54 protein-coding genes and 1 pseudogene (2 of these 55 cut by a window edge) are annotated in these 54,459 nt (G+C 72.2%); 36 read left to right on the forward strand and 19 right to left on the reverse strand.

Annotated features, from left to right (window positions below; translation table 11 throughout):
• Together ABH941_RS33975 and ABH941_RS33980 are read left to right on the forward strand one after the other, a co-directional pair.
• Nucleotides 1-439 carry the 3' portion of a helix-turn-helix domain-containing protein gene (locus tag ABH941_RS33975; protein ID WP_370133514.1) on the forward strand. The gene continues 368 nt to the left of window position 1, outside the view, so the window shows 439 of its 807 coding nt (coding positions 369-807); its start codon lies beyond the left edge, outside the window; its stop codon occupies nt 437-439.
• A 118-nt stretch (nt 440-557) separates the two neighbouring features.
• Nucleotides 558-1,541 (forward strand): phosphatidylserine/phosphatidylglycerophosphate/cardiolipin synthase family protein, encoded by a 984-nt coding sequence (locus ABH941_RS33980; RefSeq protein ID WP_370133516.1) that lies wholly within the window; start codon nt 558-560, stop codon nt 1,539-1,541.
• A 73-nt stretch (nt 1,542-1,614) separates the two neighbouring features.
• Here ABH941_RS33980 and ABH941_RS33985 read toward each other — a convergent pair whose 3' ends face one another.
• Nucleotides 1,615-2,085: a hypothetical protein gene (locus ABH941_RS33985; RefSeq protein WP_370133518.1), complete on the reverse strand. Its 471-nt coding sequence runs from the start codon at nt 2,083-2,085 to the stop codon at nt 1,615-1,617.
• 255 nt (nt 2,086-2,340) lie between these two features.
• Here ABH941_RS33985 and lnt point away from each other — a divergent pair, with 255 nt between their 5' ends.
• From lnt to glmS, 3 genes are all read left to right on the forward strand, one after another.
• A complete protein-coding gene (lnt, locus tag ABH941_RS33990) occupies nt 2,341-3,888 on the forward strand; it encodes an apolipoprotein N-acyltransferase (protein ID WP_370133520.1) in 1,548 nt (515 codons plus the stop codon).
• Between the two features lie 90 nt (nt 3,889-3,978).
• On the forward strand, nt 3,979-4,266 hold the full coding sequence (locus ABH941_RS33995) for a hypothetical protein (RefSeq protein ID WP_370133521.1): 288 nt from the start codon (nt 3,979-3,981) through the stop codon (nt 4,264-4,266).
• A 51-nt stretch (nt 4,267-4,317) separates the two neighbouring features.
• Nucleotides 4,318-6,144, forward strand: a complete 1,827-nt coding sequence (gene glmS, locus ABH941_RS34000; RefSeq protein WP_370133523.1) for a glutamine--fructose-6-phosphate transaminase (isomerizing) — start codon at nt 4,318-4,320, stop codon at nt 6,142-6,144.
• Between the two features lie 17 nt (nt 6,145-6,161).
• Here glmS and ABH941_RS34005 read toward each other — a convergent pair whose 3' ends face one another.
• From ABH941_RS34005 to ABH941_RS34020, 4 genes are all read right to left on the reverse strand, one after another.
• Complete coding sequence (locus ABH941_RS34005; RefSeq protein WP_370133524.1) at nt 6,162-7,523, reverse strand: GNAT family N-acetyltransferase; 1,362 nt, start codon at nt 7,521-7,523, stop codon at nt 6,162-6,164.
• A 63-nt stretch (nt 7,524-7,586) separates the two neighbouring features.
• Entirely contained in the window at nt 7,587-7,973 is a 387-nt protein-coding gene (locus ABH941_RS34010) for an ArsR/SmtB family transcription factor (protein ID WP_370133526.1), read from the reverse strand.
• Complete coding sequence (locus ABH941_RS34015) at nt 7,970-8,341, reverse strand: hypothetical protein (RefSeq protein WP_370133528.1); 372 nt, start codon at nt 8,339-8,341, stop codon at nt 7,970-7,972. The genes ABH941_RS34010 and ABH941_RS34015 overlap by 4 nt, the downstream gene beginning before the upstream one ends.
• Nucleotides 8,342-8,452: 111 nt before the next feature.
• Complete coding sequence (locus ABH941_RS34020; RefSeq protein WP_370133530.1) at nt 8,453-9,253, reverse strand: SGNH/GDSL hydrolase family protein; 801 nt, start codon at nt 9,251-9,253, stop codon at nt 8,453-8,455.
• Nucleotides 9,254-9,410: 157 nt separating this feature from the next.
• On the opposite strand from ABH941_RS34020, the gene ABH941_RS34025 reads away from it, so the two are divergent.
• From ABH941_RS34025 to ABH941_RS34055, 7 genes and pseudogenes are all read left to right on the forward strand, one after another.
• Entirely contained in the window at nt 9,411-10,373 is a 963-nt protein-coding gene (locus ABH941_RS34025; RefSeq protein ID WP_370133532.1) for an ABC transporter ATP-binding protein, read from the forward strand.
• Nucleotides 10,370-11,155, forward strand: a complete 786-nt coding sequence (locus ABH941_RS34030; RefSeq protein WP_370133534.1) for an ABC transporter permease — start codon at nt 10,370-10,372, stop codon at nt 11,153-11,155. Before ABH941_RS34025 ends, ABH941_RS34030 begins: the two co-directional genes overlap by 4 nt.
• A 26-nt stretch (nt 11,156-11,181) precedes the next feature.
• Entirely contained in the window at nt 11,182-12,480 is a 1,299-nt protein-coding gene (locus tag ABH941_RS34035) for a sensor histidine kinase (protein WP_370133535.1), read from the forward strand.
• Nucleotides 12,477-13,094, forward strand: coding sequence for a response regulator (locus tag ABH941_RS34040; RefSeq protein WP_370133538.1), 618 nt, complete (start codon nt 12,477-12,479; stop codon nt 13,092-13,094). The genes ABH941_RS34035 and ABH941_RS34040 overlap by 4 nt, the downstream gene beginning before the upstream one ends.
• A 167-nt stretch (nt 13,095-13,261) precedes the next feature.
• Nucleotides 13,262-13,837 carry a hypothetical protein gene (locus ABH941_RS34045; protein ID WP_370133539.1) on the forward strand — a complete coding sequence of 192 codons (576 nt, stop codon included), beginning with the start codon at nt 13,262-13,264 and terminating at the stop codon, nt 13,835-13,837.
• Nucleotides 13,824-14,498: a class F sortase gene (locus ABH941_RS34050; protein ID WP_370133540.1), complete on the forward strand. Its 675-nt coding sequence runs from the start codon at nt 13,824-13,826 to the stop codon at nt 14,496-14,498. The genes ABH941_RS34045 and ABH941_RS34050 overlap by 14 nt, the downstream gene beginning before the upstream one ends.
• 44 nt (nt 14,499-14,542) lie before the next feature.
• Nucleotides 14,543-14,710, forward strand: a pseudogene (locus ABH941_RS34055) (dihydrofolate reductase); the annotation flags it as partial.
• A gap of 115 nt (nt 14,711-14,825) precedes the next feature.
• On the opposite strand, the gene ABH941_RS34060 reads toward ABH941_RS34055, so the two are convergent.
• The gene (locus ABH941_RS34060) at nt 14,826-15,365 is read right to left on the reverse strand and encodes a gamma carbonic anhydrase family protein (RefSeq protein ID WP_370133542.1); all 540 of its coding nucleotides are present in this window, start codon (nt 15,363-15,365) and stop codon (nt 14,826-14,828) included.
• 98 nt (nt 15,366-15,463) lie between these two features.
• On the opposite strand from ABH941_RS34060, the gene ABH941_RS34065 reads away from it, so the two are divergent.
• Together ABH941_RS34065 and ABH941_RS34070 are read left to right on the forward strand one after the other, a co-directional pair.
• Complete coding sequence (locus tag ABH941_RS34065) at nt 15,464-15,952, forward strand: SRPBCC family protein (protein WP_370133543.1); 489 nt, start codon at nt 15,464-15,466, stop codon at nt 15,950-15,952.
• 91 nt (nt 15,953-16,043) lie between these two features.
• Entirely contained in the window at nt 16,044-16,832 is a 789-nt protein-coding gene (locus tag ABH941_RS34070; RefSeq protein WP_370133545.1) for a GntR family transcriptional regulator, read from the forward strand.
• Here the strand turns inward: ABH941_RS34070 and ABH941_RS34075 are convergent.
• The 3 genes from ABH941_RS34075 to ABH941_RS34085 form a co-directional block, all read right to left on the reverse strand.
• On the reverse strand, nt 16,733-17,980 hold the full coding sequence (locus ABH941_RS34075; protein ID WP_370133546.1) for an ROK family protein: 1,248 nt from the start codon (nt 17,978-17,980) through the stop codon (nt 16,733-16,735). The genes ABH941_RS34070 and ABH941_RS34075 overlap by 100 nt on opposite strands.
• A gap of 101 nt (nt 17,981-18,081) precedes the next feature.
• Nucleotides 18,082-18,765: an aminotransferase class I/II-fold pyridoxal phosphate-dependent enzyme gene (locus ABH941_RS34080; protein WP_370133693.1), complete on the reverse strand. Its 684-nt coding sequence runs from the start codon at nt 18,763-18,765 to the stop codon at nt 18,082-18,084.
• A 112-nt stretch (nt 18,766-18,877) separates the two neighbouring features.
• A complete protein-coding gene (locus tag ABH941_RS34085; RefSeq protein WP_370133548.1) occupies nt 18,878-19,717 on the reverse strand; it encodes an alpha/beta hydrolase in 840 nt (279 codons plus the stop codon).
• Nucleotides 19,718-19,964: 247 nt separating this feature from the next.
• Here ABH941_RS34085 and ABH941_RS34090 point away from each other — a divergent pair, with 247 nt between their 5' ends.
• Nucleotides 19,965-21,164: a PucR family transcriptional regulator gene (locus ABH941_RS34090; RefSeq protein WP_370133550.1), complete on the forward strand. Its 1,200-nt coding sequence runs from the start codon at nt 19,965-19,967 to the stop codon at nt 21,162-21,164.
• A 16-nt stretch (nt 21,165-21,180) separates the two neighbouring features.
• Here the strand turns inward: ABH941_RS34090 and ABH941_RS34095 are convergent, their stop codons facing one another.
• Nucleotides 21,181-22,395, reverse strand: coding sequence for a type ISP restriction/modification enzyme (locus ABH941_RS34095; protein WP_370133553.1), 1,215 nt, complete (start codon nt 22,393-22,395; stop codon nt 21,181-21,183).
• A 105-nt stretch (nt 22,396-22,500) separates the two neighbouring features.
• On the opposite strand from ABH941_RS34095, the gene ABH941_RS34100 reads away from it, so the two are divergent.
• Together ABH941_RS34100 and ABH941_RS34105 are read left to right on the forward strand one after the other, a co-directional pair.
• The gene (locus tag ABH941_RS34100; protein ID WP_370133555.1) at nt 22,501-23,442 is read left to right on the forward strand and encodes a hypothetical protein; all 942 of its coding nucleotides are present in this window, start codon (nt 22,501-22,503) and stop codon (nt 23,440-23,442) included.
• A 53-nt stretch (nt 23,443-23,495) separates the two neighbouring features.
• Nucleotides 23,496-23,915, forward strand: a complete 420-nt coding sequence (locus ABH941_RS34105; protein WP_370133557.1) for a GNAT family N-acetyltransferase — start codon at nt 23,496-23,498, stop codon at nt 23,913-23,915.
• 19 nt (nt 23,916-23,934) lie between these two features.
• Here the strand turns inward: ABH941_RS34105 and ABH941_RS34110 are convergent, their stop codons facing one another.
• Entirely contained in the window at nt 23,935-26,502 is a 2,568-nt protein-coding gene (locus ABH941_RS34110) for an ABC transporter permease (RefSeq protein ID WP_370133558.1), read from the reverse strand.
• Between the two features lie 21 nt (nt 26,503-26,523).
• Nucleotides 26,524-27,357 carry an ABC transporter ATP-binding protein gene (locus tag ABH941_RS34115; protein WP_370133560.1) on the reverse strand — a complete coding sequence of 278 codons (834 nt, stop codon included), beginning with the start codon at nt 27,355-27,357 and terminating at the stop codon, nt 26,524-26,526.
• A 246-nt stretch (nt 27,358-27,603) separates the two neighbouring features.
• On the opposite strand from ABH941_RS34115, the gene ABH941_RS34120 reads away from it, so the two are divergent.
• Entirely contained in the window at nt 27,604-28,545 is a 942-nt protein-coding gene (locus ABH941_RS34120) for a chitinase (protein WP_370133563.1), read from the forward strand.
• Here ABH941_RS34120 and bioD read toward each other — a convergent pair.
• The 3 genes from bioD to bioB form a co-directional block, all read right to left on the reverse strand.
• Complete coding sequence (gene bioD, locus ABH941_RS34125; RefSeq protein ID WP_370133566.1) at nt 28,535-29,290, reverse strand: dethiobiotin synthase; 756 nt, start codon at nt 29,288-29,290, stop codon at nt 28,535-28,537. The two genes, ABH941_RS34120 and bioD, sit on opposite strands and share 11 nt — an antisense overlap.
• 6 nt (nt 29,291-29,296) lie before the next feature.
• Nucleotides 29,297-30,529: an adenosylmethionine--8-amino-7-oxononanoate transaminase gene (locus ABH941_RS34130; protein WP_370133696.1), complete on the reverse strand. Its 1,233-nt coding sequence runs from the start codon at nt 30,527-30,529 to the stop codon at nt 29,297-29,299.
• 89 nt (nt 30,530-30,618) lie between these two features.
• Nucleotides 30,619-31,764 (reverse strand): biotin synthase BioB, encoded by a 1,146-nt coding sequence (gene bioB, locus ABH941_RS34135; RefSeq protein WP_370133568.1) that lies wholly within the window; start codon nt 31,762-31,764, stop codon nt 30,619-30,621.
• 177 nt (nt 31,765-31,941) lie between these two features.
• On the opposite strand from bioB, the gene ABH941_RS34140 reads away from it, so the two are divergent.
• From ABH941_RS34140 to ABH941_RS34150, 3 genes are all read left to right on the forward strand, one after another.
• Nucleotides 31,942-32,835, forward strand: a complete 894-nt coding sequence (locus ABH941_RS34140; protein ID WP_370133571.1) for a hypothetical protein — start codon at nt 31,942-31,944, stop codon at nt 32,833-32,835.
• Between the two features lie 79 nt (nt 32,836-32,914).
• The gene (locus tag ABH941_RS34145; RefSeq protein WP_370133572.1) at nt 32,915-33,124 is read left to right on the forward strand and encodes a hypothetical protein; all 210 of its coding nucleotides are present in this window, start codon (nt 32,915-32,917) and stop codon (nt 33,122-33,124) included.
• Nucleotides 33,121-34,353 carry an 8-amino-7-oxononanoate synthase gene (locus tag ABH941_RS34150; protein WP_370133575.1) on the forward strand — a complete coding sequence of 411 codons (1,233 nt, stop codon included), beginning with the start codon at nt 33,121-33,123 and terminating at the stop codon, nt 34,351-34,353. The genes ABH941_RS34145 and ABH941_RS34150 overlap by 4 nt, the downstream gene beginning before the upstream one ends.
• On the opposite strand, the gene ABH941_RS34155 is transcribed toward ABH941_RS34150, so the two are convergent.
• A complete protein-coding gene (locus tag ABH941_RS34155; RefSeq protein ID WP_370133578.1) occupies nt 34,331-35,254 on the reverse strand; it encodes a hypothetical protein in 924 nt (307 codons plus the stop codon). The two genes, ABH941_RS34150 and ABH941_RS34155, sit on opposite strands and share 23 nt — an antisense overlap.
• 91 nt (nt 35,255-35,345) lie before the next feature.
• On the opposite strand from ABH941_RS34155, the gene ABH941_RS34160 reads away from it, so the two are divergent.
• Nucleotides 35,346-36,341, forward strand: coding sequence for a Gfo/Idh/MocA family protein (locus ABH941_RS34160; protein WP_370133581.1), 996 nt, complete (start codon nt 35,346-35,348; stop codon nt 36,339-36,341).
• Nucleotides 36,342-36,402: 61 nt separating this feature from the next.
• On the opposite strand, the gene ABH941_RS34165 is transcribed toward ABH941_RS34160, so the two are convergent.
• Nucleotides 36,403-36,954, reverse strand: coding sequence for a C40 family peptidase (locus ABH941_RS34165; protein ID WP_370133584.1), 552 nt, complete (start codon nt 36,952-36,954; stop codon nt 36,403-36,405).
• Nucleotides 36,955-37,804: 850 nt separating this feature from the next.
• Between ABH941_RS34165 and ABH941_RS34170 the strand changes: the two genes are divergently transcribed.
• The 7 genes from ABH941_RS34170 to ABH941_RS34200 all read left to right on the forward strand — a co-directional run bounded on the left by ABH941_RS34170 (nt 37,805) and on the right by ABH941_RS34200 (nt 43,074).
• On the forward strand, nt 37,805-38,107 hold the full coding sequence (locus tag ABH941_RS34170; protein WP_134009121.1) for an urease subunit gamma: 303 nt from the start codon (nt 37,805-37,807) through the stop codon (nt 38,105-38,107).
• A 29-nt stretch (nt 38,108-38,136) separates the two neighbouring features.
• Nucleotides 38,137-38,448, forward strand: coding sequence for an urease subunit beta (locus tag ABH941_RS34175; RefSeq protein ID WP_370133699.1), 312 nt, complete (start codon nt 38,137-38,139; stop codon nt 38,446-38,448).
• A complete protein-coding gene (locus ABH941_RS34180) occupies nt 38,441-40,237 on the forward strand; it encodes an urease subunit alpha (protein WP_370133587.1) in 1,797 nt (598 codons plus the stop codon). The genes ABH941_RS34175 and ABH941_RS34180 overlap by 8 nt, the downstream gene beginning before the upstream one ends.
• 24 nt (nt 40,238-40,261) lie before the next feature.
• Nucleotides 40,262-40,942, forward strand: coding sequence for an urease accessory protein UreF (locus ABH941_RS34185; RefSeq protein ID WP_370133590.1), 681 nt, complete (start codon nt 40,262-40,264; stop codon nt 40,940-40,942).
• 56 nt (nt 40,943-40,998) lie between these two features.
• Complete coding sequence (gene ureG, locus ABH941_RS34190; RefSeq protein WP_370133592.1) at nt 40,999-41,673, forward strand: urease accessory protein UreG; 675 nt, start codon at nt 40,999-41,001, stop codon at nt 41,671-41,673.
• A gap of 71 nt (nt 41,674-41,744) precedes the next feature.
• Complete coding sequence (locus ABH941_RS34195) at nt 41,745-42,545, forward strand: urease accessory protein UreD (RefSeq protein ID WP_370133702.1); 801 nt, start codon at nt 41,745-41,747, stop codon at nt 42,543-42,545.
• Between the two features lie 16 nt (nt 42,546-42,561).
• Nucleotides 42,562-43,074 (forward strand): NUDIX domain-containing protein, encoded by a 513-nt coding sequence (locus ABH941_RS34200; RefSeq protein WP_370133594.1) that lies wholly within the window; start codon nt 42,562-42,564, stop codon nt 43,072-43,074.
• 32 nt (nt 43,075-43,106) lie between these two features.
• On the opposite strand, the gene ABH941_RS34205 is transcribed toward ABH941_RS34200, so the two are convergent.
• Nucleotides 43,107-44,018 (reverse strand): SDR family oxidoreductase, encoded by a 912-nt coding sequence (locus tag ABH941_RS34205; RefSeq protein ID WP_370133596.1) that lies wholly within the window; start codon nt 44,016-44,018, stop codon nt 43,107-43,109.
• 682 nt (nt 44,019-44,700) lie between these two features.
• On the opposite strand from ABH941_RS34205, the gene ABH941_RS34210 reads away from it, so the two are divergent.
• Nucleotides 44,701-46,707 carry an FAD-dependent oxidoreductase gene (locus ABH941_RS34210; protein ID WP_370133599.1) on the forward strand — a complete coding sequence of 669 codons (2,007 nt, stop codon included), beginning with the start codon at nt 44,701-44,703 and terminating at the stop codon, nt 46,705-46,707.
• A gap of 24 nt (nt 46,708-46,731) precedes the next feature.
• Entirely contained in the window at nt 46,732-47,301 is a 570-nt protein-coding gene (locus ABH941_RS34215; protein ID WP_370133601.1) for a PadR family transcriptional regulator, read from the forward strand.
• 11 nt (nt 47,302-47,312) lie between these two features.
• On the opposite strand, the gene ABH941_RS34220 is transcribed toward ABH941_RS34215, so the two are convergent.
• Nucleotides 47,313-48,557, reverse strand: coding sequence for an ATP-grasp domain-containing protein (locus ABH941_RS34220; protein WP_370133604.1), 1,245 nt, complete (start codon nt 48,555-48,557; stop codon nt 47,313-47,315).
• Between the two features lie 287 nt (nt 48,558-48,844).
• Between ABH941_RS34220 and ABH941_RS34225 the strand changes: the two genes are divergently transcribed.
• The 5 genes from ABH941_RS34225 to ABH941_RS34245 all read left to right on the forward strand — a co-directional run.
• A complete protein-coding gene (locus tag ABH941_RS34225) occupies nt 48,845-50,104 on the forward strand; it encodes an FAD-dependent oxidoreductase (protein WP_370133606.1) in 1,260 nt (419 codons plus the stop codon).
• 319 nt (nt 50,105-50,423) lie between these two features.
• Complete coding sequence (locus ABH941_RS34230) at nt 50,424-51,227, forward strand: glycosyltransferase family 2 protein (protein WP_370133609.1); 804 nt, start codon at nt 50,424-50,426, stop codon at nt 51,225-51,227.
• Nucleotides 51,224-52,495: a glycosyltransferase gene (locus ABH941_RS34235; RefSeq protein ID WP_370133611.1), complete on the forward strand. Its 1,272-nt coding sequence runs from the start codon at nt 51,224-51,226 to the stop codon at nt 52,493-52,495. Before ABH941_RS34230 ends, ABH941_RS34235 begins: the two co-directional genes overlap by 4 nt.
• Nucleotides 52,485-53,372 carry a hypothetical protein gene (locus ABH941_RS34240; RefSeq protein WP_370133613.1) on the forward strand — a complete coding sequence of 296 codons (888 nt, stop codon included), beginning with the start codon at nt 52,485-52,487 and terminating at the stop codon, nt 53,370-53,372. Before ABH941_RS34235 ends, ABH941_RS34240 begins: the two co-directional genes overlap by 11 nt.
• Before the next feature lie 8 nt (nt 53,373-53,380).
• On the forward strand, nt 53,381-54,459 hold the 5' portion of the coding sequence (locus tag ABH941_RS34245; protein WP_370133615.1) for a lipopolysaccharide biosynthesis protein. Its footprint extends 328 nt past the window's final position; the window shows 1,079 of its 1,407 coding nt (coding positions 1-1,079); its start codon is at nt 53,381-53,383; its stop codon lies off the right edge, out of view.

Here is a 54,459-nt window from a genome sequence, read left to right on the forward strand (position 1 = left end):
CGGTGAGGGGGTCGCCTCCTGGCTGCTGGAACCGCCGGTGAATGTGTACCGGCTGGCGCTGCACCCGCAGGGGATCCGGCCCCGGATCGAGAACTTCGACGTCTGGGCCCGCCATGTCATCGAGGGCCTTCGACGGACGGCTCTGGCCACGCCGGACGAGAGAGCGTTGGACCTGCTGGCCGAGCTGGAGCGCTACGTCCCCGAGGAGCCACCCGAGGCCGGCCATCTCGGCTTCGCCGTCCCGCTGGAATTGCGCTCGCCGCTCGGCCTGCTGCGGTTGCTGACCACGGTCACCACCTTCGCCACGGCGGTGGACGTCACCGTGGCTGAGCTGAGGCTGGAGGCTTTTCTGCCGGCCGACGCGGCTACGGCGGGTGCGCTTTCAGCGGCGAACTCTGCGGCAATCGCAGAACGTACACAAACGGAAGGACGCGCGTAGACAACTGGACATGTCAAGTTAACCGGATTCCTCTTCCCCCAGTTCTACGCGCGTGGTTCTCTGGTTGGCGCGCCAGTCCGCCGGGGCTGACGAACCCTCAAGTGTCCAGGGAGACACGATGATCCGGACCACCCTGCGCCGCGCCGGAACCATCCTTGCGGCCTGCGCGGCAGCGCTGGGCAGCGCCCTGCCCGCCCACGCCGCCGGCAGCTACTCGGCGTTCGCCTTCTCGCTGAGCAGCAGCGAGCCGACGATCTACAACTTCATCAACTCGGCGACCACGTCGCTGGACATGACGATGTACGAGCTGAACGACAGCACCGCCGTGGCCGACCTGGTGGCCAGGGAGAAGGCCGGGGTCGCGGTCAGGGTGATCCTGGACCGCACCAAGACGAGCATCAACGGCTCGGCCTACTCGACGCTCAAGGCCGCGGGGGTCGGGGTGGTCTATTCGTCGTCCTCCTACGTCTACACCCACCAGAAGACCATCACCGTCGACGGCGCCGAGTCGCTGATCCTCACCGGCAACCTCACCGCCAACTACTACTCGACCAGCCGCGACTACGGCGTCTTCGACACCGACAGCACGGACGTCGCCGCCATCGAGACGGTCTTCAACGCGGACTACGCCCACACCTCGGTCACCCCGAGCGACGGCGACAACCTGCTGTGGTCGCCGACCGACTCGCAGACCCGGCTGCTGAGCGTGATCAACGGCGCGACGAAGACCCTCGACGTCGAGGAGGAGGAGTTCAGCGACACCGCCGTGGTCAACGCGATCGTCGCCCGGGTCAAGGCCGGCGTGACCGTGCGAGTGGTGCTGGAGTACCCGGGCAGCTACTCCTCCGAGGTGTCCGCGGTGAAGGCGGCCGGCGGCACGGTGCGCGGCTACTCCTCCAGCACCGGCTACTACATCCACGCCAAGGCGATCGTGGCCGACTACGGCCTGTCCACCGCGAAGGTGGAGGCGGGTTCGATGAACATCACCAGCAACTCGCTCAGCAACAACCGGGAGCTGGGGATCATCCTCACCGACACCGGTGTGGAGGGCGTCGTCGAGACCGCCTTCGCCTCCGACTACTCCGGCGGTACCGCGGCCTGAGGCCGTATCAGGAAGCCGAAACGCGAGCGAGGGCAGCCCGGGGGTCGGGCTGTCCTCGCACTGGTGGCTACCGTCAGCCCCGGGGCTCGGGGAGGGCGATGGCGTCGGAGGGCGGTCCTGACTTGGGGCGGCGGGGTTCGCGGTCGCCGGCGAAGGGCGGATTGCGGCGCGGGCCGCCGCCGCGGCCGCCGAGCCGGTGCAGGCGGTCGGCGAGGTACCGCATCGGCGCACTCAGGGCGATGACCACCGAGTGGTGGGTGACCACCCAGAGGAACTGCCGGGGGCCCTCCAGGGCTCCGCCGTACTCGAGCCTGGCGACGGTCCGCCGTCCCCTCGGCGAGCCGGCCCGTTGCAGCGGGTACGCGATGAACGGCCACAGCGGCAGCAGCACCAGTACGGCGAGGTTGACCAGCAGCCCGCGGACCGGGTGCAGGCGGCGGCGCGGCGCACGGTAGTGGCGGCGCCGGGCCAGGTCGTTGATGTCATGGTGGGCTCGCGGCCTGCGGCGCAGCGCGTGACGTATCGGCCGTGGAAGTGACGGCATATCAGCCTCCCTGTCTCCAGGGTGCCCCAGCACTGCGCCGATCGGAAGCGGTTCCCGTGTTCGAGGTGCTGATCAGGGGGAATGCGTCGAGACTGGGAGCGGTGACTGAGGAGAGGGATGCAGGTGCACAGTGTTGCTGGGAGGGGGCCCACCGGTGACCGGGCAGGGCAGGTCGCGTCAGAACAGGTCCAGGCAGAACAGGTCCAGGCAGGGCAGGTCCGGGCGGAGCAGGGCGGGCGGGGCGGGCAGGCCGTCATGACTCAGGCCGGGGCGGACGCCGGCCCGGCCGCGGAACCGGGCCGGCTGCGCCGGCTGGCGCGCCGCTCGCGGATGCCGCTGCTCGCCGCCGGGACCGGGGCACTGCCGGTCCTGATCTTCCCCACCGTCGGCTGGTGGTGGTTCGCCTATGTCTGCCTGGTGCCGCTGATGCTGGTGGTGCGGTCGGCCCCGACCCGGCGCCGGGCCATGGTGCTCGGCTGGTGGGGCGGGGCGGGCTTCCTGGTCGGCGTGATGAGCTGGCTGATCCCCACCCTGAACGTGGCGATCCTGGTGCTGGCCGGGCTGCTCGGGCTGTTCTGGGCGCCCTGGGGCTGGCTGGTGTGGCGGCTGCTGCGCGGGCGTCCGGACGCGGGGCGGGCGGCAGCGGCCGTGGTCCTGATCCCCTGTGCGTGGCTCGCCATCGAGACCGTCCGCTCCTGGCAGTACCTCGGCGGACCGTGGGGGCTGCTCGGCGCGAGCCAGTACCGGCAGCACCCGGCGCTGGTGCTGGCCTCGGTCGGCGGGGTGTGGCTGGACAGCCTGTTCATCGTCACCGTGAACACCGCCGTGGTGGTGCTGATCGCGGCCTGGGGCCGGTCCGCCGTCGCCTACGGCACCCTGCTGGCGCTGGGCGGCTGCACGGTGGCGGCGCTGGCCTGGGCCCCGCAGCCCCGGCTGACCGGCCGGACGGCCACCGTCGCCGTGGTCCAGCCCGGCGGCTCGAAAACCCTGGACGACCGCACCGCGCGCGGCGAGGAGTTGACCCGCACGCTCATCGGCACCCGTCCCGACCTGGTGGTCTGGGGCGAGAGCAGCCTCGGCTACGACCTGGCGGACCGCCCGGACCTGACCGCCCAGCTGGCCGCGCTGTCCGCCCAGGTCGGGGCGGACCTGCTGGTCAATGTGGACGCGGCCCGGCCCAACGGGGCGATCTACAAGAGCTCGGTGCTGGTCGACCCGCAGGGGCTGACCGGGCAGCGCTACGACAAGATCCGGCTGGTGCCGTTCGGCGAGTACATCCCGATGCGCCCGGCCCTGGGCTGGATCGCCTCGTTCTCCAAGGCCGCCGCCGTCGACCGCCGCCGGGGCACCACCCCGGTGATCATGACGGTCCCGGAGCCGGGCGGCGGGACGCTGCGGATCGGACCGCTGGTGTGCTTCGAGTCCGCGTTCCCCGACATGAGCCGGGCGCTGGTGAACATGGGCGCGCAGCTGGTGGTGGTGCAGTCCTCCACCTCGACCTTCCAGGACACCGCCGCACCCGAGCAGCACGCCTCGCTCGCGGCCTTCCGCGCCGCCGAGACCGGCCGCCCGGTGGTGCAGGCGACGCTCACCGGCGTCAGCACCGCCTACGACCCGCTGGGCCGCCAGGTCGGCCGGGCGCTGGGCACCGACGACCGGGGGACGTTCACCTACCGGATGCCGCTGGCCACCGGCTCCACCCTGTACGACCGCTGGGGCAACTGGGTGCCGACCGGCTGCTGCCTGCTGCTGGTGGTCACGGCGGGCGGCTGGGTGCTCCTGGAGCGCCGGAACCGCAGCTGACGCTCAGAGGCACCCGTAAGTGCGAGATTCCTGCCCGATTCCGGGCAGAATTCTTGGTTTCGAGGACGCGGATGCGTAAGGTCACTCCTTGTGTCCAGTCCTGCCCGCTCCGCCGCGTCCGTACCTGACGATCTGCTCGACCATCTGGCCCGCACCACGGCCCTCGGCCCGAACGAGGCGGCGCGGGTGGTCGCCGACGTCCTCGCCTACTTCGCCGAGAGTACCGAGGAGTACGTGCGCCGGCGGCACGGCGAGCTGCAGGCGCGCGGGCTCACCAACGAGCGGATCTTCGAGCGGATCACCGCCGAGCTGCCGCAGCGGCGGGTGCGCGCACCCGAGCTGTCCGCCCGACAGCTGCGCCGCCTCGTCTACGGCTGAGCACCCGCTCTCCTCACCCTCCTGTCTTCACCCTCAACGAAGGAGCCCTGTATGTGCGGAATCGTCGCCTACATCGGTCCCAGGGACGCCGCGCCCATCCTGCTGGAGGGACTCCAGCGCCTCGAGTACCGGGGATACGACTCCGCCGGGGTGGCCGTCGCCGCCAAGGGCGGGCTCAAGGTCCGCAAGAGCAAGGGCCGGGTCGGCGAGCTCGCCGCGCTGGTCCCGGCGCGCTTCACCGGCAAGGCCGGCATCGGCCACACCCGCTGGGCCACCCACGGCGAGCCCAGTGACGCCAACTCGCACCCGCACCTGGACGGCGCCGAGCGCATCGCCGTGGTGCACAACGGGATCATCGAGAACGCCGACGAGCTGCGCGCCAAGCTGACCGCCGACGGCTGCGTCTTCACCTCGGAGACCGACACCGAGGTGCTGGCGCACCTGATCGCCGGTCTCGCCACCGAGGGCGTCGAGCTGGAGGACGCCGTGCGGGCCGCCCTCAAGCGCGTCGTCGGCACCTACGGCATCGCCGTCCTGGACGCCGAGCAGCCCGACCGGATCGTGGTCGCCCGCAACGGCAGCCCGATCGTGCTGGGCATCGGCGAGAAGGAGATGTTCGCCGCCTCCGACGTCTCCGCCCTGGTCCGCTACACCCGCCAGGTCGTCCACCTGGACGACGGCGAGCTGGCGACGGTGCGCGCCGACGGCTTCAACACTTTCACCCAGGAGGATGCCCGGGCCACCGCCAAGCAGCCCTCCACGGTGGACTGGGAGGAGGCCTCCTACGACACCGGCGGCCACGCCCACTTCCTGCTCAAGGAGATCCACGAGCAGCCCACCTCGGTGGAGCGCACCCTCAGCGGCCGGGTGGACGAGCGCTTCTCCACCGCGCACCTGGGTGGCCTCAACATGGACGCCCGCGAGGCGCGCGCCTTCACCCGGGTGAAGATCCTCGGCTGCGGCTCCGCCTACTACTCCGGCGAGCTGGGCGCCCAGCTGATCGAGGAGCTGGCCCGGATCCCCGCCCACGCCGAGCCCGCCTCGGAGTTCCGCTACCGCAACCCGGTGATCGAGGCGGACACCCTCTACATCGCGGTCAGCCAGTCCGGCGAGACCTACGACACCCTGGCCGCCGTGCAGGAGATCAAGCGCAAGGGCGGACGGGTGCTCGGCGTGGTCAACACCGTGGGCAGCGCCATCGCCCGGGAGTGCGACGGCGGGATGTACCTGCACGCGGGGCCGGAGATCTCGGTCGCCTCCACCAAGGCGTTCACCTCCACCTCCATCGCCTTCGCGCTGATGGCGCTGCACCTGGGCCGGGTCCGCGACCTGTCCCCGGCGGACGGGCGGCGGATCTGCGCCGGGCTGAAGGCCCTCCCGGACCAGATCCGGGAGATCCTGGCGCAGGAGAAGGAGATCGCCGAGCTGGCCGGCAAGTACGCGGACCACCCCGGGATGATGTTCGTCGGCCGGGTGCGCGGCTGGCCGGTGGCCCGCGAGGGGGCGCAGAAGCTCAAGGAGGTCTCCTACGTCCACGCCGAGGCCTACCCGGCGAGCGAGCTGAAGCACGGCCCGCTGGCGCTGATCGGCCCGGATCTGCCGACCGTCGCGATCGTGCCGGACGACGAGCTGCTGGAGAAGAACCTCACCACGCTCGGTGAGATCCGGGCCCGCCGCGGCCCGGTGCTGATGGTCGGTCACACCCGCCCGGAGGCCAAGCTCGCCGAGGACGCCATCCTGGTGCCCAAGAACGAGCCCGAGCTGGACCCGATCCTGCTCGGCATCCCGCTCCAGCTGTTCGCCTACTACGCGGCGGTGGCGCTGGAGCGGGACGTCGACAAGCCGAGGAACCTGGCGAAGAGCGTCACCGTCGAGTAGTCACGCGAGTAGTCACGTCACCGACGGGCGGCCGGTGCCGAGTCCGCGGTCTCCAGGGCGAGATGCGCGGTGATCACCAGGGTGCCGTCCTCGACCTGGTAGTCCAGCGGGACGCCGAGTCGGCGCAGGGTCGCGATCATGCCGCTGTTGGATGCGGTGGTCACCGCGTAGACCTCGTCGATCCCGGCGTCCCGCGCCAGCTCCACCAGCCTGCGCACCAGCTCGCTGCCGAGGCCACGGCGCTGCCGGGCGTCCTCGACCAGGACGGCGATCTCGGCGCTGTCGCCGTCCCACATCAGATGGGCGAGGGCGGCCAGGCTGCCGTCCGGGGTCTCGGCGGTGAGGGTCTGGCCGTAGCGGGGCTCCAGCAGATGGCCCAGGTAGCGGTCGCTGTCGGCGACCGGGCCGTGGTAGCGCCGGCGCAGGGTGGCGCTGCTGCAGCGCTCGTGCAGGGCCACGGCGGCGATCCGGTCGGACGGGTCGGCCCGGCGTACCGTCAGCTCCTCGGCCGGGGCGCCCCGGCCGTCGAGCTCGATCACCGAGCGGGTGTCCGGGACCCGCGGGCCGAGCTGGGCGTCCAGCTCGATCAGGGCCCGGGCGCGGGCGAACTCGGTGGGGGTGAACGGCGGTTCGTCCCGGGTGACCAGCAGGATCCCGCCGGAGGGGTCGCGCAGCCGCATCGTGCTGCCGTCCAGCTCGTCCTCGTCGATGCCGCCCGGCTGCGAACGGATGGTGCACCGGCCGAACAGCTGGCGCAGTGCCAGCGGCAGCTCGGCGGCGTCCAGCGCGGTCCGGGTGGCCAGGTTGAGGATCCTGGTCGGCACGTCCACCAGGTCGTGCGCGTCTGCGCGCTCCAGCCAGACCTCGGTGCCGCCGGCCGCGACGACGGCCCGGGTGATGTCCTGCGGGGCCGTCTCCGGATGGGCCTGGACCACGAACTCGTCGACGGTCTCCTCGGCGAGCGGGTGCGCCTGCATGGAGATGATGTTGACCGGCAGATCGGCCAGCGCCCTGCACAGCCCGGCCAGGCTGCCCGGGGCGTCCGGGACGGTGGCCCGGATCCGCCAGAGCGGGGACTGCGGCGAGTGCGCCGGCGGCGCGGCCGTCTCGGTCGTCGCGGACGAGACGATGTCGCCGGGCGCCGGCCCCGGTGGGGGGTCCGGATGGCGGTGCTTCCACCAGCTGTGCCAGGCGGCGGTAGCCAGCAGTGCCAGCGCGGACGCCACCAGCAGGACCGGACCGTCATGGCCGTGGACGACGACATTGGCGATCAGATCGGCGATGGCCACCGCCATGAACACCGCGGACAGCTCCACGGTGTCACGGCGCCAGTGGTGTCGGGTGGTGTTTCTGCGGTCACGGTTCGTCAATTCAGCCATGCTGGCATCCTGTCGAACCGGTGTTTCGCGGTCACAAACGGATCATGACCAGAACATTAAGAGTCATTGATTCAGTTTTGTCAGGGTCTGTCCGAATTGCTGTTCGGGGGCGGAGTGCGCGTCAGCCTCCCGGAGCTGTTCCAGCAGTCCCTGCTGGTCGGCGAGCAGCACGGTGAGGATCCGCCTGGCGCAGCGCAGCAGCTCCGCGACATCGCCACCGGCCAGCGCGTACACCACAGTTGGCCCCTCCCGGGTGGACACCACGATGCCGGAGCGGCGCAGCAGGGCGAGCTGCTGGGAGAGATTGGAGGGCTCGATGCCGATGTCGGCGAGGAGCTCGCGCACCGGCCTGGGCCCGTCCTGGAGCAGTTCCAGGACACGGATCCGGACCGGGTGTCCGAGCATCCGGAAGAACTCGGCCTTGACCTGGTAGAGCGGGGGCTGGGTCACAGGTCGAGCCCGGCCTCGACCTGGTTCAGCTGGCGGCGGGCCAGGGCGAGGTTGGCCCGCTTGCGGTCCAGCACCAGGTAGAGGAAGAGCCCCTTGCCGCTGCGCGAGGTCAGCGGGCGGATCACGTGGTACTGGTTGGTGAGGGTGGTCAGGATGTCCTCGATGCCCCCGCTCAGGTTGAGCATCTCCATGACCCGGAGCTTGGCGCGGACCACGTCGGTGTTGCCGGCCGAGGCGACCGCCAGGTCGAAGTCCTTGCCCCCTCCCATCGTGCCCAGCGCCATGCCGCTGTTCACGTCCACGAGGGCGGCGCCGAGCGCGCCCTCGATCATCATTGCTTCCTTGAGTGCGATGTCGATGTCTGCCATGACGGTAACGCTAGGTACATGAGCGGATACAGCACTGATGAATTGCAGAACATCGCAACCCGAACCGCCCCAGGGTGTACCGTGCCCGCCGGGCCGAGGGGCTTGGCGCGGTCAGGCCGGGAAGCGTTCCAGGGCAGGGCGCTTGGCCAGGCGGCCGTCGCCCGAGGACTTGCCGGTGAGGCGGCGGACGATCCAGGGCAGGACGTGGATGCGGAGCCAGCGCAGGTCCGCGCGGACCTTGGCGGCCCGGGGGACCGGCGGGGCCGGGGGCAGGGGCTCGCGCCAGTCGAAGGACGCCGGGTACCCGAGGGCCTGGAGGACGCCCTCGGCGACGCGGCGGTGGCCCTCGGCGGAGAAGTGGAGCCGGTCCTCGGCCCACATCCGCGCGTCGTCGAAGGCGGGCACATGGAAGAGGTCGACGACGGTGATGTTCTCGCGCTCGCCGAGTTCGCCGACGAAGCGCTGCAGCCGCAGGGTCTGCGGCATGATGCGGGCGCTGCCGCGCATCCGTCGGCTGGGGTCGACGCTGTAGAACATCACCAGCCGGCGGGCCTCGGCGGCCAGCCGCTCGGCGAGCCCGCCGAGCGTGCGCTCCACGTGGTCGAGGTCGCAGCCGGGCCGCATCACGTCGTTGAGGCCGCCGGCCAGGGTGACCAGTTCGCCACCGAGGGCCACGGCGGCGTCGCCCTGTTCGTCGGCGATCTGGCCGATCAGTTTTCCGCGCACCGCGAGATTCGCGTAGCGGAACTCCGCTGCGCCGGGCTCGGCGGCGGCCAGTTCGGCCGCGAGGCGTTCGGCGACGCGGTCGGCCCAGCCACGGTAGTGGCCGTTCGGCAGGATGCTGTCGCACATGCCCTCGGTGAACGAGTCACCGAGAGCGACCATGCTGCGGAAGACGGGGGTCTGGCTCATAGTTTCTGGATCCTAAGCCCTCGCTCCCGGTGCCTTGCAGCCGAGGTCAGCAGGTGTGTCGGCCTCGGGCCGAACAGCCCCGCACCATGACATTTGTCATCAGTTCCGATGACGCTCCGCCCGGCCCCGGGCGGCAGCGGGGCCGGAGGCTGGAGGCATGGACAACGCGGAGAACGTGATCGAGGCCGTTGGGGTGCACCGCCGGTACGGGGGCGGGTTCGAGGCGGTGCGGGGGGTGTCGTTCGAGGTGGCCCGGGGCGAGTTGTTCGCGCTGCTGGGGACCAACGGCGCCGGCAAGACCTCGCTGGTGGAGCTGCTGGAGGGGCTGGCCAGGCCGAGCGGTGGGGAGGTGCGGGTGCTGGGCTGCGATCCGTACGGCGAGCGGGCCCGGGTGCGGACCAGAACCGGGGTGATGCTTCAGGAAGGCGGCTTCGCAGCCGATCTGACGGTGGCACAGACGGTGCGGATGTGGGCCGGTTGCGTCAGCGGCGCCCGTCCGGCGCGGGAGGCGCTCGACCTGGTGGGGCTGGGCGCGCGGAGCGGCGTCCGGGTCGGGCAGCTCTCGGGCGGCGAGCGGCGCCGGCTGGACCTGGCACTGGCGCTGCTGGGGCGCCCGGAAGTGCTGTTCCTGGACGAGCCGACAACCGGCCTGGACACGCAGGGGCGGCATGACACTTGGGAGCTGGTACGGGAGTTGCGGGCGGGCGGCACGACCGTGCTGCTGACCACGCACTACCTGGAGGAGGCCGAGGCGCTGGCCGACCGGCTGGCCGTGCTGCACCAGGGCCGGGTCGTGGTCTGCGGCACGCCCGCGCAGGTGACCGGCGCGCGCCCGGCCCGGATCGGCTTCGACCTGCCGATCGGCTGGCATCTGGGCGATCTGCCGCCGCTGCCCGATCTCGGAGTGGTGCGGCACGAGGAGCGGGACGGGCGGGTGCTGCTGCACACCGACCGGCTCCAGCACTCGCTGCTGGTGCTGCTGGACTGGGCGGAGCAGCGCGGGATCACGCTCGAACGCCTGGACGCCCGAACGGCGTCGCTGGAGGAGGCGTTCCTGGAGATCGCCAAGGACGCCAAGGACATCGCCAAGGACATCGCCAAGGACGGGGCCCTGCGATGACGTCGACGGAGAGCACCACTGCACGGAGGCTGTCGGCGCTGGGCCGCGCGGAGGCGACGCTGTTGCTGCGCAACCGGACCGCGCTGGCCACCGCCCTGCTGCTGCCGCCCGCGATGGTCGCGGGCTGGCGTCCGGCGAGCGCCGGATTCGCCCGGGCCGGCGGGTCAGCAGCCGGAGCGGACCAGTTGCTGATGATCGGCGGCATCGGCTTCGTCCTGCTGTTCGTCGTCTACTACAACCTGGTCGCCGCCTATGTGGCCCGCCGCGAGACGCTGGTGCTCAAGCGGCTGCGCACCGGTGAGCCGACCGACCTGGAGATCCTGGCCGGCACCGCGCTGCCGGCCGCCGCCGTGGCCGTGGCCCAGTGCCTGGCGCTGATCGCGGCCGGGGCCGTCCTGCTGCACCTTCCGCTGCCGCGCCGACCGGATGTGCTGCTGGTCGCGATGGCGCTGGGCGTGGTGCTGCTGACCGCGCTGGCGGCCGCCTCCAGCGTCTTCACCCGCAGCGTGGAGCTCGCCCAGCTCACCACGACACCGCTGCTGCTCGTCTCCGCCTTCGGCTCCGGGCTCGTGCTGCCGCTGGGGTCGATGCCGTACCCGGTCGGGGAGGTGTGCCGATGGCTTCCGCTGACCCCGGTGCTGGACCTGGTACGGGCCGGCTGGCTCGACGGCGCCCAGGCGCAGCCCGAGCAGCTCGTCCGCTCCCTGGTCATCGCGCTGGCCTGGACGCTGCTGGCCGTGTTTGCTGTACACCGGTGGTTCCGCTGGGAACCGCGCCGCTGACCACCGCCGACCACCAGGGAGAACTGATGGCACGTCTGACGGGCTGGTGGCACCGGCGCAGCGATCCGGCGCGGATCGAGCTCTACGTCCGCTCCTCGTTCCACCTCTTCGCGGTCATCGAGGTCTTCGCTCTGGTCGTCCCGACGGCCGGGGCACTGGGGTCGGCCTGGGCGAGGAGCGTGCTGTGCGCGCTGGTGACCGTCCACGCCGTGCTGTGCGCGGTGCTGTCGTCCAGGGGGATCGACTGGATTCTGGCCCGGCGCGAGCGTCCGGTCGGGCTGCTCGCCACGGTGGTCGTGGTGTCGGTCGCGGGTGCGTCGGCGGCGGCGCTGCTGCACACGGCCGGTTCGCTGCGGCAGGGAGGCCAGGCGGCGGTGATCGCCGTGGGTCTGCTCGGGTTCGGGCTGGGCGCCACGGTGCTGGGGGTCCGGGGGATCCGCGCCTCGCTGTGCTGGTTGCTGGGAGCTGTGGTCGGTGCGGCCGTGGTCGGCGCGCTGCTGGGACAGCCCTGGGCGGCCGCTGCGGCGCTCGCCTTCGCCGTCCTGGTTACCGGTGGCAGCATGGTCTTCACCAGCCTCTGCTCGGTCTGGCTGGCCTGCGTGGTGTGGGAGCTGGACGCCGCCCGCGAGGCGCAGTCGCAGCTCGCCGTCGCCGAGGAGCGGCTGCGGTTCGGGCGCGATCTGCACGATGTGATGGGGAGGAACCTGGCCGTGATCGCGCTCAAGAGCGAGCTGGCGGTGCAGCTGGCCCGACGCGGCAGTCCGGGGGCGGTGGAGCAGATGGTCGAGGTGCAGCGGATCGCCCGCGAGTCGCAGCGAGAGGTGCGCGCCGTCGTGCGCGGCTACCGCGGCGCCGACCTGGCCGTGGAGCTGGCCGGGGCGCTGTCGGTGCTGCGCGCGGCGGGAATCGACGGTCAGGCGCACGGTGTCGGCGGGGGCGAGCTGCCGGTCCAGGTGCAGGCGGCGCTGGGGTGGGTCGTGCGTGAGGCCACCACCAATGTGCTGCGCCACAGCGAGGCCCGCAGCTGCACCATCCGGCTGACCGCAGGCGAGGCGGCGGTGCTCTCGGTCGACAACGACGGGGTGCCCGAAGCGCGGGCCGACGGGGTCAGCGCCGACGGGGTGGGGGCCGACGGGGTGGGGGCCGACGGCTCGGGCTCGGGCCTGGACGGGCTGGCCGAACGTCTCGCGGTGCTGGGCGGCAGTCTGGACACCGAGTCGGGGGCCGGGGCGTTCCGGCTGACCGCCCGGGTGCCTCTGCCCGGACCGCAGGCGCGGACCGGGACCCCCGCCCCGGCGGCGGACCGTCGGGGCGCGGCCGTATGAGCGAACGCATCCGGGTGCTGCTGGCCGACGACGAGCACCTGATCCGCGGCGCGGTCGCCGCGCTGCTCTCCTACGAGGACGACCTGCTGGTCGTGGCGCAGGCCGCGAGCGGCGCCGAGGCGCTGGCGATGGCCCGGGCGCACCGGCCGGACGTGGCAGTGCTGGACCTGCAGATGCCGGGCGGTGTGGACGGCGTGGCCGTGGCCCAGGCGCTGCGCACCGCCCTGCCCGGCTGCCGCACGATGATCGTCACCAGCCATGGGCGGCCCGGCCATCTCAAGCGGGCGCTGGCGGCGGGTGCGCGCGGGTTCGTCCCGAAGACGGTCTCGGCCCAGCGGCTGGCCGAGATCATCCGCAGCGTGCACGCGGGCGGGCGGTACGTGGACCCGGAGCTGGCGGCCGACGCGATCAGCGCCGGTGAATCGCCGTTGACCGCGCGCGAGGCCGAGGTGCTCGAACTCGCCGCGGACGGAGCCCCGATCAGCGACGTCGCCCGGCGGGCCGCCCTCTCGCCCGGCACCGTCCGCAACTACCTGTCCTCCGCCACCGCGAAGCTGTCCGCGGACAACCGCCACACGGCGGTGCGCATCGCCCGCGAACGCGGCTGGCTGTAGCGGGAGGGATCGCGAGGGCTGCGGCCGGGCCGCTGAACGGGTGAATAGTGTGACCGGTGAGTTAGCGCCTGACCGCCCACGGTGACGATCGTTGCGATCGCCTGGTGTGTCCCCCCGCACCCGGGCCTCGGGCCCGTGGTCCGCACTCGGCGCGGAGGTAGGAAATGATGCGAAAGCAACCGATGCTCATAGGCGCTGCCGTCATCTGCGCGATCGGTCTGAGCGCCCCCGTCGCGGCTGCCTCCGACCGGTCGGACGGCAGCGCGGCGGCGATCACGCTGTCGAGCGAGCGGTCGGAGCCGGGCGGGACCGTGTCGATCGACGTCGACTGCACCGCCTACGACACCCCGCGGCCCTCGGGCGTCTCCTCGCAGGCCTTCAGCTCCACCGTGGCGCTGCACCCGGTCGCCGGCGCGATCGGCCACTTCTCCGCAGCCGCCACCATCCGCACCTCGCTCCGGCCCGGCACCTACACGGTCGCCGGATCGTGCCAGCCCGACAACGCGCGTTCCTCGGCCTTCGTGACCACGCTGAGGGTCAGCCGCTCGGACGACGAACGTCCGCGCCGGGAGAGGGAACGCGAGTCGGTGGTGGGCCCGGTGCACACCGGGGTCGGCGGCAGCACCTACTCGGCCAGTCCGGCCCAGGTCGCCGCGGGCTCCGCGCTGGTGCTCGGCGCTGGCGGCACCGCGGTGTGGCGCCGGCGCCGGGCGAACCGCGGTGGCGCGGATGGGGTCTCCTGACGGTCCGGCCGCCGCCTCCGCGGAGGCGGGCTCCCCGCGGGCGAGGAAGGCCGGGTTCCCCAAACTGGGCGCGGTGGTCCTGCTCGGCGTGGCGCTGGTCTACCACGGTCTGATGGGCGGGGCGCCGCCGCAGCCCACCTCGGCGGAGGCGCTCACGGCCCACCCCGACTGGGCCGACGCCCCGCCGGCCGCGCCGATGCCCGCCTCCGTGCCGCTGCGGATCCGGATCCCCGCGATCGGCGTGGACGCACCGCTCACCGGGCTCCATGTCGATGCGCAGCACCACCTGGTCCCACCCCCGGAGGAGCAGCGCAACCTGGCCGGCTGGTTCTCCGGCGGCACCGCCCCGGGCGCCGCCGGAGCCGCGATCATCGCCGGCCATGTCGACAACGCGCACGGTCCGGCGGTCTTCTACGGCCTGGGCTCGCTGCACCGCGGCGACACCGTCGGCATCCTGCGCCGGGACCGGCTGACCGCGACCTTCCGGATCGACGGCATCGACGTCTACTCCCGCACGTCCTTCCCGGACCGCAAGGTCTACGGGCCCACGGCCTACCCGGAGTTGCGCCTGATCACCTGCGGCGGCGGCTACACCCGGGCCAGCGGCTACCTCGGCAACGTGGTGGTCTTCGCCCACCTCGTCCCCGGTGCCGGACAGTAGAGTCTCCAGAATCTCCGTCGATCCGGACCCATCCTGCTACTCCCGACTGGCACCTGGTCGACGACGAGCTGTACCAGCACCTCAACGACGAACTCAGGACCATGGGCGCGTTCCTGGAGGGCCGGGTCACCTATGAGCTGATGGAGGCATTCTGGCCGACCGCCGACGCCGACCCGCGGGCCGCGCCGACGGTGGTCGATTTCGCCGGGATCTGACATGGTCGTCGGCGGCGCCGACCTGGCCGCGGCCTTCAGGTCGGCAACGGCGTGGTCCTGCTGCGCTACCAGCGCCCGGACTGACGCCGGCGCAGCCGCAGCCGCAGTCCGTTCAGCCGCCGAACGCCTCGCGGTGCTGACCGCTGAGGGCGGTGTACCACTCGGCGTTGAGCTTGATGTGGGCGCGTTCCTCGTCGGTCAGCTCGCGCCTGACCTTGGCCGGGACGCCGGCGACCAGCGAGCCCGGCGGGATCCGCATCCCCTGCGGCACCAGCGCGTTCGCCGCGACCAGCGAACCCGCGCCGACGACCGCGCCGTTGAGGACGGTGGCGCCCATGCCGACCAGGCAGTCGTCCTCGACGGTGCAGCCGTGCAGCACGGCGTTGTGGCCCACCGACACCCGGGCCCCGACCGTCGCCGGGAAGCCGAAGTCGGCGTGGACCGAGCAGTTGTCCTGGATGTTGCTGTCCTCCCCGAGGGTGATCGTCTCGCAGTCGCCGCGCAGCACCGCCCCGTACCAGACGCTGGAGCCGGCGGCCAGGCGCACCGAGCCCAGCACTGTCCCGGTCGGGGCGACGAAGGCCCGCTCGTCCACCTCCGGGGTGCGGCCGGAGACGGCGGCGATCAGCGGTCGGGCTACAGGTTCGGCCATGGGGTGCTCCCGGATCGACGGCGAAGGTTCGGTTGCACGCTACCGCCGCCGCCGCGCGTCATCGCCACGGGGCCGCCCCGGGCGCGAGACTTCGGTGCATGACCTCTCGACCCGCCCTGCACCGCTACCGCTTCACCACCGTCTGGGACCTGCCCGCGCCGCCGCGGCGGGTCTACGGCGTACTGGCCGATCCGCGCACCTACCCGGTGTGGTGGCCGGAGATCCTCGAGGTCCGGCAGCTGGACGAGCGCACCGGAGTGATGCGGTTCCGCTCGCTGCTCCCCTATGAACTGCAGGTGACCGCCCATGAGGCGCGGCAGGACCCGGAGGCCGGGGTACTGGAGGCGCGGCTCACCGGTGACCTGGAGGGAAGCACCCGATGGACCGTCACCAGCAGGGGCGACGGCGCGGCCGTGGCCGTCTTCGACGAGGACGTCGAGGTGCGGAAGCCCCTGATGAGACGGCTCGCACTGCCCGGCAGGCCGGCCTTCAGGATCAACCACGCGCTGATGATGAGAAGCGGAATGACCGGCTTGACACGGTATCTTGCCGTGTGCGAAGTCCTCGGCATTGGTCTTGACCAATGATCCGTGAAACCCCTACTGTCGCCATAGTGCAGGGTCCTTTAAGAAATAAGGGCTCATAAATACGAGCACCGGCTCACAGGCGGAGGACAGGGTGGGGACCACACAGGCCGCACAGGGGATCGGGGTCGTCACCGACACGCCCGAACCCAAGTACTGGCATCTGCGCACCGTCCTGGTGCGGGCGCTCGACTCGGAGTTCCGCGCCGGCGAGGTGCTGCCCAACGAGCGGGACCTGTCCGCGCGCTTCGGCGTGGCCAGGGCCACCCTGCGGCAGGCGCTGGACCAACTGGAGCTGGAAGGCCGACTGGTGCGCCGCCGCGGCATCGGCACCCTGGTTGCCGCACCCCGGATGGGCGTCCCGGTCGGCGAGACCGCGGGGCGGGACAGCTGGCGGATCATCGACGCCGGGTACGCCCCGGCCCCGGCCGCCGTCGCCACCACCCTCGGCATCCCCGCCGACGAGCCGGTGCACGCCGTCCGCAGGCTGCGGATGATGCACGGTCAGGCCATCGGCGCCGAGACGCTGTACGTGCCCGAGGCCGTGGCGCCGCACGTCCCCGCCATCTTCGCGAAGTCCAGCGCCGCCGACTCCAGCCGGGCCCGTTCGGTGCTGCGGCAGCTCCAGCGGCTGGAGCTGGACGGCGAGTCGCGCTCGGTCGAGCTGGGTGTCGCCGAGGAGCAGCAGGCCCGGCTGCTGGAGCGCCCGCCGGGCACCCCGGTACTGGTTCTGACGACCCGTTACCAGGCGCAGGGCGGGACCGTGGCGGTCGCCGTCTCCACCTACCGGGCCGATATGTGCCGGCTGACCTTCGGCGCCTCCGGCGTCGTCGACGTCGCCCCGGCCGCTCCGGCCGCCGGCGAGGTCCGCACCGCCTCCTGATCCACCGAGAACAGCTGCTCCTCCGCGTGTTCGAGGGCCAGCCGCAGGGCGCCGGTGGCGATCACGTCGTCACCGAGCGCCGACAGCCGGACCACCGGCGGGCGCAGGCACATCCGGGTCAGCTGCTCGCGCAGCGGGTCCAGCACCCCGTCGAGTCCGGCCGCCCAGCCGCCGATGACCACGATCTCCGGGTCGATGGCGAGCACCAGCGCGGCGACGTCGCGCACCAGCCGGGTCAGGAAGCGGTCGCGGACGTCCAGGGCGACCTGGTCGCCCTGCTCGGCCAGCCGCAGCACCCGGGCCACGGCCGCCTCGTCCAGCGGGTCGATCGGCTTGCTGGGCGCGGAGAGCAGTTGGGCCGGGTTGGACTCGCGGCCCAGCAGGTGCAGTGAGCCGATCTCGCCGGCCGCGCCGCCGAAGCCGCGGTGCAGCCGGCCGTTGATCAGCGATCCCGCGCCGGGGCTGAGCCCGGCCAGCACGAAGACCACGTCGCCCATGCCGGCGGCGGCGCCCTTCCAGTGCTCGCCGATGGCGGCGAGATTGGCGTCGTTCTCGACCAGCACCGGGCAGCGGAACGAGCGGCGCAGCCGCGCACCCAGTTCCAGTCCGGTCCAGCCCGGCAGCGCCGTCCCCAGCCGCACCACGCCCTCGGCGTCCACCACTCCGGGTGTGCCCACGCCGACCGCCCACAGGGTGTCCCTGGAGACGTCGCAGCGGCGCAGCAGTTCGGCGACGGTGGCGCGGACCAGGCCGAGGCGCTCGGTGGCGCCGGTGGACTCGTCGATGGGCCGGGCGTAGGAGCCCATGATCCGGCCGGTGAGGTCGGCGAGCGCGACCCGGGCGCCGTGGGTGCCGATCTCGATCCCGAGCAGGTGCCCGGCCTCGGCGCGGAAGCGGAAGTGGCGGGCCGGGCGTCCGCGCTGGCGGATGCTGTCGCCGCGGCGGGAGTCCGGGTCCGGATGGACCTCGACGACCAGCGCCGATTCGATCAGGCCCTCGATCACGCCCTCGACGGTGGGGCGGGACAGGCCGGTGTCGCCGACCAGCTGGGTGAGGGTCAGCGCGTCGCCGCCGCGCAGGGCGTGCAGGGTCACGGCGGAGTTGATCCGCCGCAGCAGCGACGAGTCGCCGCCGGTGAGCTGTGCCAACTCTCCGCCTTCCCTGACCTGAGTACCCGGGGACAGCCGGATCGTATCCGGGCGGTGCGCGCGCCCGCGAGCGTTTGTGCAGCTCATGAACGGCTTCGGTATCAAACGGCAACACTGCGCAAAGATTCGGCCAGTCTGCCGAAGGCATGCTGGATCTCGGACGGCGTGAGATGGGCGTAGCCGAGGACGAAGCGGGTGGGGGCCACGTCTGCTGCGGGGGCCGCGGCGGTCGCGGCGCAGTAGTCGCCGAGCGGCCGCAGCCGGACCCCGGCGGCGGCGCAGACGGCCTCGGGGACCGGGAAGGGGAAAACGGCGATCAGGTGCAGCCCGGCCGCGATACCGCTGACCCTGACCCCGGGGACGGCGGCGGTCAGCAGCGGGTACTGGGGCAGGCTGCCCGGGTCCTCCAGGGCGATCGCCCGATGGCCCCGGGCCCGCAGCACCCGTACGAGCAGGGTCAGCGTCTGGGCGACACCCGAGCAGACCACCACTCCCTCGGGAGCCACGACGACACCGCGGCGGCGGGCCAGCAACTCGGCCAGGGCGGCCCGCAGTTCCGGCAGGCCCTGCGGGTGCGGGTAGTCCAGCGCCGCGTCCGGCAGCGCGGCGAGGGCGCTGCGGTGGGCGGCGGACCAGGCGGCCCGGGGGAACAGGGCCAGGTCGGGCAGGTCAGGGCGGAAGTCGGTGACCTGCGCGGGCGCCGGCCGCGGGGCGGCCGCGGCGGGCGACGGCGGGGTGGGGCTGAGCGCGGCGACCCAGGTGCCCGAGCCCTGACGGCTGGTCAGCTAGCCTTCGGCGGTGAGCTGCGCGTACATCTCGCTGACCAGACCGCGGGACACCCGGAGGTCCCGGGCCGGGTCGCGGGTGGACGGCAGCCTGGTGCCGGGCGCCGGGTGGTCAGGCATGCTGCTTGGCGAAGTCCAGCGCAGCCTGCGCGACGTCCGGCCAACCGCTGTCGAAGACCAGGGAGTGGCCGCGGCCGGGGATCTCCCGGCGTTCGGTGGTCACGGGGTTGCGCTTCTGCCTGCGATAGGACGCCTCGGCGATGGCCCGCGGGGCGATGTGGTCCTTCTCCCCGGTGATCAGGAGCATGGGCCCGCGGCGGGGGTTGGCGGTGTCGACCTTCGCCTCGGTGGCGGGGTTGATGTTCGCCGTGGCAGCCGTGAACAGCGGGATGCCCGAACCCGCGACCGGATAGGTCTCGTACAGGTACCTGGCCTCGCTCTCGCTGACGGCGTTGGCGAAGGCGTAGCGGAACTGCTCGTAGGTGAGGGTGACGGACCGCCGGTAGTTGGCGGGGTTGCCGATGACCGGCAGGGCGGACTTCAACGCAGAGAACGGCAGCGGCAGCACTCCCCGGAACGGTGCGGCGTCGATCGGCACCGACGCGGCGGCAAGTCCGCGGCCGGCGAGTTGCTGGGTGATCAGGCCGCCGAAGGAGTGGCCGATGACCACGGGTCGCTGGTCGAGTTGCGCGATGGCCTCGGCCATGTGGTCGGTGACCTGCTTCACCCGTTTGCCGGCGAAGACCTCGGGGTGCGCGCGAGCCTCGGCGACCGTCTCCGGATCGTCGGGCCATGCCGGGGCGAGGGTGCTGTAGCCGTTCTCCTCAAAGAGTGCGCGCCAGGGCTGCCAGCTGGACGCCAGCATCCACAGCCCGTGCACGAAGACGACCGGCTTCAGACCGGATGTGTTCGCCTTGTCGATCTCCTGCTGTTCGCGAGCGCTGAGACTCACGTCTGCACCACCGTTCGGAGTATTCGGAGTAGGGGCGCGGCACCCTTCCCACCGGCCCGTTCCCGTGCCCGTCGCACGGTGTGCGGATCGCCCTTGTTGTCCTTGATTCTCCCGCCCGGCCGCCTCGGAAGTCGATATTCGGACGAACACGGTGCTTCCCTCCTGATTGTTGCTGGGAACAATCAGGCTGTGCCACGCTCCTGGAATCTCAAGCTTTTCCCTCCCTGAAACCGGCTAGCATTGGCCTGTGCAACAGTCACCGCAGGAGGACGACCTCGGCGCCCAGGTCGAACGGCTGGGTGCGCGGATGCTGGACCGGGCCGAGCGGATCGCTGACGCGATGGTGGCCCGAATCCAGGCGGCCGTGCCCGTCTACGCCACCGATGCCGTGATCAGCAGCGAGGAGCTGCGTCGGACCTGTCTTGACAACGTCACCTATGTCTTCGGCCCACTTGGTCGTGCCCCAGCGCTCTCGTCGCCCGAGTCGCGTGAGAACGGGCGGAGGCGGGCGATGGCAGGCGTGCCGTTGTCGGCGGTGATGGAGGCCTACCGGGTAGCCGCCCGCTTCCTGTGGGACTGTCTGTCGGAGGAGGCCGCCCGCGGCGGTGTTCCGGCGGAGGTCACTGTCCGGGCAGCGTCCGAGATGTGGCTGGTGCTCGACACCTACACCCAGCACATGGCTGAGGGGTATCGCGAGGAACTCACCGCGCAGGCTCTCGGCCGCGAGCAGCAACGCTCGGCCCTGGTACGGGCGTTGCTGGAGGGCCGGCCTGCGGGCGCCGACGGCTGGGATGCTGCCGCAGTCCTGGGAATCCCGGCGCAGGGCCCCTATGTCGCCGTCGCAGCCCAGGTCCCCGAGGCCGGACTGCATGCGGTCCACGGCGCAGAGGAGGCTCTCCGGGCCGTTGGCACGCCCTCGGCATGGCACCTGCTGCACGACATCGAGGTGGGAATCGTCCGGCTAGCCGGGTCCGCCCGGAATCTTGAACGCCTCGCCGGCATCATCGGCTCCAGCACCGTCGGCCACGTCGGGATCAGTCCGTCGTACGACGACCTGATGAACACCGCCCCTGCCCTGCGCTTGGCCAGGATCGCGCTCCTCGGTGCCTTCGAGGGCCGCCGGGTCACCGTCTTCGACCGTGACCCCTTGGCCGTCGCCGCCGCGAGCGCCCCGGAGATCATGCGACGCGTCGCTCGTGGCGTCCTGGCGGGGCTGGACCGGCTGCCCCCGGTCCAGCGCACCCTGCTCCTGGAGACCTTCGGGGTCTGGCTCGACCGCGGAGGTTCGGCCGACCTGGCCGCTGAAACCCTGTTCTGCCACCCCAACACGGTGCGCCATCGCCTGCGTCGCCTGGAGGAACACACCGGACGTTCCCTCAGCGAACCCCGCGCGATCGCCGAGCTCAGCCTCGCCTTCGAAATCGACCGCCGCATCAGCGTCAGCTGACCCTGCGCTGGCGCGGTCAGAGCAGGGCGAACTGGCCGTCGGGGCCTTCCTCGTGGTGCAGCAGAACAGAGGCGGGGCGGCGGGAGTGCTCGGGGCTCGGGAGGACTCCGGCTGCTGACAGGTCGTCGGTGGTGATTCCGCCGTCGGCTGCACGGGTGGTGAGGTCGGCCAGGGACGGGCGCAGTTCGGCGAGCTGGGTCAGGACGGTGACCAGGTCGACCAGGTCGGCGGTGTACTGCTGGGGCCAGCCGGTCAGGCCCAGGGCCTCCAGGGTTCCCGGCTGGGCCTCCGGGTCGGCGCAGCGTTCGGTGAACCAGCGGGACAGGACCGGTTCGCCGGCGGCGTGGAACTCCCAGGCGCTGCGGGCGACGGGGGAGAGGCGGCCGGTGCCGATCAGCAGCGAGTCGTCCTCGGCGTCATGGTCCAGGGCGTCGGGAAGGCCAGTGACCCGCTCCCGGACGAAGGGACGGCGTCCGCCGGGCATCCGGAGCGGGCCGAGTTCGGTGGCGAAGCGCTCGCCGTAGGTGTGCAGCCACAGCACGCGACGGCCCAGGGCCAGGCCTTCCGCCCATAGCGCGGGGTCGGTGGGGAGCGGCACCGGGACGTCCTCGCCGGTGCGGGCAGCCGACTGAGCGGTCACGGCGGCGATCCAGGCCAGGAGATCCTCGGGCCGGACCCCTGTGCCCAGCCTGCGCCGCAGGAAGGCCGTCAGACCGGGTGTCAGATTGGGATCGAGGCCCCCGGGGCGGCGGTAGAGCGGATGGATTCGGCCGAGACCCTTGGGGCGGGCCCCGTCGGGCAGCTCGGTCGAGAAGGCCAGCGACGGCGCTTCGCCGGCGTCGTACGGCTGGACGGTGGCGAAGAGCTGCCGTCCGTCTGCCACCCGCCACAGCTCCGGTCTGGGCTGGTCCAGTAGTCTCTGGTCGGCGAGCAGCCACTGCCGGTCGAAGGCGCCGTGCCGGACCCGGACCGGCTCGGGCGCCGGCCCCGGCTCCTGGGACAGCCGCCTCGTGGAGGTCCGTTGCCCCGGCAGCTGCGGGACGGCGCTGTCGACGGTGCGCGACCTGCTGGCCCGGAACAGCTCGGCCCGCAGCGGCGGTTCGGCCTCGGCCAGCCGTCGCCAGCGCGCGGCCAGGATGTCGGGGTGCGCGGACCTGACCCACCCCCGCCCCGCCCGCAGCCCCGGCACGGACCACGGCATCAGCTCGCTGAGCAGCGGCGCTCCGGCCACCTTGCACCTCCCGGCGGCCATCGTACCGAGCCGGTCCGACACGGGCGTGACGTCGGCAGAGGGAACCCTCGGACCGGGGAACCGGGTACGGGGGTGCTGCGTCAGATGGCCATGACTGCAACTGCGAACCGTATGGCGCTCCTTGCGGCCGGCGTGGCAGTGATTGCGGGGTGTGCCGCGCAGCTTGGCCCCGCTTCATCTTCCGACTCCGCCTCGACCACCATTTCGATCACGGCGTCGCCGGCCCGGTCCTCGGGCGCCTCGCCGCAGCAGGTTGCTCGGGCGGATGTGTCTGCGGCGCTCCGGGCCTTCGTCGCGCCGCCCGGGGCGCGTCGGCTGGCCGGCGCGCCCGCCGGATCCGCCGGTCTTTTCTCGCCGCTGCCCTCCGGTGGCAATGATGTGGTCACGACCGGGTGGTGGACCTACCCGGGGACGCAGGACCAGGCCGTTGCCTGGTTCATGTCCCGTGTCCCTGCGGGCGCCGCCCTCACGGGCACGGGCTCGTTCGGTTCGGCGCCGTTCCTCTCCTTCGGCCGCTCGGCCACCGCGCTGCTGCAGTTGCGTGAGCTGGGGATCCAGGTGGCAGCACACGACGGAAGCACCTTGCTGCGGGTCGACAGCCACGACACCTGGCGGCCGGCACATCCGGCGGCGGCTGTGATCCCGTCCGGAGTGACGCGGATCGTGCTCACCGCCACTCCGGGTCCCAACCCGGGCAGCCATGCGGCCGCTGTGCGGCTTCTCGCGACCGTGACCGACCCTGGGCAGGTGGCGAAGGTGGTCGCACTGGTCAACGCCCTGCCCACGCCGGGGGTCGGGGTGTACAACTGCCCGGCGGATATCGGCAGCGAGCTCACTGTCGATTTCTACCGGGGGAGCGGGGGCGTGAACGACACGTCGCCGGTAGCCGTGGTGGTCGATCGTATGACCGGTTGCGGAAGTACTGAGCTGAGTGTGCGGGGTGGGCCGCAGCACGTCGCGCTGGCGGATTCCGGTCCACAGATCTTGGACGTGTTGAAGGTGAGCTTCCCACGTCAGGTGGGCTGAGTCGGCGGGGAAACGACTCGCAGGCGTTCGGGTGGATGTGCGAGCCTCTGCTCATGGCCGATCTGATCATTCGTTCATCCACCCCCGCTGACGTCGCCGCGCTGCTGGAGTTCTGGAAGTCCGCCGCCGAGGGCACGAGCATCAGTGACGACGAGGACGGTGTGGGGCGTCTGATCGCCCGGGACGCCGAGGCGGTGATCATCGCCGAGCGGGACGGCCGGATGGTCGGGACGGTGATCGCGGGCTGGGACGGCTGGCGGTGTCACCTCTACCGGCTCGCGGTCGACCCCGGCGCGCGCCGTCAGGGGATCGGCGCCGCGCTGCTGGAGGCGGCGGAGCAGCGCTTCACCGCGCTCGGCGGCCGTCGCGGTGACGCGATGGTGCTGGAGCGCAACGAGCTCGGGCAGCGGGCCTGGCGCGCCGCCGGGTACGCGCCCGAGCCGCAGTGGCGGCGGTGGGTCAAGAAGTTCTGACCGGTCCGGGACGTTCCGGTCACTCGTGGGCGATGGCGGCCAGGACGTTCAGCCTGGAGGCGCGCAGGGCCGGCCCGAGGGCGGCCAGCAGGCCGACCAGGGCGGCGCCGAGGACGACGGCGATCACGGTGGTCCAGGGTATGGAGAGGACCTGCATGCCCTTGAGGGAGAGCAGGTGCTGGGCCGCCAGCCCCCAGACCAGGCCCAGGCCGAGGCCGAGGACGGCGCCGAAGAGGGCGATCACCACGGATTCCAGCCGCACCATGCGCCGCAACTGCCGACGGGAGAGCCCGATGGCACGCAGCAGGCCGATCTCCCTGGTCCGCTCCACCACGGACAGGGCCAGGGTGTTGACGACGCCGAGCACGGCGATGATGATCGCCAGCGCCAGCAGGCCGTAGACCAGGTTGAGCAGGATGTCGATCTGCTGCCGGATCAGTTTCTTGTAGTCGGACTGGTCCCGGACCTTGACCTGTGGGTCCTTGGCGATCGCCGTGCTGATCGCGGCTTTGACCTGCGCCTTGTTCGCGCCACTGGCGACATCGACGAACACGCCGTCGTCCTGCACGCCCGGGGCGTACTGCTGCAGCGTCGCGGTGCCGGTGACCGGGTTCTTGCCGATGCCGCTGAGGCTGTTGTCGACGGTGTTGATCGCCGCGACGGTGAGCGGGACCTGGGTGCCGTTGGGGAACAGCACCGTCAGCCGGCTGCCCAGGCCCAGGTGGTGGTTGTCCGCGTAGGTGGAGGCGACCATCACCGCTCCCGGCGCGGTGGCCGCCGCCACGGTTCCGGAGCGCAGCGTCAGGTTCACTACGCGGTCGAGTCCGCTGGTGGTGCCGAGCATGGACACCTTGGTCCGGCTGCCGTCGGCGGCGATCTCCGTCACCGGGACGGCCTGGGTGCGCACCAGCAGGCCCACCCCCGGTACGGCCTGGACGGACTGGGCCACCTCGGCGGGGAAGGGCTGGCCCTGCCCGTTCTGGACGATGAAGTCCGCGCCGATGGTCTTGTCGACCTGGCTGTCGAACGAGGCCCCCATCGATGAGCCCACCACCGACAGCGCGGCCACCAGCGCCAGACCGATCATCAGGGCCGAGGCGGTGGCGCTGGTCCGGCGCGGATTGCGCAGCGCGTTGCGCTGGCTGAGCGCGCCGATGGAGCCGAAGGCCCGCGGGAACCAGCCGCCGAGCACCCTGATCACCGGCCCGGCCAGCAGCGGCCCGGTCATGATCAGGCCGATCAGGCTGAGCAGGATGCCCAGACCGAGGTAGGCCGCCGCTGTCCCGGCCGCGTGCAGGGTGCCGGCGGCGGCCAGTGAGGCCGCGCCGAGCAACAGCACCGTGCCGCCGAGCAGGGCCCGCCGCCGCAGCGGGGCGCCGCGGCCCGGAGTGTCGGCCTCGCGCAGTGCCGCCATCGGCGACACCGAGGCGGCGCGCCGGGCCGGCAGGTAGGCGGAGACCGCGGTGACGATCACGCCCACCGCGTAGGAGGCCACCGGCGTGGGCCAGCGGAAGGCGATCTCACTGCCCTTCAGCTCCATCCCGACCCCGCCGATCAGTTTGATCAGCAGCTGCGCCAGCCCCACTCCGACCAGCAGCCCCAGGGTGGAGCCGACCACCCCGAGCAGCACCGCCTCGACCATCACCGAGCGGTTCACCTGCCGTCGGCTGGCCCCCAGTGCCCGCATCAGGCCGAGCTCCCGGGTGCGCTGGGCGACCAGCATCGAGAAGGTGTTGAGGATCAGCGAGATGCCGACCAGCACCGCGATCCCGGCGAAGCCCAGCAGCGCGTCCTTGATCACGGCCAGGAAGGTGCCCAGCTGCTGGTTGGAGTCCTTGGCGGTCTCGGCGGCGGTCTTGACGTCGTATCCTGCGCCGACCACCGGCAGGATCCGCTGCTTGAGGACGTCGTCGGAGACGCCCTGGGCGGCGGTGACGTCGACCGAGGTGACCAGTCCGGTGCGGCCGAGCAGGCGGTGCTCGGCGGTCGCGGTGTCCAGGAAGACCAGGGTGGCGCCGGGGTTGGTGGTGTTGAAGGTCGCGATGCCGGTGATCCGGATCGGGAAGCTGCCGGGGCCGGCGATCACCCGCAGCTGCTCGCCGATGGTCAGATGGTGTTTGCGGGCCGTGTCGGCGTCGATGACCGCCTGGCCGTCGCCGGCCGGGGCGCTGCCCGAGGTCAGGTCCACCACCGAGCGCGAGGTCGGCACCCAGTTGACGCCGATGGTCGGCGCTCCGCCGACCGAGCCGATGTCGTGGTTGGCCGCGTCCACCAGCACGATTCCGGACACCCCGACCCCGGGCCGGGCGGCGGCCACCCCCGGGACCGCGGCGACCTTGGCGACCAGCGCGTCCGACTCGGTGGCCACCGCGCCGGAGAGGTCCTGCCGGCCGGTGCCCACCTCGGTGTGCGAGCTGACTCTGACATCGGGGGCGGTGCTGCGGAACAGCCGGTCGAAGGTGCCGCTGATGGTGTCGGTGAACATCAGCGTCCCGGCCACGAAGGCCACCGAGAGCAGGACGGCCAGCAGCGAGAGGGCCAGTCGGCCCTTGTGGGCCAGGAAGCTGCGCAGGGTCGCTTTCAGCATGGTGCGTTCACCGTCCTCTCGTCAGTGGTTCTCGGGGGTTCCGGACGGGCCCGACGTCCCGGAGGCCCGGTCGTCGAGGCGTCCCATCCGCTCCAGCACGGCGTCCGCCGTCGGTGCGGTGAGCTCTTCGACGATCCGGCCGTCGGCCAGGAACAGCACGGTGTCGGCGTGCGAGGCGGCGACCGGGTCGTGGGTGACCATCACCACCGTCTGCCCCAGTTCGTCGACACTGCCGCGCAGGAAGCCGAGCACCTCGCCGCCGCTGCGCGAGTCGAGGTTGCCGGTCGGCTCGTCGGCGAAGATGATCTGCGGCCGGGAGGCCAGCGCGCGGGCCACCGCGACGCGCTGCTGCTGGCCGCCGGACAGTTCGGACGGGCGGTGCCGGAGCCGGTCGCCGATGCCCAGGGTCTCGATGACGCGCTTGAGCCAGTCGGGGTCGGTGCGGCGCCCGGCGATGTCGCCGGGCAGGGTGATGTTCTCCTCGGCGGTCAGGGTGGGCAGCAGGTTGAACGCCTGGAAGACGAAGCCGACGCTGTCCCGCCGCAGCCGGGTCAGCTGCTTCTCGCTGAGAGCGGTGATCTCGGTGTCGCCGATCCAGATCCGGCCGGAGGTGACCGTGTCCAGGCCGGCCAGGCAGTGCATCAGTGTGGACTTGCCGGAACCCGAGGGGCCCATGATCGCGGTGAAGCGGCCGCGTCCGATCGCCACGTCCACCGTGTCCAGCGCCACCACCCGGGTGTCGCCCTCGCCGTAGGCCTTGGTCAGGCGCTCGGCCCGGGCGGCCGGCAGCGCAGCCGTCGGCCCGGGCTCGGGCCCGTGCGGCCCGGGCGGTACGGGTTCGGAGATTGCAGGCATGACCCACCCCCAGTCGGTCCGCCGCCTGGTGTGCGGCGCCTGGGAGGAGCCTATGCGGGGCCACTGACAGTCGCATCCTCCTGCAGGACGCCCGAGACATGCGGGTGTCCCTTACACGCAGTTACGCGCAGTCAGGTGGGCTTTCCCCACGGGCCTCTTGACAGTGCCCTGGCAAAGGGCCACGATCCTCTCCAATGGTTAGGAAACTTTCCTAACCAGAATCGGCCCAGGAACTGAAAGGTCGTCATGGCGAAGACCCTCACACGCTCCGTCGCCCTCGCCGCCACCGCAGCCATCGCCCCCGCACTGGCCCTGCTCGCAGGCGCCCTCCCGGCCCATGCCTCGGGTTCCTTCCCCACCCACTACTCCGCGCCCTATCTGGAGCTGTCCAGCAGCAGCGCCGGGGACATGGCCGCGGACCTGAAGGCGAGCGGCGACAAGTACTACTCGCTGGCCTTCCTGATCCCCAAGTCCGGCTGCACACCCATGTGGGAGAACGGCAACAGCTCGCTCGGCGCGTTCACCTCCCAGGTCAACTCGCTGAAGTCGGCCGGCGGCAATGTGATCGTCTCCTTCGGCGGCGCGGCAGGCGGCGAGATAGCGCAGACCTGCACCTCCGTCAGCAGCCTCACCGCCGCGTACGCCAACGTCGTGAAGACCTACGGGATCACCCGGCTGGACTTCGACATCGAGGGCGACTACCTGAACAACACCGCGGCCAACTCCCGCCGCGACCAGGCCCTGGCCGCGCTGCAGAAGTCCAACCCCTCGGTGCAGGTGGACTACACCCTCCCGGTCGCCCCCAACGGCCTGGAGTCCAACGCCCTCACCCTGCTCAAGGACGCCAGGAGCAAGGGCGTCAACGTCAACCTGGTCAACATCATGACCATGGACTTCGGCGACGGCGAGAACGCGCTCAACGATGCCGAGTCGGCGGCGAACGCCACCGAGAAGCAGCTCGCCTCGCTCTACGGCACCAGCTCCTCCGCGACCTGGAACAAGATCGGTCTGACCCCGATCGCCGGGAAGAACGACGACAACGAGAACTTCACCCAGGCCAACGCGAGCACGCTGGAGACCTTCGCGGCCGCCAAGGGCGTTCAGGAGCTGGCGTTCTGGGAGGTCGACAGCTACGACAAGGCCGTGAAGTACGCCTACTCCAAGGTGTTCAACAAGATCACCGGCTGATTCCGGGAAGGGCCGTCTCCAGGCCGTCCCACACCCCGCCGAGAGCGGGCGCGAGACAGGAGCGGGCCGTGCTCCGGAGGGAGACACGGTCCGCTCCGTCGTATGACGGTCCGTCACCCGTCAACCCGGCCGGGAGGGCCCCCAGCAGCGGGGCCCCGGCCACGACCGGCAGATCGGCCAGATTGCAGCGGGCGGCCAGGTCGGGTTCGGCCGGCCAGGCGCCGATCACCAGGCCCAGCAGCGCAACGCCGCGCGACCGCAGCGCCTCGGCGGTCAGCGCCGTGGTGTTGAGCGTGCCCAGGCCCGCCGTGGTCACCAACAGCACGGTGCAGGCATGGCCGAGCGCGTCCAGCGCGCGCGGCACCTCGGCCAGCGTCGAGCCCTGCTCGTCATAGCGGACCAGCAGCCCGCCCGCTCCCTCGACCAGGACCAGGTCGTGGTCCAGGGCCAGCCGGGCCGCCTCCTTGGCGATCTGCTCCGGCGACACCGGTGGCAGACCGCTGCGTGCGGCGGCCGTGGCCGGGGCCAGCGGCTCCGGGTAGCGGGCGAGTTCACTGGTCGTCAGTTCGCCCGCCAGACGCAGGACTTCGTCCACGTCGCCGGGCTCCTCCGAGGTCACCCCGGTCTGCGCGGGCTTGAGCACCGCGACGCGCCGTCCCGCGCCGAGCGCCAGCGCGGCGACCGCCGCCGTCACCACGGTCTTGCCGATCTCGGTCCCGGTGCCGGTCACCAGCATGATGGTCATCGCAGCTCAGCCCTTCCCTGCGGCGGCGGCGACCCCCGCGCAGATGGCGGCCAGATCGTCGTCCCCGGTCACATACGGCGGCATGGTGTAGACGAGGTCGCGGAACGGACGCAGCCAGACGCCCTCCCGGGCCGCGGCGCGGGTGGCCGCGGCCACGTCCACCTCGTGGTCGAGCTGGACCACCCCGATGGCGCCCAGCACCCGGACCTCGCTGACGCCGGGCAGCCCGGCGGCGGGGGCGAGGCCGGCGCGCAGACCGGCCTCGATCCGCCTCACGTTCGTGGCCCAGTCCTGGCTCAGCAGCAGCTCGATCGAGGCGTTCGCCACCGCGCAGGCCAGCGGGTTGCCCATGAACGTCGGCCCGTGCGCGAGCACCGGGACCTCGCCGCCGCTGATGCCCGCGGCCACCTCGCCGGTGCAGAGGGCCGCCGCCAGCGTCAGATAGCCGCCGGTCAGCGCCTTTCCCACGCACATCACATCGGGAGAGACCCCGGCATGGTCGGCGGCGAACAGCGCACCGGTGCGGCCGAAGCCGGTCGCGATCTCGTCGAACACCAGCAGCACGCCGTGCCGGTCGCAGAGCCGCCGCAGCTCCCGCAGCAGCGCGGGGGAGTGGAACCGCATCCCGCCCGCGCCCTGCACCACCGGTTCGACGATCACGGCCGCGGTCTCGTCGGCATGGCGGCCGATCAACTCGTCCAGGTGGGCCGCGTAGCCGGGGTCCAGCGGGGCGTCGAAGCCGTCCGGGGGCGCGTCGGCGAAGATCTGACGGGGCAGCACACCGCTCCACAGCTGGTGCATCCCGCCCTCCGGGTCGCACACCGACATGGGGTGGAAGGTGTCGCCGTGGTAGCCGCCGCGCCAGGTCAGCAGTCGCTGCTTGGCCGGGCGGCCGACCGAGCGCCAGTACTGCAGGCACATCTTCGCCGCGACCTCGACCGCGACCGAGCCCGAGTCGGCCAGGAAGACATGGCGCAGCGGCTCCGGGGTGATCTCCACCAGCCGGGCCGCCAGCCGCACCGCCGGCTCATGGGTGAGGCCGCCGAACATCACATGGCTCATCCGGCCCAGCTGGTCGCGGACCGCCTCGTCCAGCGCCGGGTGGCGGTAGCCGTGGATCGCCGACCACCACGAGGACATGCCGTCGACCAGCTCGTCCCGGCCCTCGACCGGCTGCGCCATCCGCAGCCGCACGCCCTGCGCGGACTCGACCGCGAACGGGGGGACGGCGGCCGGCATCGCGCCGTAGGGGTGCCAGACGTGCGCGCGGTCCAGCGCGAGCAGCTGCTCGGTGTCGCCGGGGTTGAACGGCGTCACGGGGTGAGCAGTCACGCGTTCGGGGGCAGGTCGGTGCCCGCGCCCCGGCGGCGGACCGAGACCAGGTCCCGGCGGCGGTCGGAAAGCTGCTCGGGCAGGGCTCCGTCTGCGGCAGGGGCCGCGTCGTCCTCGGTCGGTTCGGCGGCGGCCGACTCGCGGTCGCGGGCCAGGGTCTTCTCGTCCGAGCCCTCCACCACGAAGCCCGCGTCCGCGATCATGTCCAGGTCGGCCTGGCCGGCCTGGCCCTCGCTGGTCAGGTAGTCGCCCAGGAAGATGGAGTTCACCAGGTGCAGCGCCAGCGGCTGCAGGCTGCGCAGATGCACCTCGCGGCCGCCCGCGAGCCGGACCTCGATGTCCGGGCAGACGAAGCGGACCATGGCCAGGATGCGCAGGCAGCGCTGCGGAGTGAGGTTCCACTCCTTCGCCAGCGGGGTGCCCTCGAACGGGATCAGGAAGTTCACCGGCACCGAGTCGGGGTTCAGCGCCCGCAGCGCGAACACCACGTCCACCAGGTCGGCGTCGCTCTCGCCCATGCCCGCGATCAGCCCCGAGCAGGCGGACAGCCCGGCGGCCTGCGCCTGCTGCACCGTGTCCACCCGGTCGGCGAAGGTGTGGGTGGAGCAGATGTCGGTGTAGGTGTCCTCGGAGGTGTTGAGGTTGTGGTTGTAGGCGTGCACCCCGGCGTCGCGCAGCCGTTCGGCCTGGCCCTCGGAGAGCAGCCCGAGGCAGGCGCAGATCTCGACCTCTTCGTTCTCGGCCTTGATCGCCGAGACGGTGTCGGCGACCCGCTCCACGTCCCGGTCGGTCGGACCGCGGCCGCTGGCGACCAGGCAGACCCGCTTGGCGCCGCCGGCCAGCCCCGCCTTCGCGGCCGCGGCCGCCTGGTCCGGCTTCAGCCAGGTGTACTTCAGGATCTCGGCCTTGGACCCGAGCCGCTGCGAGCAGTAGCCGCAGTCCTCGGGGCACAGTCCGCTCTTCAGGTTGACCAGGTAGTTGAGCTTCACCCGGCGGCCGAACCACTGGCGGCGCACCCGGCCGGCTGCGGCCACCACGTCCAGCAGGTCCTCGTCCGGGGTGGCGAGCACGGCCAGCGCCTCCTCCCGGGTCGGGAGTTCGCGGCGCAGGCCCTTGGCGACGAGGGTTTCGAGCAGATCCATGGTGGTGATCCTGCCTGGCGGGAGGGGACCGCCGCCACTGCGGAACCCGCCAGAAGATCGCCGTGAGGATTGGTCCCGAGGTGACAGAACCACACAGTTGCACCGTTGGAGCAGCGAAAACACCTGTCGCCCGCACCCCCTGATCACCGCCGAGGGGGACCCCATACACTCTTCCGCATGACCACGACGGGGGAGCAGCCGGGGGCACGCCAGAACACGCCCCAGGCCCGGTCGTCGACCCATCGGCGCCGACGCCGCAGCTCTCGGCAGTGGGTGCTGGTCGGCGTCCTCGTGGTGGCCGCGGCGGGGGCCACCTGGGCCGAGGTGCAGTACCTGGGCCCCTCGCGCCTGGACCAGCAGGCGGCGGCCGACGGGATCTCCCAGGACTCCGCGGGACAGCAGGGCGGGACGGCCGCTTCGGGCAGCGAGGCCGACGCCAACCTGGTCGACTTCCTCCTGCCGAAGAAGATCAGCTACCCGGTCACCTCGACCAGCCCGCAGGGCTACCAGGCAACCCGGTACGCCGTGCTCGACCAGCCCAAGGGGCCCTGCGGCCCGGCCTTCGCCGCATCCGCTCCGGCGGCCGCGACGGCGCACTGCACCGGGTTCCTGACGGCCGATTACGTGCGGGACGGCAAGCCGGCGGTGTACTCCTCGGTGACGGTCCTCTACTACCCGGACCGCACGGCGGCGACCCGCGCCGCGCATGCCCTCTCCGCCGGGCAGACCGCCCAGGCCGCGCTCCTGTTCCGGCAGCCGGGCCAGGGGCTCGCGGCGACCGTCGCACAGCCCAGTACGTCCCCGGCGGTGTCGAAGTCGGCCACCGCCTCGCCGTCGGCGCACCCCTCCGCCTCTAGTTCGTCCGCGCCCGCCACGTCCCAGGACCCGGCGAACGGCGCCACCCTGGTCCACGTCGCCGCCGTCGGCCAGGCCGTGACGGTCGTCCAGAGCGCTTACCAGGACAGCAGCCCGCTGACAGCGGATCTGCAGACGCCCACCTGGTACCTCTCCTACACCCTGGCCGAGGCGCTGGCCTGGGAGCCGGGCGCCTCCGCCTCGCCCACGCCCTGAGCATCTCGCCCTGAGCATCTCGCCCTGAGGACCTCGCCCTGAAGACCTCGCTTCGAGGCCCGCGCGTAGGATCGGCGCCGTGGACAGCGAACCCGAACCCGATAGCGATGTCGCGGCGTACCGCGCGACCGGCGACCTTCCGGCTCCGCAGGCAGTGATGCCCGGACAGGCCGTGGCCGACTGCGTTCGGTGCGGTGAGCCGAGCGAGCACCCTGCCGACGCCCCGGGCACCCCGCTCTGCCCGCTCTGCGAGTGGCAGCAGGCCCAGCGGGGGGCGTGCTCCGGATGACGGTCGAGTCCACAGACTCCACAGGGTCTGTAGAGTCCAGCGGGTCCGCACAGCCCGCGGGGCCGTCCACCCGCCCGGAAGCCCCGCGCCCCGCGCCCTTCGACTGGCTGGACGAGGCCGCCGCCAGGCGCCGAAGCGCCGGACTGGTCCGCACGCTGCGCCCGCGCGCCGCCGACGAGCCGCTGCTCGACCTGGCGAGCAACGACTACCTCGGCCTGGTGCGCCACCCCCGGGTCACCCGGGCCGCCGCCGACGCCGCGCTGCGCTGGGGCGGCGGCGCCACCGGTTCGCGTCTGGTCACCGGCAGCACGGCGCTGCACGCCGAGTTGGAGGCGGAGCTCGCGGCCTTCTGCGGCGCCGAGGCAGCCCTGGTGTTCTCCTCCGGCTACACCGCCAACCTCGCCGCGGTCACCGCGCTCACCGACGCCGACACGGTCATCGTCTCCGACGCGCTCAACCACGCCTCGCTGATCGACGGCTGCCGGCTGTCCCGCGCCCGGGTCGCCCGCGCGGCGCACCGCTCCCCGGACGCCGTCCGGGCCGAGCTCGCGGCCAGGCCCGAGCCGCGTGCCCTGGTCGTCAGCGACTCGGTCTTCTCGGTGGACGGGGACGCCGCCCCGCTGGCCCGCCACGCCGCCGCCTGCCGGGACCACGGCGCGGCGCTGCTCGTGGACGACGCGCACGGCCTCGGGGTCCTCGGCCCGGGCGGAGCTGGCGCGCTCGCCGCCGCCGGGCTCGCCGGGGCGCCGGACGTGGTGACGACGGTCACCCTCTCCAAGTCGCTGGGTTCGCAGGGCGGTGCGGTGCTCGGTCCGCGCCGGGTGATCGAGCACCTGATCCAGTCGGCCCGGACCTTCATCTTCGACACCGGGCTGGCGCCGGCGGCGGTAGGCGCGGCGCTCGGCGCGCTGCGCCTGCTGCAGGAGCAGCCGGAGCGCGCCGAGCGGGCCCGCGCGGTGGGCCGCGAGCTGTCCGCCCGGCTGACGGCGGCCGGGCTGGACGCCTCGGTCCCCGACGCCGCCGTGGTGTCGGTGCGGGTGACGGCCCCGGAGAAGGCGCTGGCCTGGGCCGCCGCCTGCCGGGAGCAGGGTGTGCTGGTCGGCTGCTTCCGACCGCCGTCCGTCCCGGACCGCTGGTCCCGGCTGCGGCTGACGGCCCGAGCCGACCTGACCCCGGAGCAGATCGCGCACGCGGTGGAGGTGCTGGTCAGGGCCGAACCGTCACAGTGAGGACGGCGGTGTGGTCCTCGACGCCGGCCCCGGTGTCCTGACGGTCTGTCCGGAACTGGACGAACAGCCGCCAGTCGCCGGCCTCGGGGAAGGTGCCGCGGAAGGCGAGCCCCTGGCCGGGCAGAGGCGTGAACGGGACCAGGGCGAGATCGCCGGGATGAACGGCCGTCAGCTGCGCGGGCGCCCCGTCCAGCGGCTGCGGTCGGCCGCTGCCGACCGGCGCGTCCACGGCCAGCCGGAGGACGATCGGCCGGCCGGCGGTCGGGGTGCCGCTGAGGTGGAGGGTGAACCCGTCGACCGAGGCGGTGTCCGACGGAGGGTCGAGCGGGCTGGTCTCCCAGGCGCCCGGCACCTGGAGCTCCCGGCCCAGCAACAGGTGGGCGGACCGGCCCGGGGGCAGCCTGCTGGTGCTCGGTGTGAAGGCCAGGTAGACGCGCCAGCGACCGGGGTCCACCTCGCCCAGCGGCGCGCTCCAGACCCCTTCGCCGAGGTCGGCCGGGAGGACCCGGCGGAACCCGGTCAGATCCGAGCGGACCGCGTAGGCGCGGGCCGTGTCCGTACCGCCGCGGAAGGTGGTGACGGCGCTCCCATCGGGGGCCAGGACCCGGAAGAGGTAGTTGAGGGAACGGACGGCGCCGGTGGGCTGCTCGGTCACCGAATCGAGCCAGTAGCCCCCGGAGGTCACGGCCAGGCCGGCCGCGGTGACGGTCGGTCCGGCAAGGGCGGCCGGTCCGGCGGCGGCCGGGTCGGGCGACTCGGCGGCCGGGACGGCCAGGGGTGCCGGCGCGGCCGACCGGCCGGGGAGCGAGTGGCTGGTGGTCGGCTGCGCGGCGCAGGCCGCCAGCAGCAGTCCCGTTGCGGGGACGAGGCGGGCGATGGGGGACCATCGATGATCGGACATACCCTGCCTAACGCCGCCCATCGCGCCACGGCACGCCGCCGCCGTGCACCGCCCCTGGACGAGTGGCAGGTCAGCGGGGTGGGATAGACCCATGACCGACACCATTCGCTGGGGCATCCTGGCCACCGGCGGTATCGCCGCCGACTTCGCCCACGACCTGAAGCTGCTCCCCGACGCCGAGATCGTGGCGGTCGGCTCGCGTACCGAGGCCTCCGCCAGGGCCTTCGCCGACCGCTTCGACATCCCGCGTGCGTACGGGAGTTGGGCCGAGCTGGCGGCGGACGACGAGGTGGACATCATCTATGTCGCCACCCCGCACCAGGCCCACTACGAGGCGGCCGCGCTCTGTCTGGAGGCCGGGCGCGCGGTGCTGTGCGAGAAGCCGTTCACCCTCAACGCCGCGGACTCCCGGGCGCTGGTGGAGCTCGCCCGCAAGCGCGGGGTGTTCCTGATGGAGGGGATGTGGATGCGCTGCAACCCCACCGTCAGGAAGATGCTCGACCTGATCGCGGACGGCGCCATCGGCGAGGTCGGCAGCGTGCACGCCGACTTCGCCTTCCCCGGCCCGACCGACCCGCAGCACCGGCTGCGCAATCCGGAGCTGGGCGGCGGAGCCCTGCTGGACCTGGGCGTCTACGTGGTCTCCTTCGCGCATCTGGTGCTGGGCCGGCCGGACACCGTGATGGCCCATGCCTCGCTCTCCCCGGAGGGCGTGGACCTGAACACCGGGCTGGTCCTCGGCTATGACTCCGGCGCGATCGCGACGCTGAGCTGCGGGATCGTCGCCAGCAGCCCCGGCCGCGCCTTTGTCGGCGGATCGCTCGGACGGATCGAGGTGCCGCCGCTGTTCCTGCGGCCGGACTCCTTCACCCTCTACCGCAACAGCGAGGGCGACGAAGCGCAGCCGGAGGAGTTCGGCCTGCCGCGCACCGGCATCGGCTTCGCCCACGAGGCGGAGGAGGCGATGCGCTGCCTGCGCGCGGGGCTGACCGAGAGCCCCCTGGTGACCTGGCAGGACACCATTGAGGTGATGGAGATCCTGGACACCGCCCGCGAGCGGATCGGCGTCCGCTACCCGGGCGAGTAGTGGCCTGCTGCCGGCCCTCCCCGGGCGGCGGCTCCGGAGCAGCCGCCCGGGGAGGTGCGGGTCAGCGGATGCGGCCGTACCAGACGGCGCTGGTCCAGATCTTCTCCAGCTTCACGTACGAGCCGGTGTACGGGGCGTGCCAGACCTTCCCGCCGCCGGCGTAGATGCCGACGTGGTAGACGTAGCTGCCGGAGTGGAAGAAGACCAGGTCGCCGGGGCGCAGGCCGGCCTTGGAGATGTGCTGGACGCTGTTGTACTGGGCCTGCGCGGTGCGCGGCAGGGACTTGCCCGCGTGTTTGAACGCGTAGTACGTCAGGCCGGAGCAGTCGAACCGGTTGGGACCCGCGGCGCCGTAGCGATAGGGGTCGCCGTGCTTGGACGCGGCGATGCTCAGGGCTCTGGCCTCGATGGTCGCGGCGTCGGCGGGGCTGCTCGCCAGCAGGGTGCTGCCGGCGAAGGCGGCGAGGGTGAGGGCGGTGGTGACCCCGGCCCGCCGGCGCCGGCTGTTCAGCCTGTTGAGCCGGGTCGGGGCTGCTTCGGCGGGTGCGGCGTGTCCGGCCTGGTCGGCCCGCTCGGCCTGTTCTGGCGCATGGTTGAGCTCGGACGCAGTCATGCGTTTCCTTCCGGAACCGCCTACGAAAGGTCTCCCTGTCGGGTTCGGGCTCCGAAAGCTGCCCGGCCGCCGCGTGAGGTCACGCGCCGGCTTCACCCCAAGGGACGGTCGAGCCGTCCCGCCTTGATCGGGTCTCCCGCTCTCGCCTGTCAGGTGTGTGCGCACCTGGCGTCCGACCGGTGGCGAGACTCGGCGTCCGGCCGGACCGCCTCGCCACGGTGGCGAGGACTTCTCCGTTCGGCCGACAGTATTGGCACGTTTTTATGGGGTCTTCACGATCCAACGGCTATTTGTGACTCTTGTCACTTAGTGTTTCCAGTGCGTCAACAACATGAACGATCAGCGCTCCGACGATCATTTAGTGGGATTGTTCAGATGGGTTGACAAAAATCACAAAGCTCGCAGATTTATCGTCTGACCTGCAGTGATGTTGACCGGAATGTTGAATTCCGGGGTGATGATGCGCCATTCTGTGTGTCTGGTTCTCGTTCGTTCGGGCGAGGGAAATAAATGACGGAGCCTCGCATTCCGGCCGACTGGGTTCCGTTTATGCGAATGGTCTGGCGTGCGCACGACATTGCTGTGCGGACAGCAGAAGAGGGCGTCGGTGTGACGCGCCCCCTCACCGGAAACCCTTTCGTTCCGCTAACGTGTCGGCACACGATCCAGGCCCCGGGCGCGGATCGGCCGTGGCGGCGGCGGGCAGTGCGGCCCGTGTGCGACGCCGTTCGCGGTCGGTACCCCCGCCGCGCACCGGGAGGGTCGCCGGCTCATTCGCGGCACAAGGACGTGCCCGCGTCCCAACTCCCCAGGCAGCATGCATGGGACGCCCCGCAAGAGGTGCACGCCGATGAGACTCTCCCCGCACGAGCAGGAACGCCTGCTCATCCATGTGGCCGCAGATGTGGCCCGGGCCCGGCGCGAACGCGGGCTGCGGCTCAACCACCCCGAGACCGTCGCCATCCTCACCGTGCACATCCTGGAGGGCGCGCGGGACGGCCGTACCGTCGCCGAACTGATGGAGTCGGGGCGCAAGGTGCTCACCCGCGCGGACGTCATGGAGGGCATCCCGGAGATGATCCACGACGTCCAGGTCGAGGCGACCTTCCCGGACGGGACCAAGCTGGTGACCGTGCACGAGCCGATCGCATGAGCGCCGAAGGCGGGACCTCGGACACGCCCCTGATCCCCGGTGAGATCCTGCTGGGTGAGGGCGACATCGAGCTGAACCTGGGCCGTCCGGTCACCGTGCTGGCGGTGGTCAACGCCGCCGACCGGCCGATCCAGGTCGGGTCGCACTACCACTTCGCCGAGGCCAACCCGGGCCTGGCCTTCGACCGCGCGGCCGCCCATGGCAAGCGGTTGAACATCCCGGCCGGCACGGCCGTGCGCTTCGAGCCCGGCATCCCGGCCGAGGTCGAACTGATTCCGCTGGGCGGGCGCCGCGAGGTGCTGGGCCTGCGCGGCGAGACGAAGGGGAGCCTCGATGACTGACGCGACTGGCGCCAATGGCGCCAATGGCGCCAATGGTGCGTCCGCACCGCGCCCGGCCGCCGCGGCGGCGCTGACGCTGACCCGCCGCCGCTACGCGGACCTGTTCGGCCCGACCGCGGGGGACCGGATCCGACTGGCCGACACCGATCTGCTGATCGAGGTCGAGCAGGACCTGAGCGCGGGCGGCGACGAGGCGGTCTTCGGCGGCGGCAAGGTGATCCGCGAGTCCATGGGCCAGTCCCGGGTCTCCCGGGCCGAGGGCACCCCCGACACGGTGATCACCGGTGTGGTCGTGCTGGACCACTGGGGCATCGTCAAGGCCGATGTGGGCATCCGCGACGGGCGGATCGTGGCGCTGGGCAAGGCCGGGAACCCGGAGACCATGGACGGGGTCCACCCGGATCTGGTGATCGGCCCGGAGACCGAGGTGATCGCGGGCAACGGCAAGATCCTCACCGCCGGGGCCGTGGACGCGCACGTCCATCTGATCTGCCCGCAGATCTTCGAGGAGGCCCTGGCCAGCGGCGTCACCACGCTGCTGGGCGGCGGCACCGGACCGGCCGAGGGCAGCAAGGCCACCACGATCACCCCCGGCAGCTGGCATCTGGCCCGGATGTTCGCGGCGGCCGAGCAGTACCCGGTCAACTTCGGACTGCTGGGCAAGGGCAACACCGTCTCCACCGAGTCGATGCGGGCGCAGCTGCGGGCCGGCGCCCTGGGCTTCAAGATCCACGAGGACTGGGGTTCCACCCCGGCCGCGATCGACGCGTGCCTGCGGGTCTGCGAGGAGTCGGGAGCCCAACTCGCGATCCACACCGACACCCTGAACGAGGCCGGGTTCGTCCAGGACACCCTGGCCGCGATCGCCGGGCGCGGGGTGCACGCCTACCACACCGAGGGAGCCGGGGGCGGGCACGCGCCGGACATCATCACCGTGGTCAGCGAGCTCAACATCCTGCCCAGCTCGACCAATCCGACCCGTCCGCACACCCGCAACACGGTGGACGAGCACCTGGACATGCTGATGGTCTGTCACCACCTCAGCCCCAGCGTGCCCGAGGACCTCGCGTTCGCCGAGTCGCGGATCCGTCCCTCGACCATCGCCGCCGAGGACTTCCTGCACGACCTGGGTGCGATCTCCATCATCAGCTCCGACGCCCAGGCGATGGGCCGGGTCGGCGAGGTGATCATGCGTACCTGGCAGACCGCGCATGTGATGAAGCGCCGCCGGGGGTCCCTGCCCGGCGACGGGCGCGCGGACAACCAGCGCGCCCGGCGCTATGTGGCGAAGTACACCATCAACCCGGCTGTGGCGCAGGGGTTGGACGGCGAGATCGGCTCGGTCGAGACCGGGAAGCTGGCGGACCTGGTGCTGTGGAACCCGGCGTTCTTCGGCGTCAAGCCCGACCTGGTGATCAAGGGCGGGCAGATCGCCTGGGCCCAGATGGGCGACGCCAACGCCTCCATCCCCACCCCCCAGCCGGTGCTGCCGCGCCCCATGTTCGGCGCCATCGGCCGCGCCCCCGCCGCCAACTCGCTCAACTTCGTCACCCAGACGGCCCTGGACGACCACCTGCCCGAGCGGCTCGCGCAGGACCTGGGCATCGGCAAGACGTTCACCGCCATCCGGAACACCCGCGGTGTCACCAAGGACCACCTGTACGAGAACACGGCCAGGCCCGAGGTCACCGTCGAACCCGACACCTTCACGGTCCGCATCGACGGCGAGGTGGTGGAACCGCAGCCGGCGGCCGAACTGCCCATGGCCCAGCGCTATTTCCTGTTCTAGCCGATACCGGTTCCGGGTGCGTACATGATGAATCCAGCCCTCCTCGTCCTCGCCGACGGACGCTTCCCGGCCGGCGGCCACGCCCACTCCGGTGGCGCCGAGGCCGCCGTCAAGGCCGGACGCATCCATGACACCGCCACCCTGGCGGCGTTCTGCACCGGACGTCTGTACACCGCCGGACTCACCGCCGCCGCGCTCGCCGCGGCGGCGGCCGACGGCCGGATCGACCCGCTCGACCTGGACGGCGCCGCGGACGCCCGCATGCCCTCCCCGGCACTGCGGGCCGCCTCGCGCCGCCTGGGCCGGCAGATGGTCCGCGCCGCCCGCACGGTCTGGCCCGACCCCGCGCTGGAGCGGCTGGCCGCGGACCGTCCGCGCGGTGCGCACCAGCCCGTCGTGCTCGGCATCACCGCGGCAGCGGCAGGGCTCACCCCGGCCGACGCCGCATCAGCCGCGGCCTACGAGAGCGTCTCCGGGCCGGTCACCGCCTGCGTCCGACTGCTGGGGCTCGACCCCTTCCAGGCCACCGCCGTCCTGGCCCGGCTCGGTACCCAGCTCGCCGAGGTCTCGGCGCGTGCGGCCGAGGCGGCTGCCGAGGCCGCTGCGACGGGGGATCTAGATTTCCTGCCTGCGGCCTCGGCGCCGCTGCTGGACCTCTACGCCGAGCAGCACGCCGCCTGGGCCGTGCGCCTCTTCGCCTCCTGACACTTCTGATCTCTGCATTCTGCGTTCTGCGTTCTGCACAACAGAGGAGACCGATCATGCATCGCGACCACGACCTTCCCGCCGCTCTCCCCGGGGCCGAGCCCCTGCGCGCCGACGGCCACCGCCGCGCCCTGCGGATCGGCCTCGGCGGACCCGTCGGCTCCGGCAAGACCGCCACCGTCGCCGCACTGTGCCGGGTGCTGCGCGACGAACTCTCCCTGGCCGTCGTCACCAATGACATCTACACCACCGAGGACGCCGAGTTCCTGCTGCGCCACGCCGTCCTCCCGCCCGAGCGGATCACCGCCGTGGAGACCGGCTGCTGCCCGCACACCGCCATCCGCGACGACATCTCCGCCAACCTGGAGGCGGTCGAGGACCTGGAGGACGAGGTGGGGCCGCTGGACCTGGTGCTGGTCGAGAGCGGTGGCGACAACTTGACGGCGACTTTCAGCAAGGGGCTGGTCGACTACCAGATCTTCGTCATCGACGTCTCCGGCGGCGACAAGATCCCGCGCAAGGGCGGCCCCGGCGTCTCCACCTCCGACCTGCTGGTCATCAACAAGACCGATCTGGCCCCGCTGGTCGGCGCCGACCTGGGCGTGATGGACCGCGACGCCAAGGCGCAGCGCGGCGACCTGCCGGTCGTCTTCTGCTCGCTGGCGGCGGCCGACGGCGTCGCGCCGATCGCCGACTGGGTCCGGGGCCGGCTCGTCGAGTGGACCAAGTGAGCGGGGGGTCGTTGCTCGGGGCGCCTGTGCTCGGGGCGTCAGTGCTCGGGGCGTCTGCGCTCGGCTCGACCGTGCGGGCGGTGGCGCGGATCGTCGCCGAGCCGGACGGCCGCGGCGGCACCGCGCTGCCGTTGCTCACCGGGGACGGTCCGCTGGCGCTGCGGCGCACCTCCCACCCGGACGGCGGCGGCGCGGCCCAGGTGACGATCGTCGGCGCGATGGCCGCCCCGCTCGGCGGCGACAGGCTCCGGATCGAGGTCACCGTCGCGGCCGGGGCCCGGCTGCGGGTCACCAGCGCCGCCGCGACCGTCAGCCTCCCCGGCCGGATCCCGGCCCCCGCCCACTACGAGCTCGACCTGTCCGTGGCCGAAGGCGGAGAGCTGGAGTGGCTGCCGGAGCCGGTCATCGCCGCACAGGGCAGCGAGCTGCGGATGACGACCAGAGTGACGCTAGCGGCCGGCGCCCGGCTGCTGCTGCGGGAGGAGCAGGTCCTCGGCCGCAGCGGGGAGGCCGCGGGCCGCCTCACCGCCCGGCTGACGCTGCGTCACGACGGCCGGACGGCGCTGGACCAGCAGACCGACCTCGGCCCGGGGGCCCCGGGCTGGGACGGGCCGGCGGTGCTGGCCGGCCACCGGGCGGTCGGCCAACTGCTGCTCTGCGAACCGGCCCTGGCCGAACGGGCCGAACGGGCCGAACGGGCCGAACGCGCCGAACGGGCCGAACGCGCCGAGAAGCCGGCCACGGCCCGGTTCCTCGCCGAGGGCGAGGCGGAGGCCGCGCTGCTCCCGCTCGCCGGAGCCCCGGCGCTGCTGGTCACCGCCGCCGCCCCGGACGGCCTGCAACTGCGCAGGGTCATCGACGAGATGCTGTGACGGATAGGGTGCGGTGGTGAGCATCGAGATCGAGGAGTTCGAGCGGGTCCCGCGTCGCGCGGCCCGGATCCTGGTCCTGGACCCGGAGGGCGCGGTGTTCCTCCAACTCCACGACGACGTCGAGATCGGGCTGCACTGGGTGCTTCCCGGCGGCGGCCTGGACGAGGGCGAGGACGAACTCGCGGGCGCGCTACGGGAGACGGTAGAGGAGACCGGCTGGACGGACGTCGTCCCGGGTCCGCCTCTGTGGGTGTGGGAGCACGACTACACCCGGGCGGGCGTGCCCACCCGCCAGCGCGAGGTCATCTTCCTGGGCTCGGCCCCGCGCCGGGACCCGGTCGGCGATCTCGCCGAGTCCTTCGCCCACGACGGCATCATGACCTGCCGCTGGTGGACCCCGGACGAGCTCGCCGACTGCCCCGACCTGCTGTGGCCCCCGCAACTGGTCGAGCTGATGGCCGACCTCCGCCGCGAGGGGCCGCCGGCACACCCGACCGACCTGGGCTACGTCCCCAACAAGCCGCGCTGAGTGCCTGCTCCTGTCGCCGTACCTACGGGGATCTACAGAGCCTCGCCCATGGGGCCGAACTCCGGTTCCAGCGTCTCGGCCCAGTACGCGGCGAAGTCGGGTCGGCTGCCGTCCGCGTCGGTGAAGCCGTAGTCCTTGGACAGGTCCCAGGTGGCCAGCGCCCGGCCGCTCCGGGCCAGAATGTCGGGGTCGGCGGCGAGCGCGGCCACCGCGCGACCGAGGTAGGCGGGCGACTCGGACTGCGCGAAGTGCGGATCCTCCGCCGCGCCGTCGCGCCAGTTCGCCTCGGTCACCCCGAGCCCGTCCAGCATCGCCTCGGACCGCAGGAACCCGGGAGTGAGTGCGACGGCCGCGACACCGTAGGGGCGCAGCTCCGCCGCCTGCGCGACGGCGAGCCGGATCACCGAGGCCTTCGCCAGGTCGTAGAAGACCGAGCCGCGGTAGCGGGCGGAGTTCCCGTCGGTCACCTCGACGACCAGACCCCGGCGCCGCGCGACCATCAGCGGGAGCGCGTAGCGGCTGGTGATGATGTGGGTGTCCACGGCCCGCCGCAGCAGTCGGAAGCCCTGGTCGAGGTCCTGCTCCCAGATCGGATGCTCCCAGTCGCTGAGCGGGTCGCCACCCCACACGCAGTTCACCAGCACGTCGAGCCGGCCGTCCTGCTCGGCGGAGATCCGCTCGACCAGGGCGCGGACCTGGTCCGGCCGGCTGTGGTCGCAACGCACCGGGATACCGGCGCCTCCGGCGGCGGCGACCAGCTCAGCGGTCTCCTCGACGGTCTCCGGCCGGTCGAGATCCGACCGCCCCGCGGCGCTGCTCCTGCCGGACACGTACACGGTGGCTCCGGCAGCGCCGAGCTCGACGGCAATCCCACGCCCGCCACCCCGGGTCCCACCGGCGACGAGCGCGACCGCCCCGGTGAGGGGTTGGGTTGGGTTGGTCATCTCTCTCCTCTGGTTCGGGGTCCTATGGATCGTCGAGGCGTTTGGGGGGTGGGGTCAAGCTGGGTGGGCGGGGGAGGCGGGGCGGCATCCGTTGGTGGCGGGGCGGGGTGCGTTGTGCGGCCGAGCCCCCTTCCAGTGGCCGGGATTCCGGTGCGCGATTGCTCCCGCTGGCCGTCCGTCGCCTCCGTGGGGCACGTCGGTCGGTCCCGGGCTGGGGTGGCTCGCTCCGCTCGCTGGCCAACTGCGAGGGGCGGAGCGGGTGGTGGGGCGTGCGTCGCCGGGTGGCGGGCCGGGTGCCGGTGCTGCAGAAACCTTTCTTCGGGCCGGATTGCCCGTGCTGGGGGGAGTTACAACCATACTGGGGTGAATTACACCCATATATGGGTGCTGAGCCCCCCAGTGTGGTTGTAACTCTCCCCAGATGCCCCAATTGGGGGACGCACTCGCCCCGCCGCGCGCCCCTGGCGAGCGCTCCGCGCCGGACCGGGCCGCCCCGGCCCCTGTCGCGCGGCGGAGCCGCATCTTTCCGGGCGGAGCCCGGGAGACGGCGCCCAACTCGCCCCAGCACACGTTGCCGTTGCAGGGGCGGGGCGTCGGCGGCGAGGCCGTTCTGCACTTTGTTGCAGAAGGGTTGGTGGTCGGGCTACCGTGGGCCGACATCCCCGTGCGAGGAGGCTCGGTCGTGAGTGCGTATCCCCATCTGCTGAGGCCGTTGGACCTGGGCTTCGTCACGCTTCCCAATCGGGTGCTGATGGGGTCGATGCATGTGGGGCTGGAGGAGGCCGAGCGCGGGTTCGAGCGGATGGCTGAGTTCTATGCCGCGCGGGCTCGTGGCGGGGTGGGGTTGATGGTCACCGGGGGGATCTCGCCCAACGAGGAGGGGCGGCCGTGGTCCGGTGGGGCGAAGCTGACGACTGAGGCCGAGGCGGAGCAGCACCGGGTGGTCACCGACGCGGTGCACCGGGAGGGCAGTCGGATCGCGATGCAGATCCTGCACTTCGGCCGGTACGCCCACCATCCGGACCTCGTCGCGCCCAGCGCGCTGCAGGCGCCGATCAGCGCGTTCACGCCGCGTGCGCTCGGGGAGGACGAGGTCGAGCGGACCATTGAGGACTTCGTCCGTGCCGCCGAGTTGGCCAGGTTCGCCGGGTACGACGGTGTCGAGGTGATGGGCTCGGAGGGGTATCTGATCAATGAGTTCATCGCCGCCGGCACCAATCGGAGGACCGATCGCTGGGGCGGGAGCTACCGCGACCGGATCCGCTTTCCGGTCGAGATCGTGCGGCGGGTGCGTGAGCGGGTGGGGGCGGACTTCATCCTGATCTACCGGCTGTCGATGCTGGACCTGGTGCCCGGGGGATCGACGTTCGACGAGGTGGTCGAGCTGGCCAAGGAGGTCGAGGCGGCGGGGGCGACGCTGATCAACACCGGGATCGGCTGGCACGAGGCGCGTATTCCGACCATCGCCACGTCCGTGCCGCGCGGCGCGTTCGGGTGGGTGACGAAGAAGCTGATGGGGTCGGTCGGGATCCCGCTCGTCACCAGCAACCGGATCAACACCCCGGAGCTGGCCGAGCAGTTGCTCGCGGACGGGGCCGCCGACATGGTGTCGCTGGCGCGTCCGCTGCTCGCCGATCCCGAGTTCGTCGCCAAGGCGGCGCGGGGGCAGGCCGAGACGGTGAACACCTGCATCGGCTGCAACCAGGCCTGCCTGGACCACACCTTCAGCGGCAGGATCACCTCCTGCCTGGTCAACCCGCGGGCCTGCCACGAGACGGAGCTGGTGCTCACGCCGACCCGGACGCGCAAGCGCGTCGCCGTGGTCGGGGCCGGTCCCGCCGGACTGGCGTGCGCGGTGTCGGCGGCCGAGCGCGGGCACGCGGTCACGCTGTTCGACGCGGCGCAGGACATCGGCGGTCAGTTGAACACCGCCCGCCGGGTGCCCGGCAAGGAGGAGTTCGACGAGACCATCCGCTACTTCCGCAGCCAGCTGGCGCTGCGTCAGGTGGAGCTGCGGCTGGGCGCGGAGGTCGGGGTCGGGACGCTGCTGGAGGGCGGGTTCGAGGAGATCGTGCTGGCCACCGGGGTGCTGCCGAGGGTTCCGGAGATCCAGGGCGTGGACCACCCCAGCGTCGTGGGCTACCTGGACGTGCTGCGCGACGGCGTGCCGGTGGGGGAGCGGGTCGCGGTGCTGGGGGCGGGTGGCATCGGGTTCGACGTCGCCGAGTTCCTGACGCATGATCAGGACGGCGACTTCTACCGGGCTTGGGGCATCGACACCGGGTACGAGGAGCGCGGCGGGCTGCGGAGTCCCCGGCGCGGGACGGCGCCGCGGACCGTGCACCTGCTGCAGCGGAAGAGCAGCAAGGTGGGTGCGGGGCTGGGGAAGACCACCGGGTGGATCCACCGGACCGAGCTGAAGCACCGCGGCGCGGCCATGGTCGCCGGGGTGACCTATGAGCGGATCGACGACGAGGGCCTGCACCTGACGACGGCGGACGGCGAGCGGCAGGTGCTGGCGGTGGACACGGTGGTGCTGTGCACGGGGCAGGAGCCGCGCCGCGACCTGCATGCGGCGCTGCTCGCGGCCGGGGTCGAGGCGCATCTGATCGGCGGCGCGGACGTCGCCGCCGAGTTGGACGCAAAGCGGGCCATACTGCAGGGGACCACGCTTGCCGCCACCCTGTAGGAACCGGAAACAGAGCCTTCGCCGATGTCGCTGCCGCACGCCATCCTGACCGCCCTGCTGGAGCGGCCGTCCTCGGGTCTGGAACTGACCCGGCGGTTCGACCGGTCCATCGGCTACTTCTGGTCGGCCACGCACCAGCAGATCTACCGTGAGCTGGGGAAGTTGGAGCTGGGCGGGCTGATCGAGACGGTGCCGCAGCCGCCGTCGCGCGGGCAGCGCAAGGAGTACCGGGTGCTGCCTGCGGGCCGGTCCGAGCTGGTGCGCTGGGTGGCCGAGGGGCAGGACCCCAAGCCGGTCCGGGATCCGCTGCTGTTGCGGCTGCGCGCCGCGGCCGTCGTCGGGACGGCGGGTCTGGACGTCGAGCTGCAACGTCATCTGGTGGAGCACCGGCGGCAGTTGGTCGAATATCTGGAAATCGAGCGACGGGACTTTCCAGCGGACGGACCTGGCAGTGGTGAAGGCGACCGGTTGCACCACATGGTGCTGAAGGCCGGGATCGCCCTGGAGACCTTCTGGGTGGAGTGGCTGGCCGAGTCGATCGGCGAACTGGGAGGTGCGGACCCGAAGCCCGCCGTGACCCCGGAATCGTCGTAGGTCAGGGCAGGTCAGGTCGGTCGGCTGCGGCGCAGCGCCCTGCGCAGGACGTGCAGGGCGGACGGGACGGAGCGAACGGCGGCGGCCAGCGCCGGGAGCGGATCGTCCGCCGAGGTCCAGGCGAGCTCGTGTGCGCTCGGGTGGCGGGGCGGGGCCCAGCGGGGGTCGGCGGGCAGTTCGGCGGAGCGATGGCCGGCTCTGGCTGCCGCCCTGGCCGGCAGGTCGAGGATCTCGACGGTGAAGGCCCGGCCGTCCACCGGGGTTCCGTAGCCGGCCTCGCCGAGCCGGTCGTGGCGGGCGGTCAGGTCCAGGTGCAGGGAACGCGCCAGGTCGATGCCCCGGTCGGTCTGGAACAGCCGGAACTGCGCGCCCAGACGGGGGTTGAAGTCGAGCAGTTTGTGCCGGCCGTCGCGGCGGTCCAGGCGCCAGTCGAGGTCGCAGATGCCGCGGTAGCCGATGGCTCGGCAGAAGCGGGAGCTGAGCTCGGCCAGTTCGGGGTTGGCGACGCTGTAGGCGTACGCGGTGACGCCGCCGCGGGCCGGCCAGGCGCGCACCTTCACCCCGGTGAAGACCAGGTCCGCCGCGCCGTCGGGGTCGCTGCCGCAGTAGAGGTGGCAGATCCAGTCCTCGGAGTCGGCGGCCGGGATGTACTCCTGGAGCAGCACCCGGGGCAGCGTGTCGCCCCAGTGCCCGGCCAGCCGCTCCAGCGCCGCCGGGTCGTCCAGCACCGTGCTGGAGCCCACCGCGGGCAGGCTGAGCCGGTGGAAGGCGTCGGCGTTCTTGGCGACCAGAGGGAACGTCAGTTCCTTTGTTGCCAGCTCCAGTTCATCGAGCGATCGGGGAAGCCGGGAGCCGGGGGAGGGTACTCGGTGGGTGCTGCAGAGCTGGTGCAGTGACTGCTTGCCCGCCAGGGCCCTGGGCAGTTCGGGGGGCACGGTGGGGGCCGTCAGCACCCCGTCCAGCCGTTCCGCGTGCTCGGCGAGCAGGATGGCGGCCTCGTCGTCGGTGGGGAGGGCGACGGCGGGCCGGCCCTCGCGCTCGGCGATCCGGGTGGCGATCCGCGTCAGTCCGTCCAGCAGTTGTTCCGGGGGCTCTGCTCCGGTGGTGGGCCAGACGAAGCGTCCGCGCAGGTGTCGGGAGAGGGCGGCCGGGGTGCCGCGGTCCTCGGTGACGGCGTACACGGGGACGCCGACCCGCCCCAGGCTGCGGATGGCGCCGACGCCGCCGTGGTGCAGTGGATAACGGCCGATCTTCACTATCAGAATTGGTGTTCGAGTATCATAAACTCCGTCAGCGAACAGCGTTCTCGCCATGGCCCCCTGGTTCCCCTCAGTATCACGTGCCCCCCGAGGCGCGGATAGTCCGCTCGCGCCCCGGTCCATTGCAGCAATTTATTGGCTTTTGCGCAATCAGGTGCGTCGGGGGCGTTGGCAGAGAACCATATTCGTTGCAGGATGGATCGGCGACCACGGCTGGGCGGACCGAAGGACGGGACGACCGGGGAGGGTTGTGGCGCAGTACGGCTCAGGGGGGATTGTCAGTCATGGGCGGAAAGCCGACCATTGTTGTTATCGGTGCGGGTCCGTACGGCCTGGCCACGGCCGCTCACCTGGGCCGGCTGGGGCTGCCGGTCAGGGTCTTCGGCGGGGTGATGGACAGCTGGCGGTCCCGGATGCCGGCCGGGATGTACCTCAAGTCGACGCCGCAGGCGTCCAGCCTGTCCGCACCCGAGCCCGGCAACGGGCTGGGGGACTTCTGCCGGATCGAGGGGATGGAGCCGTTCGACGACTTCCACCCCATCCCGGTGGAGGACTTCGTCCGGTACGGGGAGTGGTTCCAGCGCCGGCTCGTGCCGGAGGTGGAGAGCACGCAGGTGGTGCGGGTGGACCCGCTGCCCAGGGGGTCCGGTGGGCTGTTCCCGCGGTTTCTGGTGGTCCTGGACAGCGGCGAGGAGGTGACCGCCTCCGCCGTGGTGGTGGCGAGCGGGCTGGTCGGCGCCGCCCATGTGCCGCGGCTGCTGCTGGAGCTGGCGGAGAAGGAGCCCGAGGTGTCCGGGCCGGTCTCGCACGCCTCGCAGCACGCGGACTTCGCTCGTTTCGCGGGGCGGCGGGTGGCCGTGGTGGGCGCCGGCCAGTCGGCGCTGGAGAGCGCCGCACTGCTGCGCGAGCGGGGCGCCGAGGTGACGCTGCTGGTCAGGGGCCGGCGCGTGGTCTGGGGCGGCCCGCCGCCGGCGGGCCGGTCGTTGGCCAAGCGGGTGGTCCAGCCGGACTCGCCGCTGGGCGAGGGGTGGTCGCATGTCGCGGTGAGCCGGCTGCCGTTGCAGTTCCGCCGGCTGCCCGCGGCCACCCGGCTCTGGGTGGTGAAGCAGGTGCTGGGCCCGTTCGGCTCCTGGTGGCTGAAGGACCGGGTGGACGGCCAGGTGCCTATCGCCACCGGCCGCCGGATCAAGTCGGCGCAGCTCAGCGGTGGCGAGGTGGTGCTGAGCCTGGAGACGCCGGTGGCCGCAGCCACCCGCTCCGCGGCGGCCGGGCCCTATGACCGGACCCTGGTGGTCGACCATGTGCTCGCGGCCACCGGCTACCGTCCGGACGTGGACCGGCTGGACTGGCTCGCGCCGGAGCTCCGGCATCAGGTGCGCCGGGTGCCCGGCAGTGCCTCGCCCGACCTCGACCCCTGGTTCCGCTCCAGCGTGGCCGGGCTGCGCTTCACCGGTCTGGCCGCCGCGCCGAGCTTCGGCCCGCTGATGCGCTTCGTCGCGGGGACGGAATTCGCAGCCCCCAGGCTCGCTGTCGGGTTGTCCTGAACATGTTCTGACGCCATGTCAGCGCCTTGGAATCCTGAATTCCCGATGTGAACGTGATCGAAAGAAGTCGTAAAGGGCCAATGGTGAGCATGTTTTCGGCCCCCGGCCAAAATATGCCCTGACTTATGAGTAATGACTATCGCGGGGGACGACCTCCGGGTACCGTCGTGCACGGCAGGGCGGGGTCTGGTGGAGTTCCGGTCACAAGCGGGGGTTCGCAGCCGAAGGACATCACTAGAAGCACATCACCAGGAGCACATCACCGAGGAGAACTGACGTGCCGTGGCCTTGTGCCGCGGGGGGAGCACAGGGGGAACCAATGAGTGTGTACACTGCCGGTCCGACGGCGGCCGCACATGCAGCTTCGCAGACCGACTCGACGACAGCCGCGACGACAGCAGAACGCGGCAGCAGCTCGGTCAGCCTGGTCGTCCCGGCCCGGAACGAGGCCGCCAACATCGCGTGGGTGCTCAGCCGCATCCCCGACTGCGTCGACGAGGTGATCCTGGTCGACGGCGAGTCGACCGACTCCACCCTGGAGACGGCGCGTGCCGTCCTCCCCTCGCTGCGGGTCGTCCCGCAGCAGGGCGCGGGCAAGGGGAACGCCCTGCGGACCGGTTTCCTCGCCGCCAAGGGCGAGTACATCGTGATGATCGACGCCGACGGGTCGATGTCGCCGCGGGAGATCCCCCGCTACGTCCACTTCCTGGAGAACGGCTACGACTACGTCAAGGGCTCCCGCTTCATGGGCGGGGGCGGCTCGCTGGACATCACCGCGCTGCGCCGGATGGGCAACAAGGCGCTGCTGGCGCTGGTCAACGTGATGTACCAGAGCACCCTCACCGATCTCTGCTACGGCTTCGTGGCCTTCAACCGCAAGGTGCTGGACCAGCTCGACCTGCGCTCCTCCGGATTCGAGATCGAGACGGAGATGACCGTGCGGGCCCTGCTCGCGGGTCTGCGGGTGGCCGAGGTCCCGGCGCTGGAACTGCCGCGCCGCACCGGGCAGTCCAACCTGCGCACCTTCTACGACGGCCACCGCGTCCTGAAGACCCTGCTGCGCGAGCACAGCGGTCGTGGTCTCGCCGACCCCCGGTTCGAGCCGGTGGAGGCTCTGCGGTGAGCGGCAGGCTCGTGCTCGACCCGGCCCGGGCCCCGATCGAGGTCGTCGACCTCGATCTGCCCGCGGCCGGCGCAGCGCCGCGGCTGTGCCGGGCCGGGACCGCCGAACCGGCACGGCCGACAGGCTCGGTGCTGGCGCTGGTCCGCAGCGCCGGACGTCCGGTCGGCCTGGTGCGGGCCGACCTCGGACCGCACGGCGGTGATGGAGACGCGGATCCGGCGGCCGTGCTCGCGGTGCTGGCGCACCGTCAACTCGGTGCAGTGATAGCCAAGTCGGCCGAACAGGCCGATACATCCGATCCGGAGCCGCCGCAGCCGCTGGTCACCGTGGTGATCGCGACCAGGGAGCGGCCGGAGCTGCTGGCCCGCTGCCTGGAGTCGCTGGCCGTCCAGCGCTACCCGCGCTTCGAGACCGTCGTCGTCGACAACGCGCCCGTGACCGACGCCACCCGGGAGCTGGTCAAGGAGCGCTTCGCCGACTCGGTCCGCTACGTCCGGGAGCCGCTGCGCGGTCTGGCGTCGGCGCACAACGCGGGCGTGGCGGCGGCCCTCGGCGAGATCACCGCCTTCACCGACGACGATGTGGTGATCGACCCGGGCTGGCTGGACGCACTGGTCGCGGGGTTCGCGGACCCGGAGGTCGGCTGTGTCACCGGCCTGATCCTGCCAGCCGCGCTGCGCACCGCGACCCAGGTGCTGCTGGAGGCGCACGGCGGCTTCGGCAAGGGCTTCAGCGCCCGTCGCTACCAGGTCGCCGAACCGCCCGCCGACCAGCCGCTGTTCCCGTTCACCGCGGGCCGCCTCGGCTCGGGGGCCAACATGGCCTTCCGCACCGAGGTGCTGCGCCGGCTCGGCGGCTTCGACGCGGCGGTCGGCACCGGCACCCCCGCGAAGGGCGGCGACGACCTGCTCTCCTTCTTCCGCGCCGTGGTGCACGGCCACGCCCTGCTCTACCAGCCGGAGGCGCTGGTCTGGCACCACCACCGCGACCGGGTCGAGGATCTGGACGCCCAGGCCTTCGGCTACGGCGCCGGACTGGGCGCCTACCTCGCCGCCGTCGTCGTCAACGAACCCCGGATGCTCCCCGCACTGCTGCGCCGGGTGCCCGGAGGGGTGCGCCACGCGATCTCCCACACCGGAGCCGCCGCCACACCGGCCGACTGGCCCGCGCGGCTGATCCGGCTCCAGCGCCGGGGGATGCTCTACGGCCCCATCGGCTACCTTCGCAGCCGACGCCTCGTCAGGAAGGCGCAACGCGATGTCCGTTGAGACCAGGGCCGAACCCCTGCAGGGACCTTCCGGCAACCGGGCCGAACCGCTCCACGTCGTCCTGCGGAGACTGGTCGCCGCGGTGGACGCCGAGCAGGCGCTGCCGGCCTACCTGCACGCCGCCGGGGCCTCGCAGATCGTCGCCGACCGGCTGCAGGGCACGGTGGTGCGCCCCCGGCTGCTGGCTGCCGCCGGCACCGCGGCCCGCGGCAGGACCGGTCTGGCCGCCTGGCACGTCCTGCTCAGGGATCTCACCGTGGTCCTCGCCGAGGCCGCCGTCAGCGGCACCGAACAGGAGACGATCGCGATCCTGCTCAGCGTCCGCAGCACGATCGACGGGCTGCGCCGCGGTATGAGCGGCCTGGCCGCGAGGTGGCACTCCGGTGCGCTGATCCGCCTGCCCACGGGGTTCGAGAAGCACGGACTGGGTCCGCAGGACGCGCTCGCGCTGGCCGACGGCTTCGCGGGGCTGCGCCCCGACCGGGACCGGCCGCTGCTGGTGCTCGGGCTGCGCTCGTCCGGTGCGTACCTCGCGCCGCTGGTGGCCGCTGCTCTGGGACGGCTCGACTACCGCCATGTAGTCACCAGGACCACCCGGGCCGGTGGTCCGCTGCTGCCCGAGGAGCCCGGACTGCCCGAGGCGGTACGACGGGTCGGCGGCCTGGTGCTGCCGGTCGGCGCCCCGCCGCGCACCGGGAGCAGCCTGGCGACCGTCGTCGCCACGCTGGCCGGGATCGGCTTCGCGGCCGGTCGCATCCTCCCGGTCTACCCGGCGCTCGACGAGGGGGACCGTCCACCGGTGATGCTGCACGGCCACACCGTGGTGGCGCTGCCCGCGTCGCGCTGGGCGCACCGGAAAGGCAGAGACGAAGGATGAGGAGCTGAATGAGCATGCTGCGCCGGCCGGAGCGGCAGTCCGTGGAGCCCCGCCCGGGGAGACGCTTCCTGGGCGGGGACCCGCTGCTGCGCAACGGCGCCCTGCTCACCCTCGCCTCGCTGTCGACCTCGGCGCTCGGCGCCGGGTACTGGTCACTGGCGGGGCTGCGCTACGACGTCGCCACGGTCGGACGCAACTACTCGGCGATCTCGATGATGATGTTCCTGGCCGGGGTCTCCCAACTGAACCTGGCCGACGTGCTGGTTCGGTTCACCCCGGCCGCCGGACGCGCCACCCGCCGACTGATCCTGCTGGCCTACCTCGCGGCGGTCTGCACGGCGCTGGTCGCCTCGGTGGGCTTCGTGCTGGCCGCGCCCAGGCTCTCGCCCGGGCTGTCGTTCCTCCACGGCCCGCTGCTGGGAACGGTGTTCGTGGTGGCCACCGTCAGCTACACGGTCTTCTCGCTCCAGGACGGGGCGCTGACCGGGCTGCGCCGCGCCGGCTGGGTGCTGGCCGAGAACGCCCTGTTCTCGGTGGCGAAACTGGTGGCCGTGCTGCTGCTCAGCCTGGCCGCGGCGGTGTACGGGATCCTGGCCTCCTGGACGCTCGCCCTGCTGGTGTCGCTGGTCTTCACCAATGTGTACCTCTTCGGGTTCGCGCTGCCGGCCAGGGACCGCGCCGATGCGGCCGTCGAACCGGGTGAGGCGGTCGAACCAGTAGGACCGGCCGGCCCTCGGCCCGCCGATGAGAGCACCCGGGGCGTGGTCCGCTACACCGGGCTCACCTATGTGGGCGGGCTGCTCTGGCTCGCGGTCTCCAACCTTCCCCAGGTGCTGATCCTCAACACCATGGGCGCCAGGGACAGCGCCTACTTCTCCATCAGCTGGGTGATCACCACCATGCTCTACGTGGTGAGCACCAATATGGGCTCCTCGCTGGTGGTCGAGTCGGCCGGCGACCCGGAGCGGCTCGGCCAGGCGGTACGCAAGGTGCTGCGCAGCACCGGTGTGCTGCTGCTCGGCGCGATCGTCCTGCTGATCCTGGCCGCGCCGCTGGTGCTGCGGCTGTTCGGCCCCGACTACCCCCG

This window comes from Streptacidiphilus sp. EB103A, assembly GCF_041261405.1.
Taxonomy (GTDB): domain Bacteria; phylum Actinomycetota; class Actinomycetes; order Streptomycetales; family Streptomycetaceae; genus Streptacidiphilus.

What these genes read in the sequence shown, in the direction of transcription:
- ABH941_RS33980 (WP_370133516.1), top strand. Translation starts at nt 558, where the DNA reads ATGATCCGGACCACCCTGCGCCGCGCCGGAACCATCCTTGCGGCCTGC.
- ABH941_RS33985 (WP_370133518.1), bottom strand. Translation starts at nt 2,085, where the DNA reads ATGCCGTCACTTCCACGGCCGATACGTCACGCGCTGCGCCGCAGGCCG.
- lnt (WP_370133520.1), top strand. Translation starts at nt 2,341, where the DNA reads ATGACTCAGGCCGGGGCGGACGCCGGCCCGGCCGCGGAACCGGGCCGG.
- glmS (WP_370133523.1), top strand. Translation starts at nt 4,318, where the DNA reads ATGTGCGGAATCGTCGCCTACATCGGTCCCAGGGACGCCGCGCCCATC.
- ABH941_RS34005 (WP_370133524.1), bottom strand. Translation starts at nt 7,523, where the DNA reads ATGGCTGAATTGACGAACCGTGACCGCAGAAACACCACCCGACACCAC.
- ABH941_RS34015 (WP_370133528.1), bottom strand. Translation starts at nt 8,341, where the DNA reads ATGGCAGACATCGACATCGCACTCAAGGAAGCAATGATGATCGAGGGC.
- ABH941_RS34020 (WP_370133530.1), bottom strand. Translation starts at nt 9,253, where the DNA reads ATGAGCCAGACCCCCGTCTTCCGCAGCATGGTCGCTCTCGGTGACTCG.
- ABH941_RS34025 (WP_370133532.1), top strand. Translation starts at nt 9,411, where the DNA reads ATGGACAACGCGGAGAACGTGATCGAGGCCGTTGGGGTGCACCGCCGG.
- ABH941_RS34030 (WP_370133534.1), top strand. Translation starts at nt 10,370, where the DNA reads ATGACGTCGACGGAGAGCACCACTGCACGGAGGCTGTCGGCGCTGGGC.
- ABH941_RS34035 (WP_370133535.1), top strand. Translation starts at nt 11,182, where the DNA reads ATGGCACGTCTGACGGGCTGGTGGCACCGGCGCAGCGATCCGGCGCGG.
- ABH941_RS34040 (WP_370133538.1), top strand. Translation starts at nt 12,477, where the DNA reads ATGAGCGAACGCATCCGGGTGCTGCTGGCCGACGACGAGCACCTGATC.
- ABH941_RS34045 (WP_370133539.1), top strand. Translation starts at nt 13,262, where the DNA reads ATGCGAAAGCAACCGATGCTCATAGGCGCTGCCGTCATCTGCGCGATC.
- ABH941_RS34050 (WP_370133540.1), top strand. Translation starts at nt 13,824, where the DNA reads ATGGGGTCTCCTGACGGTCCGGCCGCCGCCTCCGCGGAGGCGGGCTCC.
- ABH941_RS34060 (WP_370133542.1), bottom strand. Translation starts at nt 15,365, where the DNA reads ATGGCCGAACCTGTAGCCCGACCGCTGATCGCCGCCGTCTCCGGCCGC.
- ABH941_RS34065 (WP_370133543.1), top strand. Translation starts at nt 15,464, where the DNA reads ATGACCTCTCGACCCGCCCTGCACCGCTACCGCTTCACCACCGTCTGG.
- ABH941_RS34100 (WP_370133555.1), top strand. Translation starts at nt 22,501, where the DNA reads ATGGCCATGACTGCAACTGCGAACCGTATGGCGCTCCTTGCGGCCGGC.
- ABH941_RS34105 (WP_370133557.1), top strand. Translation starts at nt 23,496, where the DNA reads ATGGCCGATCTGATCATTCGTTCATCCACCCCCGCTGACGTCGCCGCG.
- ABH941_RS34110 (WP_370133558.1), bottom strand. Translation starts at nt 26,502, where the DNA reads ATGCTGAAAGCGACCCTGCGCAGCTTCCTGGCCCACAAGGGCCGACTG.
- ABH941_RS34115 (WP_370133560.1), bottom strand. Translation starts at nt 27,357, where the DNA reads ATGCCTGCAATCTCCGAACCCGTACCGCCCGGGCCGCACGGGCCCGAG.
- ABH941_RS34120 (WP_370133563.1), top strand. Translation starts at nt 27,604, where the DNA reads ATGGCGAAGACCCTCACACGCTCCGTCGCCCTCGCCGCCACCGCAGCC.
- bioD (WP_370133566.1), bottom strand. Translation starts at nt 29,290, where the DNA reads ATGACCATCATGCTGGTGACCGGCACCGGGACCGAGATCGGCAAGACC.
- ABH941_RS34130 (WP_370133696.1), bottom strand. Translation starts at nt 30,529, where the DNA reads ATGCCGGCCGCCGTCCCCCCGTTCGCGGTCGAGTCCGCGCAGGGCGTG.
- bioB (WP_370133568.1), bottom strand. Translation starts at nt 31,764, where the DNA reads ATGGATCTGCTCGAAACCCTCGTCGCCAAGGGCCTGCGCCGCGAACTC.
- ABH941_RS34140 (WP_370133571.1), top strand. Translation starts at nt 31,942, where the DNA reads ATGACCACGACGGGGGAGCAGCCGGGGGCACGCCAGAACACGCCCCAG.
- ABH941_RS34150 (WP_370133575.1), top strand. Translation starts at nt 33,121, where the DNA reads ATGACGGTCGAGTCCACAGACTCCACAGGGTCTGTAGAGTCCAGCGGG.
- ABH941_RS34155 (WP_370133578.1), bottom strand. Translation starts at nt 35,254, where the DNA reads ATGTCCGATCATCGATGGTCCCCCATCGCCCGCCTCGTCCCCGCAACG.
- ABH941_RS34160 (WP_370133581.1), top strand. Translation starts at nt 35,346, where the DNA reads ATGACCGACACCATTCGCTGGGGCATCCTGGCCACCGGCGGTATCGCC.
- ABH941_RS34165 (WP_370133584.1), bottom strand. Translation starts at nt 36,954, where the DNA reads ATGACTGCGTCCGAGCTCAACCATGCGCCAGAACAGGCCGAGCGGGCC.
- ABH941_RS34170 (WP_134009121.1), top strand. Translation starts at nt 37,805, where the DNA reads ATGAGACTCTCCCCGCACGAGCAGGAACGCCTGCTCATCCATGTGGCC.
- ABH941_RS34180 (WP_370133587.1), top strand. Translation starts at nt 38,441, where the DNA reads ATGACTGACGCGACTGGCGCCAATGGCGCCAATGGCGCCAATGGTGCG.
- ABH941_RS34185 (WP_370133590.1), top strand. Translation starts at nt 40,262, where the DNA reads ATGATGAATCCAGCCCTCCTCGTCCTCGCCGACGGACGCTTCCCGGCC.
- ureG (WP_370133592.1), top strand. Translation starts at nt 40,999, where the DNA reads ATGCATCGCGACCACGACCTTCCCGCCGCTCTCCCCGGGGCCGAGCCC.
- ABH941_RS34205 (WP_370133596.1), bottom strand. Translation starts at nt 44,018, where the DNA reads ATGACCAACCCAACCCAACCCCTCACCGGGGCGGTCGCGCTCGTCGCC.
- ABH941_RS34215 (WP_370133601.1), top strand. Translation starts at nt 46,732, where the DNA reads ATGTCGCTGCCGCACGCCATCCTGACCGCCCTGCTGGAGCGGCCGTCC.
- ABH941_RS34225 (WP_370133606.1), top strand. Translation starts at nt 48,845, where the DNA reads ATGGGCGGAAAGCCGACCATTGTTGTTATCGGTGCGGGTCCGTACGGC.
- ABH941_RS34230 (WP_370133609.1), top strand. Translation starts at nt 50,424, where the DNA reads ATGAGTGTGTACACTGCCGGTCCGACGGCGGCCGCACATGCAGCTTCG.
- ABH941_RS34240 (WP_370133613.1), top strand. Translation starts at nt 52,485, where the DNA reads ATGTCCGTTGAGACCAGGGCCGAACCCCTGCAGGGACCTTCCGGCAAC.